General features: G+C 71.6%; 49 protein-coding genes and 1 pseudogene (1 of these 50 running past the window's edge). 20 read left to right on the plus strand and 30 right to left on the minus strand.

The window, feature by feature from the left end:
* Positions 1–794, plus strand: a 794-nt coding sequence (locus RUMESO_RS08450) for an IS5 family transposase (RefSeq protein ID WP_037279629.1), incomplete at its 5' end; no start/stop codon positions are given.
* Between the two features lie 359 nt (positions 795–1,153).
* Here RUMESO_RS08450 and RUMESO_RS08455 read toward each other — a convergent pair.
* Positions 1,154–1,471, minus strand: coding sequence for an antibiotic biosynthesis monooxygenase family protein (locus RUMESO_RS08455; protein ID WP_037279631.1), 318 nt, complete (start codon positions 1,469–1,471; stop codon positions 1,154–1,156).
* A gap of 219 nt (positions 1,472–1,690) precedes the next feature.
* Between RUMESO_RS08455 and RUMESO_RS08460 the strand changes: the two genes are divergently transcribed.
* The gene (locus RUMESO_RS08460) at positions 1,691–1,891 is read left to right on the plus strand and encodes a CsbD family protein (protein ID WP_037279633.1); all 201 of its coding nucleotides are present in this window, start codon (positions 1,691–1,693) and stop codon (positions 1,889–1,891) included.
* A 660-nt stretch (positions 1,892–2,551) separates the two neighbouring features.
* Here the strand turns inward: RUMESO_RS08460 and RUMESO_RS08465 are convergent.
* From RUMESO_RS08465 to RUMESO_RS08525, 13 genes are all read right to left on the minus strand, one after another.
* On the minus strand, positions 2,552–2,743 hold the full coding sequence (locus RUMESO_RS08465) for a hypothetical protein (protein ID WP_037279635.1): 192 nt from the start codon (positions 2,741–2,743) through the stop codon (positions 2,552–2,554).
* Between the two features lie 3 nt (positions 2,744–2,746).
* Positions 2,747–2,932 (minus strand): hypothetical protein, encoded by a 186-nt coding sequence (locus tag RUMESO_RS08470; RefSeq protein ID WP_037279637.1) that lies wholly within the window; start codon positions 2,930–2,932, stop codon positions 2,747–2,749.
* Between the two features lie 4 nt (positions 2,933–2,936).
* A complete protein-coding gene (locus RUMESO_RS08475) occupies positions 2,937–3,176 on the minus strand; it encodes a hypothetical protein (protein ID WP_037279639.1) in 240 nt (79 codons plus the stop codon).
* A 94-nt stretch (positions 3,177–3,270) separates the two neighbouring features.
* On the minus strand, positions 3,271–6,603 hold the full coding sequence (locus RUMESO_RS08480) for a PAS domain S-box protein (protein WP_051521139.1): 3,333 nt from the start codon (positions 6,601–6,603) through the stop codon (positions 3,271–3,273).
* 90 nt (positions 6,604–6,693) lie between these two features.
* On the minus strand, positions 6,694–7,500 hold the full coding sequence (locus tag RUMESO_RS08485) for a crotonase/enoyl-CoA hydratase family protein (RefSeq protein ID WP_037279640.1): 807 nt from the start codon (positions 7,498–7,500) through the stop codon (positions 6,694–6,696).
* Between the two features lie 6 nt (positions 7,501–7,506).
* Positions 7,507–8,361: a hydroxymethylglutaryl-CoA lyase gene (locus tag RUMESO_RS08490; protein WP_037279641.1), complete on the minus strand. Its 855-nt coding sequence runs from the start codon at positions 8,359–8,361 to the stop codon at positions 7,507–7,509.
* Positions 8,354–10,291, minus strand: coding sequence for an acetyl-CoA carboxylase biotin carboxylase subunit (locus RUMESO_RS08495; protein ID WP_037279642.1), 1,938 nt, complete (start codon positions 10,289–10,291; stop codon positions 8,354–8,356). The genes RUMESO_RS08490 and RUMESO_RS08495 overlap by 8 nt, the downstream gene beginning before the upstream one ends.
* Positions 10,292–10,295: 4 nt before the next feature.
* Complete coding sequence (locus RUMESO_RS08500) at positions 10,296–11,891, minus strand: carboxyl transferase domain-containing protein (protein WP_037279643.1); 1,596 nt, start codon at positions 11,889–11,891, stop codon at positions 10,296–10,298.
* Positions 11,892–13,049 carry an acyl-CoA dehydrogenase family protein gene (locus RUMESO_RS08505; protein ID WP_037279644.1) on the minus strand — a complete coding sequence of 386 codons (1,158 nt, stop codon included), beginning with the start codon at positions 13,047–13,049 and terminating at the stop codon, positions 11,892–11,894.
* Position 13,050: 1 nt separating this feature from the next.
* Positions 13,051–16,521, minus strand: coding sequence for an indolepyruvate ferredoxin oxidoreductase family protein (locus RUMESO_RS08510; RefSeq protein ID WP_037279646.1), 3,471 nt, complete (start codon positions 16,519–16,521; stop codon positions 13,051–13,053).
* Positions 16,522–16,690: 169 nt separating this feature from the next.
* Positions 16,691–17,632 (minus strand): ABC transporter permease, encoded by a 942-nt coding sequence (locus tag RUMESO_RS08515; protein ID WP_037279647.1) that lies wholly within the window; start codon positions 17,630–17,632, stop codon positions 16,691–16,693.
* Complete coding sequence (locus RUMESO_RS08520) at positions 17,629–18,678, minus strand: ABC transporter permease (RefSeq protein WP_037279649.1); 1,050 nt, start codon at positions 18,676–18,678, stop codon at positions 17,629–17,631. Before RUMESO_RS08520 ends, RUMESO_RS08515 begins: the two co-directional genes overlap by 4 nt.
* Entirely contained in the window at positions 18,668–20,185 is a 1,518-nt protein-coding gene (locus RUMESO_RS08525; protein WP_037279651.1) for an ABC transporter ATP-binding protein, read from the minus strand. Before RUMESO_RS08525 ends, RUMESO_RS08520 begins: the two co-directional genes overlap by 11 nt.
* 138 nt (positions 20,186–20,323) lie before the next feature.
* On the opposite strand from RUMESO_RS08525, the gene RUMESO_RS08530 reads away from it, so the two are divergent.
* The gene (locus tag RUMESO_RS08530; protein WP_037279653.1) at positions 20,324–21,553 is read left to right on the plus strand and encodes an aminopeptidase; all 1,230 of its coding nucleotides are present in this window, start codon (positions 20,324–20,326) and stop codon (positions 21,551–21,553) included.
* Between the two features lie 119 nt (positions 21,554–21,672).
* Here RUMESO_RS08530 and RUMESO_RS27025 read toward each other — a convergent pair whose 3' ends face one another.
* From RUMESO_RS27025 to RUMESO_RS08545, 4 genes are all read right to left on the minus strand, one after another.
* Positions 21,673–21,840, minus strand: a complete 168-nt coding sequence (locus tag RUMESO_RS27025) for a hypothetical protein (RefSeq protein ID WP_245639202.1) — start codon at positions 21,838–21,840, stop codon at positions 21,673–21,675.
* A gap of 104 nt (positions 21,841–21,944) precedes the next feature.
* Positions 21,945–22,403, minus strand: a complete 459-nt coding sequence (locus RUMESO_RS28125) for a BMP family ABC transporter substrate-binding protein (protein ID WP_342670750.1) — start codon at positions 22,401–22,403, stop codon at positions 21,945–21,947.
* Between the two features lie 290 nt (positions 22,404–22,693).
* Positions 22,694–23,986, minus strand: coding sequence for an amidohydrolase family protein (locus tag RUMESO_RS08540; RefSeq protein ID WP_037279655.1), 1,293 nt, complete (start codon positions 23,984–23,986; stop codon positions 22,694–22,696).
* 100 nt (positions 23,987–24,086) lie between these two features.
* A complete protein-coding gene (locus RUMESO_RS08545; RefSeq protein WP_245639204.1) occupies positions 24,087–24,560 on the minus strand; it encodes an Lrp/AsnC family transcriptional regulator in 474 nt (157 codons plus the stop codon).
* Between the two features lie 123 nt (positions 24,561–24,683).
* On the opposite strand from RUMESO_RS08545, the gene hppD reads away from it, so the two are divergent.
* Positions 24,684–25,778 carry a 4-hydroxyphenylpyruvate dioxygenase gene (hppD, locus tag RUMESO_RS08550; protein WP_037279657.1) on the plus strand — a complete coding sequence of 365 codons (1,095 nt, stop codon included), beginning with the start codon at positions 24,684–24,686 and terminating at the stop codon, positions 25,776–25,778.
* Between the two features lie 117 nt (positions 25,779–25,895).
* Here hppD and fahA read toward each other — a convergent pair whose 3' ends face one another.
* Both fahA and hmgA read right to left on the minus strand, forming a co-directional pair.
* A complete protein-coding gene (gene fahA, locus RUMESO_RS08555; protein ID WP_037279658.1) occupies positions 25,896–27,155 on the minus strand; it encodes a fumarylacetoacetase in 1,260 nt (419 codons plus the stop codon).
* A gap of 105 nt (positions 27,156–27,260) precedes the next feature.
* Positions 27,261–28,612: pseudogene (gene hmgA / locus RUMESO_RS08560) on the minus strand (homogentisate 1,2-dioxygenase).
* 92 nt (positions 28,613–28,704) lie between these two features.
* Between hmgA and maiA the strand changes: the two are divergent.
* Both maiA and RUMESO_RS08570 read left to right on the plus strand, forming a co-directional pair.
* Entirely contained in the window at positions 28,705–29,358 is a 654-nt protein-coding gene (gene maiA, locus RUMESO_RS08565; protein ID WP_037279659.1) for a maleylacetoacetate isomerase, read from the plus strand.
* On the plus strand, positions 29,355–29,810 hold the full coding sequence (locus RUMESO_RS08570) for a MarR family winged helix-turn-helix transcriptional regulator (protein ID WP_037279660.1): 456 nt from the start codon (positions 29,355–29,357) through the stop codon (positions 29,808–29,810). Before maiA ends, RUMESO_RS08570 begins: the two co-directional genes overlap by 4 nt.
* 12 nt (positions 29,811–29,822) lie before the next feature.
* Here the strand turns inward: RUMESO_RS08570 and RUMESO_RS08575 are convergent, their stop codons facing one another.
* A complete protein-coding gene (locus tag RUMESO_RS08575; protein ID WP_037279661.1) occupies positions 29,823–30,299 on the minus strand; it encodes a CAP domain-containing protein in 477 nt (158 codons plus the stop codon).
* Between the two features lie 316 nt (positions 30,300–30,615).
* Positions 30,616–31,344: a Crp/Fnr family transcriptional regulator gene (locus RUMESO_RS08580; protein ID WP_051521140.1), complete on the minus strand. Its 729-nt coding sequence runs from the start codon at positions 31,342–31,344 to the stop codon at positions 30,616–30,618.
* Positions 31,345–31,523: 179 nt separating this feature from the next.
* On the opposite strand from RUMESO_RS08580, the gene RUMESO_RS27035 reads away from it, so the two are divergent.
* The 5 genes from RUMESO_RS27035 (at position 31,524) to RUMESO_RS08605 (ending at position 41,478) form a co-directional block, all read left to right on the plus strand.
* Positions 31,524–31,979 (plus strand): DUF1127 domain-containing protein, encoded by a 456-nt coding sequence (locus tag RUMESO_RS27035; RefSeq protein ID WP_051521141.1) that lies wholly within the window; start codon positions 31,524–31,526, stop codon positions 31,977–31,979.
* 159 nt (positions 31,980–32,138) lie between these two features.
* A complete protein-coding gene (locus RUMESO_RS08590; protein ID WP_051521142.1) occupies positions 32,139–35,141 on the plus strand; it encodes an NAD(P)-binding protein in 3,003 nt (1,000 codons plus the stop codon).
* On the plus strand, positions 35,138–38,245 hold the full coding sequence (locus tag RUMESO_RS08595) for an ATP-binding protein (RefSeq protein WP_037279666.1): 3,108 nt from the start codon (positions 35,138–35,140) through the stop codon (positions 38,243–38,245). The genes RUMESO_RS08590 and RUMESO_RS08595 overlap by 4 nt, the downstream gene beginning before the upstream one ends.
* A 136-nt stretch (positions 38,246–38,381) precedes the next feature.
* On the plus strand, positions 38,382–41,060 hold the full coding sequence (locus RUMESO_RS08600) for a DUF2339 domain-containing protein (protein ID WP_051521143.1): 2,679 nt from the start codon (positions 38,382–38,384) through the stop codon (positions 41,058–41,060).
* A 4-nt stretch (positions 41,061–41,064) separates the two neighbouring features.
* Positions 41,065–41,478, plus strand: a complete 414-nt coding sequence (locus tag RUMESO_RS08605; protein ID WP_037279711.1) for a metallophosphoesterase family protein — start codon at positions 41,065–41,067, stop codon at positions 41,476–41,478.
* 35 nt (positions 41,479–41,513) lie between these two features.
* Here RUMESO_RS08605 and RUMESO_RS08610 read toward each other — a convergent pair whose 3' ends face one another.
* The 3 genes from RUMESO_RS08610 to RUMESO_RS08620 are packed head-to-tail and all read right to left on the minus strand — an operon-like array spanning position 41,514 to position 44,145.
* Entirely contained in the window at positions 41,514–42,278 is a 765-nt protein-coding gene (locus RUMESO_RS08610) for an SDR family NAD(P)-dependent oxidoreductase (protein ID WP_037279669.1), read from the minus strand.
* Positions 42,275–43,399, minus strand: coding sequence for a mandelate racemase/muconate lactonizing enzyme family protein (locus RUMESO_RS08615; RefSeq protein ID WP_037279670.1), 1,125 nt, complete (start codon positions 43,397–43,399; stop codon positions 42,275–42,277). Before RUMESO_RS08615 ends, RUMESO_RS08610 begins: the two co-directional genes overlap by 4 nt.
* The gene (locus RUMESO_RS08620; RefSeq protein ID WP_051521144.1) at positions 43,396–44,145 is read right to left on the minus strand and encodes an SDR family NAD(P)-dependent oxidoreductase; all 750 of its coding nucleotides are present in this window, start codon (positions 44,143–44,145) and stop codon (positions 43,396–43,398) included. The genes RUMESO_RS08615 and RUMESO_RS08620 overlap by 4 nt, the downstream gene beginning before the upstream one ends.
* A 233-nt stretch (positions 44,146–44,378) precedes the next feature.
* Between RUMESO_RS08620 and RUMESO_RS08625 the strand changes: the two genes are divergently transcribed.
* Positions 44,379–46,175: a tannase/feruloyl esterase family alpha/beta hydrolase gene (locus RUMESO_RS08625; protein WP_211262822.1), complete on the plus strand. Its 1,797-nt coding sequence runs from the start codon at positions 44,379–44,381 to the stop codon at positions 46,173–46,175.
* A 98-nt stretch (positions 46,176–46,273) separates the two neighbouring features.
* Here RUMESO_RS08625 and RUMESO_RS08630 read toward each other — a convergent pair whose 3' ends face one another.
* Positions 46,274–46,561, minus strand: coding sequence for a DUF2218 domain-containing protein (locus RUMESO_RS08630; protein WP_037279671.1), 288 nt, complete (start codon positions 46,559–46,561; stop codon positions 46,274–46,276).
* 24 nt (positions 46,562–46,585) lie between these two features.
* Complete coding sequence (locus RUMESO_RS08635; protein WP_037279673.1) at positions 46,586–47,089, minus strand: DUF4405 domain-containing protein; 504 nt, start codon at positions 47,087–47,089, stop codon at positions 46,586–46,588.
* Positions 47,090–47,267: 178 nt separating this feature from the next.
* Here RUMESO_RS08635 and RUMESO_RS08640 point away from each other — a divergent pair, with 178 nt between their 5' ends.
* The 8 genes from RUMESO_RS08640 (at position 47,268) to RUMESO_RS08670 (ending at position 54,425) form a co-directional block, all read left to right on the plus strand.
* A complete protein-coding gene (locus RUMESO_RS08640; RefSeq protein ID WP_051521145.1) occupies positions 47,268–48,131 on the plus strand; it encodes a MurR/RpiR family transcriptional regulator in 864 nt (287 codons plus the stop codon).
* A gap of 249 nt (positions 48,132–48,380) precedes the next feature.
* Positions 48,381–49,331 carry a substrate-binding domain-containing protein gene (locus RUMESO_RS08645; RefSeq protein ID WP_037279675.1) on the plus strand — a complete coding sequence of 317 codons (951 nt, stop codon included), beginning with the start codon at positions 48,381–48,383 and terminating at the stop codon, positions 49,329–49,331.
* Between the two features lie 67 nt (positions 49,332–49,398).
* Positions 49,399–50,415 carry an ABC transporter permease gene (locus tag RUMESO_RS08650; RefSeq protein ID WP_051521146.1) on the plus strand — a complete coding sequence of 339 codons (1,017 nt, stop codon included), beginning with the start codon at positions 49,399–49,401 and terminating at the stop codon, positions 50,413–50,415.
* Positions 50,416–50,417: 2 nt separating this feature from the next.
* Positions 50,418–50,915 carry an ATP-binding cassette domain-containing protein gene (locus RUMESO_RS27770; protein ID WP_211262823.1) on the plus strand — a complete coding sequence of 166 codons (498 nt, stop codon included), beginning with the start codon at positions 50,418–50,420 and terminating at the stop codon, positions 50,913–50,915.
* Positions 50,884–51,174 carry a P-loop NTPase family protein gene (locus RUMESO_RS27775; protein ID WP_281177548.1) on the plus strand — a complete coding sequence of 97 codons (291 nt, stop codon included), beginning with the start codon at positions 50,884–50,886 and terminating at the stop codon, positions 51,172–51,174. Before RUMESO_RS27770 ends, RUMESO_RS27775 begins: the two co-directional genes overlap by 32 nt.
* Complete coding sequence (locus tag RUMESO_RS08660; RefSeq protein ID WP_037279678.1) at positions 51,171–52,235, plus strand: hypothetical protein; 1,065 nt, start codon at positions 51,171–51,173, stop codon at positions 52,233–52,235. Before RUMESO_RS27775 ends, RUMESO_RS08660 begins: the two co-directional genes overlap by 4 nt.
* A 2-nt stretch (positions 52,236–52,237) precedes the next feature.
* Entirely contained in the window at positions 52,238–53,314 is a 1,077-nt protein-coding gene (locus RUMESO_RS08665; protein ID WP_037279680.1) for a Gfo/Idh/MocA family protein, read from the plus strand.
* 1 nt (position 53,315) lies between these two features.
* Positions 53,316–54,425 carry a Gfo/Idh/MocA family protein gene (locus RUMESO_RS08670; RefSeq protein ID WP_037279683.1) on the plus strand — a complete coding sequence of 370 codons (1,110 nt, stop codon included), beginning with the start codon at positions 53,316–53,318 and terminating at the stop codon, positions 54,423–54,425.
* A gap of 111 nt (positions 54,426–54,536) precedes the next feature.
* Here the strand turns inward: RUMESO_RS08670 and RUMESO_RS08675 are convergent, their stop codons facing one another.
* The 3 genes in view from RUMESO_RS08675 to RUMESO_RS08685 are tightly spaced (each overlapping or abutting the next) and all read right to left on the minus strand, a layout consistent with a single transcriptional unit that may run on beyond the window.
* Entirely contained in the window at positions 54,537–55,514 is a 978-nt protein-coding gene (locus RUMESO_RS08675) for an ABC transporter permease (protein WP_037279684.1), read from the minus strand.
* Positions 55,511–56,473 (minus strand): ABC transporter permease, encoded by a 963-nt coding sequence (locus tag RUMESO_RS08680; protein WP_037279685.1) that lies wholly within the window; start codon positions 56,471–56,473, stop codon positions 55,511–55,513. Before RUMESO_RS08680 ends, RUMESO_RS08675 begins: the two co-directional genes overlap by 4 nt.
* A protein-coding gene (locus RUMESO_RS08685; RefSeq protein WP_245639205.1) for a sugar ABC transporter ATP-binding protein crosses the window boundary here: on the minus strand, positions 56,470–56,705 show its 3' portion. Its footprint extends 1,297 nt past the window's final position; the window shows 236 of its 1,533 coding nt (coding positions 1,298–1,533); its start codon lies off the right edge, out of view; its stop codon occupies positions 56,470–56,472. Before RUMESO_RS08685 ends, RUMESO_RS08680 begins: the two co-directional genes overlap by 4 nt.

A 56,705-nucleotide genomic window follows, 5' to 3' on the forward strand; every position in this document is an offset into this window, starting at 1 on the left:
CTGAGACCTTCTCTGACGCGGCGATCCAGTTCTGCCTCAGCATCAAGGTCCTGTTCGGGCTCGCTCTGCGGCAGACGATCGGGATGGTCGAGAGCCTGCTCAGGATGGCCGGTCTGGAGGACTGGCCGGTGCCGGACTACTCCACCCTGTGCCGGCGGCAGAAGACGGTGAGCATTCAGATCTCCTTTCGCCGCTCGGGCGGCAATCTGAACCTGCTGGTCGACAGCACCGGCGTGAAGATGCGCGGCGACGGCGAGTGGCAGGTGCGCAAGCATGGTCCTAGTCGCCGGCGGCAATGGCGTAAGGTGCATCTGGCCATGGATGCGGCCACGGGGGACATCCGGGCCGTGGAGTTCACCTCCAGCCAGACAGGCGACAGCCCGGTGCTGCCTGATCTGCTGGCGCAGATCCCAGCCGACCAGCCGATCGGTACCGTCACGGCCGACGGCGCCTACGACACCCGCACGTGCCACGCCGCCATCGCTGGGCGGGGTGGCACCGCCGTCATCCCAATCCGCAAGAACGGCCGCCTCTGGAAAGAGGATGGTCCCGCCGCCCGATCCAGGAACGAGAACCTGCGAACAACCAGGCACTTCGGCCGGGCCTTCTGGAAACGGCTGACGGGCTATCACGCCCGAAGTCGGATCGAAGCCCAGATGCTCCGCCTCAAAGCCTTTGGGGACCGCATCGCCTCACGCGACCCCGACCGCCAAGCCGCCGAGATCCACACCCGCATCGCCCTGATGAACCGCTTTTCAGCCCTGGGCAGGGCGGAGATCGTGCGCGCCGTCTGAACCGAAGGGGAAAGGGCCAAGCTCGGCCTCAGACCGAGTTATGCAACAACGCCACTTCGGAGCCATGATGCGAAGATGATGCCTTCAGGTTCCTTATTATCTTTTCGACTCGCCGAATTCTTCTAACTAGGTCGAGTTGGAATTCGCAAAGTTCCCTTGGTCGATCAAAAGGCGCAAGCCGCTTGAACTTATGGGCAAGCGAAAGAAAAGATCGTTGATAGGAGGCAATAACGGATCGCATACCAATGCTGCCTTCCTACTAACGCACAATTCACTATAGATCGTTCGGCACGTGGGTTTGCTTGGCGTGCAGGAGTACGCACCCTTCTGCCAAGAGTCTTCGGGGCGCGCCTCACCCCTCAATACACCCCCTCCACCTCATACATCACCGGCTCGAACCCCCGGCACAGCGCGTTGATCGCCCGGTTCCTCTCCCGCATCTCCGGCGTCCGCAACATCGCTTGATAATCCCCACGACTCGCCCACTGGGAGTAGTTGCAGACCCGCGTCCGGGCGTCGTTGACGTGGAGCGCCGCGCCCAGGAAGCCCGGCTGCTTCGAGATGCACTCGGCGAAGGCCGCCTGCAGCGCCTCGATCAGGTCGAAGGCCAGCGCGGGCGTGGTCTCGAAGGTGGTGATGATGGTCTGGCCACTGAAGTTCTGGCGGATTTCGGGCATGTCTCCCCTCCCCTGACGGTCCAAGGATGGCACGCACGGAGGCCGTCAGGGAAGGGCCACGAGACGGGCTCTCCGCCACGTCCACCTCCCGACGCCTTCGACGGCAAGCAGGTCGAGGGCAAGGTTCACGCCTCCCGGCGCCGAGGGCCGAGTTGCGCCTCACGGAACCGCGCGTTGCGCTTCCGGGTTTTCCCCATGAAACGAATCGGGAGATCCCTCATGAGCACCAGCGACGAAGACCGCGCGCGCGGCACCGCCCGCGACGTCGGCGGCAAGATCAAGGAAGGCCTCGGCAAGCTCACCGGCGACCGCGAGCTCCAGTCCGAGGGCAACCTCGACCAGGCCAAGGGCAAGGCCCAGAAGGCCTGGGGCGACCTCAAGGACGCCGTGACGCCGAAGCCCGATCCCGACGTCCGCTAGGACGCCCGGAGGCGCGGCCCCGATGCGGGCCGCGCCCCATCACGGCCGAGGTGGCGGTTCACCCGCCCCGGGGGCCGCCGTCACCCCTTCCCCACCCGTTCGAATGCAGGCCGCAGCCCAGCAGGGTGTTGCGTCGGGGGGTGTTGCGTGCGTTCGGGCCGTTTACCCCGCCTTAACCTTTATCGGGCACAGTGATTCCCACGCGCGGAGTTGAGACCCCCGGGGACCTGGCAAGGCACGCCCCACCGCTCGCGCAGAGGACCGGCCGCGACGCACGGCGACTGGAGCCCGAGCCGAGACAAGGAGGGGGTCCCGCGATGAACAAGTCCTTCCCCCGGCCGGGGACGGCACCGATGTCGAGCGCTCCTTCGGGAGAGGCCCATCCCTGCCCGTCCGCCGGAGCCCCCCGGGTGCTCAGCTCTTTACAGGACCGAGGAAGCCGGTCCACCCGGGATGACCGAACCGCCCCTGAGCGCGCATGGCAGCGCCCCGGCGGGAGGCCCTGGCCGCCGCGGGACGAGGTCCCGCCCCCGCCGGACGGAGTGGCGTCCGCTCCGGCGGCCCTCGGACACGACCTCCGGCGCGAGATGCACCCGCGCCGGGCGTAACGGTCCGAGACCCGAAACGGCCGCCCCGATCCCGGGGCGGCCGTCGGAAAGGCTATTTCTCCCGCTCGTTCCGCGAGTGGTGGCTGTCTTCCTCGCCGCCCCCGCCGGACTTGGCGCTCCGCTGCGGGCGATTCTCGGGATCGGCCCCGGGCTTGTCCACCCGAAGCGGCGCCTTGGCGTTCTCATGGGAGGCACCGGGGCCGCCCTGCCGGATGGTGTTCGGGCTCTTGTCGGAGGTGGACATGGCTTATCGATCCTGCTGGAGGCCCTGGTTGGTCGTGTTGACCTTGGTGTTGCCGGCCTGGCCGATCTTGTCGGGGTTCTGCTTCTGCGGGTTCCCGGCCTGGGTCCCGGCATCGACCTTGCGCGCCGTGTCGCCCGGCCCCTTGGGGCTCAGGTTCTCCGGCGGGATCGGGGGCATCTTGTGGGTCATGGGATCACTCCTCCTCGTCGGGGATATCGTTCTCGGGCGTCCGGCTCACCGAGTTGTCCTGGAGCTGCTCGATCTGCACCGCCTTGCTGTCGAGGCCGCGCTCGTCCGAGTGCTGGGCCTTGTCTCGGTTGGACAGGACGATGTTCTCCGGGATGTCCTCGGGCGCGATGTCCGTCATCGCTCCCGTCCCGTCGCCCTTGCCCTGGCTGCCCGGACCGAAGTGCTTGCGGCTTGCATGTGCCATGCGGCATCCCTCCGTGGTGCGGCCGGGCCGAGGCCCGGCGGGTCCAGGGTCAACCCCCGGACCAGTCGCTCCGTTCCCCCTCACGCGACGTCGGTCAGCCCGGCCGTCCCAGCGCCTCGCGGATCTTGGCCATCAGCGTCGCCACCGCGAAGGGCTTGGTCAGCAGCGCCATACCCGGTTCGAGGAACCCCTCGGAGATCGTGGCGCCCTCGGCGAAGCCGGTGACGAACAGCACGCGCAGCCCTGGCCGCAGGGCCCGCCCCTGGTCGGCGAGTTGGCGCCCGTCGAGGCCCGGCAGCCCCACGTCCGTGATGAGAAGGTCGATCCGCCGGCTCTCCTGCAGGAGCCGCAGCCCCGCGGGCCCGTCCGGCGCTTCCAGCGCCTCGTAGCCCAGCTCGCCGAGCACTTCCACGACGAGGTCGCGCACCACCGCCTCATCCTCGACCACGAGGACCGTCTGGCCCGCTTCGGCCAGGGGCGGCTCGGCCGGCGGCGCCTCGCCCGCGCCTTCCTCGGTCCCGCCGGCATGGCGCGGCAGGTAGAGCCGCACCGTCGTGCCCCGGCCCTCCTCCGATTGCACCTGGACGTGCCCTCCGGACTGTCGGGCGAAGCCATAGACCATCGAAAGGCCCAGGCCCGTGCCCTGGCCCAGGGGCTTGGTGGTGAAGAAGGGCTCGAAGACCCGCGCCAACACCTCGGGCGGCATCCCAATCCCGGTATCCGACACCACGATCGCAACGTAGTCGCCCGGTGCGACCTCGCGTGGCGAGGCCGCATCGGACCCGGCGAGCCTGACGTTCGTCGTCTCGATCGCCAGCCGCCCCCCGTCCGGCATGGCGTCCCGCGCGTTGATGCACAGGTTCAGGAGCGCGCTCTCGAGCTGTATCGGGTCGCAGAGCGTCCGCCAGAGCCCAGGTTCCAGTGTCAGCCCAAGGGCGATCCCAGGACCGAGCGTTCGACGCAGGAGATCCTCCACCCCGGCAACGAGGCGGTTCGCCTCGACGGGCTTCGGATCGAGGGGCTGCCGCCGCGAGAAGGCCAGGAGCCGGTGCGTCAGCGCCGCTGCCCTTTGGGCGGAGCTCATGGCAGCCTCGACGTAGCGGCCGACCTCTCCCGTCCGCCCCTGCCGCAGCCGCGCCTGCAGGAGGTCGAGCGAACCGATGATCCCCGCGAGGAGGTTGTTGAAGTCGTGGGCAATCCCGCCGGTGAGCTGCCCGACAGCCTCCATCTTCTGGCTCTGGCGCAGCGCCTCTTCGGCCTGCCGCTGCTCGGTCACGTCGCGCCCGATGGCATGGAATACCCCATCGCCGGGCACCGCGGTCCAGGACACCGTCCGCCAGGTCCCGTCCGCATGGCGCAGCCGGGCCTCGAACGCCACGATCCGGTCCCCTGCCCGCAACCGGGCCGCAGCGGTCAGGAAGCGCGTCCGGTCCCCCGGATGGATGATCTCGGTGAAGGGCGCGCTGAGGAGGGTCTCCTCCGGCCAGCCCAGCATCCGCGTCCAGGCCGGATTGACCTCGCGCCTGAGCCCGTCGAAGCCGAACACGCCCATGAGCTCGGTGGAGTTCTGCCAGATGCGGTCCCGCTCGGCGGTTCGGGCCTCGACCTCCGTCTCGAGGTCCTGGTTGAGTCGCCGAAGCTGCGCCTCGGCTGCCGCCCGGGCGGTGTCGTCCCGCATGGTCAGCACGGCCCCGACCTGATGCCCGTCCGGCGTCCGGACAGGTCGCGCGCCACCGACGGCCACGACCTCCCGCCCGTCGGACCGCCGGACGATCCATCGGACGTCCTCGACCGTCTCGCCCTTCAGGGCCGCCCGGCTCAGCGGCAGGTCCTCGGGCGGGAAGGGCTCGCCTTCGACGGTGAAGAGCCGGTAGCGCCGCGTGTAGTCCTCGGGCCCCACGCCAAGCTGCGCGGTCCCGTGGATGCGCCGCGCGGCCTCGTTGATGAAGACGATCCGACCGGCCTCGTCGGTGACGATCACCCCTTCGGCCAGTTGGCTGAGGATCGCGCCTGTCCGCGCGGCCTCCCGCTCGGCCTCCTCCCGCGCCGCCTGCAGCGCGCGCTCCGCTTCCTTCTGCTCGGTGAGGTCGAGCACGACACCATAGAAGCCGTCCACCGTCCCGTCGGCGTCGCGTCGCGGTAGGTAGTGGACCTGGGTATCGCGCCGGGTGCCCCGGGTCGCCGGCGTGACTGCGTCGAAGCGCATCGGCTCGCCCCGGAGCGCCGCCTCGATCCGGTCCCGGCGCTGGGCATAGGCCTCCTCGCCCAGGACCTCGCGGATCGTCCGGCCCAGCATCTCCGACCGGGGCACCTCGAACCAGTCCTCGTGGGCCTTGTTCATCACGACGTAGCGCTGGTCCCGCCCGATGAAGGACACGAGGAGCGGCAGCGCGTCGGCCAGGAGGCGGAGCTGCTCCTCCCGTTCCCGTACATGGGCCTCGGCCAAGGCCCTCTCGACGGCCGAGGCGGCGAACCGGGCGAGCTGCGCGACGAGGGCCTCATCGGCCTCGTCGAAGTCCCCGCCGCCCTCCTTGTCCGAGAGCTGGATGAGCCCGAGGTTGCGCCCGTCGCTGCCGACCAACGGGGTGGCGAGCCAACCGCGCATCGGGGGATGCCGCCCCGTCTCGGCACCGAAGCCCCGCAAGCGCGGATGCGCCAGCAGCTCCCGCTGCGTCATCCGCAAGGTACGGTGGCCCTCGGCGGCCCATTCGTGGACGCCCGATGCGTCGGTCAGGGCGTCGTGGCCGCGCCAGCGGGCGTATTTCTCGGACAGGTCCACCGCGACGATCGCCTGCGACCGGTCGGGTCCGCGAGTCAGGCTGCACGCCGCTTGGTGCGCGCCCACGACCCGCCGGGCCGCTTCCGCGATCGCCCGGACCGTGTCGTCGAGACGGGGCGCGGCGACGATGACCTGCGCCGCCTCCACCAGTGCCCTCAGTTGCTCGGTCCGCCGTCCTTGGTCGTACATGGCCTTGGGATCCTCGGTCCGGTCCCGGAGGATCCTGAGGAAGCCCGCCGCTCGTCCGCCCCGCAGCGGCATCAGAAGGTCCGTGGTCCAGATGAGCGAGCCATCCTTGCGGAGGTGCCAGCGCTCGACCTCGGCCCAGCCCTGGGCCAGCGCGACCTCCATCTCCCGCTCCGGGGCCTTGATCGCCCGGTCCTCCGGGGTGAACATCATGCGGCTGTCCGCGCCCAGCGCCTCGTGAGCGTCCCAGCCGAAGAGGAGGCGGGCAGCCTCGTTCCACTCGCCTATGCGCCCCTCGGAGTCGGTGACGACGACCGCATGTCCGACCGCAGGATCGAGGATCGGGTCGGAAGCGTCCCCCGAGCCGGCGGGCGCCGGACGCGACCGTCTCAGGGCCTCGCGCAACTCGGCGTTCTCGCGGTGGAGACGCGCGATCTCCTCGTCCTTCGACCCGGCTCCCATCGGTTCCGATCGGTCCCTCCCCTGGGTCCAAGTGGTCGGCTGCGGCAGCCTGTCCGTCAAGTCCAAGTCGCCCGCTCCCCACGATCCCCCTCAGGACGGAGGCGGGTCCCCCAGGCGCCAGGCGGGGTCGCGCCGTTCGAAGAAGGCTGCGACCCCCTCCCTCGCCTCCTCGGATTCCCATCGCTCCACAAGGGCCGCGATGGAGGCCTCGACCGTTGCGGCATCCACTCCGCCCCCGAGCGTCCGGATCAGCCGTTTCGCCGCCGCGACCGCCCCCGGTGCGCAGGCGAGGAACGCCCGGACCTCCTCCTCCACGCCGTCCCGCAGCCGCTCGGGGGGCACGACGCGGGTGAGGAGACCCAGGCTCAGCGCCTCGCGCGTGTCGAAGCGGCGCGAGGACAGCATGAGCCGCCGTGATGCGGCGACGCCGATCCGAGCGAGGATGTAGGGACCGATCGTCGCCGGGATCAGTCCCAGCCGGGTCTCGGTGAGCGCGAAGGTCGCGGCCTCGGCCTCGGCCCCGACCGCGACGTCGCAGACCGACAGGAGACCGACCCCGCCGCCGTAGGCCGGCCCCTGGACCTCGGCGACGAGGGGCTTGGGCAGGGTGTCGAGCGCCCGCAGCATCCCGGCGATGCGCCGCGCCTCGGCCGCCCGCGCGGCGCCGTCCGCCACCATCTGCTCGCGCATCCAGCCGAGGTCTCCACCGGCGCAGAAGGTCGGGCCCGCGGCAGCCAGCACGACGACGCGGACGGCGGGGTCCTGCCCCAGACGCTCCGCCGCCTCGGTCAGCTCCGAGATCATGGTGGCATCGAGCGCGTTGTGCCGCTCGGGCCGATCCAACGTCAGGCGGGCCACCCCGCGCCCATCGGTGTCGAGCATGATCGTCCGGAACATGGAGCCTCAGCCCTCCCTCAGGGACCGCGCCAGGGCCGTCGCCCGCGCCAGCGCCTCTCGGTCGAGCGCCGTCTCGTAGCCCAGCGTGGCGAGCCGCTCCGCCAGCGCCTCCGTCGCCACGTTGCCCGCGGCGCCCGGCGCGAAGGGGCAGCCCCCCAGCCCGCCGACGGAGGAGTCGAAGACCCGGAGCCCGTGCCCCAGGGCCACCTCGACGTTCTCCAGCGCCCGGCCGGACGTGTCGTGGAAGTGCCCGGCGAGCCGCTCGGGCGGCAGTTCCTCGAGCACGGCGCGGAGCATGGCGTCCACCCGTTCGGGCGTTCCGCGCCCCAGGGTCTCGCCTAGGCTGACCTCGTGGCAGCCCAGATCCCTGAGCGCCGCCGAGACCCGGGCGACCGAAGCCGGCGCGACCTCGCCGTCATAGGGACAGTCGGTCACGACCGAGACGTAGCCCCGGACAGGCATCTCGTCCCTATGGGCCATGTCCAGGATCGTGGCGATGCGATCCAGCGTCTCGGCCACGGTCGCATTCAGGTTGGCCCTGGCGAAGCCTTCGGAGGCGGCGGTGACGACCGCGACCTCATCCGCCCCGTCCGCCCGGGCGGCCTCGTAGCCCTTCAGGTTGGGCGCGAGCGCCATGTAGCGCGTGCCTGGCCTGCGGCCGATCCCGACCAGCACCTCGGCGCCGTCCGCCATCTGCGGCACCCATCTTGGGCTCACGAAGCTGGCCACCTCGATCCGCTGGAACCCGGCCTCGGAGAGCGCGTCCACCAGCGCGACCTTCCGGTCGGTCGGGATGATCCGCGCCTGGTTCTGCAGGCCATCGCGGGGCCCGACCTCCACGATCTCGACCGCCTCAGCCATCCTCGGCCTCCAACCGCACGAGGGGGGCGCCGGCCTCGACCTGCTCCCCTTCCGCGACCAGCACCTCGGCCACCCGGCCGTCGCGCGGCGCCGAGAGGGCGTGCTCCATCTTCATGGCCTCGACGACGACGAGCCGGTCGCCCTTGGCCACCGCCTGCCCCGCCGCCACGAGCACCGCCCGGACAAGACCGGGCATCGGGGAGGCCGTCACGTCGTGGCCCGTCGCATCCACGTCGCGGTCGAGGGGGTCGGAGTGGTCGAAGACCCAGGTCCCCTCGCGTCCGCCGAAGACCGTCACGCGGGTCGGCTCGGCGACCGCATCGAAGGCCGCACCACTGCCGATCCGCCATCCGTCCTCGCCTCGGGCGGCCTCGCGCGTCCGACCATCCATCGTGATCCGGGCGCCGCGCGGGCCAGCGAGTGCCAGGGTCACGGCCTGCGGCTCATCCTTCCATCGCAGGTCGACGCGCCGGGACAGGGGGGTCCAGAGGTGGAAGCCGGCCAAGGGGCCGTCCGCCGGTCCCGCCGCCGCCAGCGCGGCCACCGCGACCGCCTCGGGCGGGGGTGGGCCCGACGGGACCAGCCGGTCGAGGTCGCGCGCGATGAGGCCGGTGTCCACCTCGCCCGCCCGAACCCTCTCGTGTCGGACAAGCGCCGAGAGGAAGCCGAGGTTCGTGACGCAGCCGGCCACCCGTGTCTCGTCCAGCGCCCGTCCGAGCTTGACCAGCGCCTCGGCGCGCGTGGGCGCGAGGGCGACGAGCTTGGCGATCATCGGATCGTACCAGGGGGTGATCTCGTCCCCTTCGCGCACCCCGGTCTCGACCCGCACGCCGCCGGGGAAGCGCAGATGCGCGAGGCGCCCCGTCGCGGGGAGGAAGCCCGCCGGCACGTCCTCGGCATAGAGCCGGGCCTCGACGGCGTGACAGTGGAGGCGAAGGTCCTCCTGCCGGCGCGGCAGCGGCTCGCCGCTCGCGACCCGGAGCTGCCATTCGACGAGGTCCACGCCCGTCACGGCCTCGGTCACGGGATGCTCGACCTGGAGCCGGGTGTTCATCTCCATGAACCAGAACCGGCTGGGATGCAGGCCGTCCGAGGCGTCGGCGATGAACTCGACCGTGCCGGCGCCGCTGTAGCCGACCGCCATGGCCGCGCGCACCGCCGCCTCGCAGATCGCGGTGCGCATCGCGGGGGTCATGCCGGGGGCGGGTGCCTCCTCGATCACCTTCTGGTGGCGGCGCTGGAGCGAGCAGTCGCGCTCGAAGAGGTGGACGGCATGGATTCCGTCGCCGAAGACCTGCACCTCGATGTGGCGGGGGGTGGAGACGTATTTCTCGATCAGGACCGCGTCGTTGCCGAAGGCGCCTTTCGCCTCCCGCTTCGCGCCCTCCAGCGCCTCGGCGAACCGCGAAGGGTCGTCCACCCGCCGCATCCCCTTGCCGCCGCCGCCCGCGACGGCCTTGATGAGGATGGGATAGCCGATCCGCCGGGCCTCGCGGGACAGCCGCTCGGGCGACTGATCCTCGCCGTGGTAGCCAGGCACCACCGGGACGCCCGCCCGCTCCATCAGCGCCTTGGCGGCGTCCTTGAGGCCCATGGCGCGGATCGCCTTGGCCGATGGCCCGACGAAGACGAGGCCAGCCGCCGCGACGGCCTCGGCGAAGTCGGGGTTCTCGGAGAGGAAGCCGTAGCCGGGGTGGATCGCCTGCGCGCCCGTGGCGCGGGCGGCCTCGATGATCGCGGCGCCGTTCAGGTAGCTCTCGGCAGCCGGTGGAGGCCCGATCCGCACCGCCCGGTCGGCCATCGCGACGTGCCGCGCCTCGGCATCGGCGTCCGAGTAGACGGCCACCGTCTCGACGCCCAGCCTACGGGCCGTGTCGATGACGCGGCAGGCGATCTCTCCCCGGTTGGCGATCAGGATGCGCTGGAACATCGGGTCACATCCGGAAGACGCCGAAGCGCGTGGGCTCGGGCGGGGCGCCGAGGGCGGCAGCCAGCGACAGGGCCAGCACCTCGCGCGTGCGGCGCGGGTCGACGATGCCGTCGTCCCAGAGCCGGGCGGAGGCATAGAGCGGGTGGCTCTGGCGCTCGAACATCTCCAGGGTCGGGCGCTTGAACTCGGACTCCTCCGCGGGGTACCACTGGCCGCCGTTCCGCTCGATCCCCTCGCGCCGGACGGTGGCGAGGACGCCCGCCGCCTGCTCGCCGCCCATGACGCTGATGCGCGAGTTGGGCCAGGTCCAGAGGAAGCGCGGCGAGTAGGCCCGTCCGGCCATGCCGTAGTTGCCCGCGCCGAAGGAGCCGCCGACGATCACAGTCACCTTGGGCACGCCGGTCGTCGCCACGGCCGTGACCATCTTGGCGCCGTGGCGGGCGATGCCCTCGTTCTCGTAGCGACGGCCGACCATGAAGCCGGTGATGTTCTGGAGGAACACCAGCGGCACGCTCCGCTGGGAGCAGAGTTCCACGAAGTGCGCGCCTTTCTGGGCGGACTCGGAGAAGAGAACGCCGTTGTTGGCGACGATCCCGACCGGCTGGCCCATCACCTCGGCGAAACCGGTGACCAGCGTCTCGCCGAAGCGCGCCTTGAACTCGTCGAGTCGGGAGCCGTCCACGATGCGGGCGATGACCTCGCGGATATCGTACTGGGTGCGGAGGTCGGCGGGGACGAGGCCGAGGATCTCCTCGGGGTCGTGGGCGGGCGGCTCGCCCTCGGGGAGCGCGCCGGCCTTGCGGTTGAGGCTGGCCACGGCCCGGCGGGCGAGCGCGAGGGCGTGGAGGTCGTCCTCGGCGAGGTAGTCGGCGACGCCCGAGAGTCGGGTGTGCACGTCGGCGCCGCCCAAGTCCTCGGCGCTCACCACCTCGCCGGTCGCGGCCTTCACGAGGGGCGGTCCGGCGAGGAAGATGGTGCCTTGGTCGCGGACGATGATGGACACGTCCGACATGGCGGGGACATAGGCGCCTCCGGCGGTGCAGGAGCCCATGACGACGGCGACCTGGGGGATGCCCTTCGCGCTCATCCGGGCCTGGTTGTAGAAGATGCGGCCGAAGTGATCGCGGTCAGGGAAGACCTCGTCCTGGTTGGGGAGGTTCGCGCCGCCCGAGTCCACGAGGTAGACGCAAGGGAGATGGCACTCCTCCGCGATCTCCTGGGCGCGGAGGTGCTTCTTGACCGTCATCGGGTAGTAGGTCCCGCCCTTCACGGTGGCGTCGTTGCAGACCACCATGACCCAGATGCCGTGGATGCGCCCCACGCCGGCAATCAGGCCCGCCCCCGGTGCGGCGCCGTCGTACATCCCGTGCGCGGCGGTGGCGCCAATCTCGAGGAATGGCGAGCCGGCGTCGAGAAGGTTGCCGATGCGGTCGCGCGGGAGGAGCTTGCCGCGTGAGACGTGGCGCTGGCGGGCGGTCTCTCCGCCACCCTGAGCGGCGGATTCGGCGGCTTGTCGGACCAGCTCCAGCAGGGCGAGGTGCGCCGTGCGGTTGGCCTTGAAGGTCTCGGAACTGGGCTGGGCCTTGGTGTTCAGGCGCATTCAGAGACCCACCAGCTCGCGCCCGATCAGCATCCGGCGAATCTCCGAGGTGCCGGCGCCGATCTCCATGAGCTTGGCGTCGCGGAAGAGACGGCTCACGGTCGAGTCGTTCAGGAACCCCGCGCCGCCGAGCGCCTGCACCGCCTGATGCGCCTGCGCCATGGCCTGTTCGCTCGCGTAGAGGACGCAGCCCGCCGCGTCGGCCCGCGTGACCCGGCCGGCGTCGCAGGCGCGGGCGACCTCGTAGGTGTAGGCGCGGGCGGTGGCGAGGGCCACGTGCATGTCGGCGACCTTGGCCTGCATCAGTTGGAACGTGCCAATGGGCTGGCCGAACTGCTTGCGCTCTCGGACATAAGGGAGGACCTCGTCCAGGCAGGCGGCCATGATGCCGAGGCCGATGCCTGACAGCACGACGCGCTCGTAGTCGAGGCCGGACATGAGGACGCGGACGCCCCTCCCCTCCTCGCCCAGGACGTTCTCGGGCGGGACCTGGGCGCCATCGAAGACGAGCTCGCCGGTGTTGGAGCCGCGCATTCCCAGCTTGTCGAAATGCGGGGTCCGGGTGAAGCCGAGGGTGCCCGCGTCGACGAGGAAGGCGGTGATGCCCTTGGACCCGGCCTCGGGGTCGGTCTTGGCGTAGACGATGGCCACGTCGGCGTCGGGGCCGTTGGTGATCCAGTACTTGCCGCCGTGGAGGACATAGGCGTTGCCCACCTTCTCGGCACGGGTCCGCATACCGACCACGTCGGAGCCCGCCCCCGTCTCGGACATGGCGAGGGCGCCGACCCGGCGGCCCGCCACGAGGTCGGGGAGGGTGCGGCGCTTCTGGTCCTCGGTGCCGTTCAGGGCGATCTGGTTGACGCAGAGGTTGGAATGCGCGCCGTAGGAAAGCGCCACCGAGGCGGAGGCGCGGGCGATCTCCTCCACCGCGACCACATGGGCGAGGTAGCCAAGGCCGGTGCCGCCGAACTCCTCGGGGACGGTGAGGCCGAGGAGGCCCAGCTCGCCCATCTCGGGCCAGAGCTCGGGCGGGAAGCGGTTCTCGCGGTCGATCTCGGCGGCCATGGGCTTGAGGCGCTCCTGGGCCCAGCGGTGGACCATGGCGCGCAGCTCGTTCACGTCCTCGCCGAGGTCGAAGGTCATGGCGGCGTGGGTCATGTCATTCTGCCGCCAAGGCGTGACCGGCGGGCGGCTCGGCGCCCCGGTCGAGGTCTGCGAGGAGCTTGGTCCGACGCTCGGCCGCCTGGGCCATGGCCGCGTCCTTTACCGGCCCGAAGCCCCGGATCTGGTTGTAAAGGTCGAGCAGCGCGAGAGCCTTGGGAGCGGTGCGGTCGTCGAGGAGGGCAAGAACCTTGGCCACGTCAGCCTCGTAGTCGGGGATGAGGGCGCGCTCGGCCCGGCGCTCGGCGGTGTGGCCGAAGGGGTCGAAGGCACTGCCGCGCAGGGACTTGAGGCGGGCGAGCGTCCGGAGAACCGGGAAGAGCCAAGGGCCGAACTCGTGCTTTACGGGGCGGCCGGTGGGGCCGGGCTTGGCCAGGAACGGGGGCGCGAGATTCAGGGACAGCTTCATGTTGCCATCGAAGCTGTCCTCCAGACCTTTGCGGAACTCGGGCGCGGTGAGGAGGCGGGCGACCTCGTATTCGTCCTTGGGGGCGAGGACGCGGGCGTAGCCGTGGGCGACGGAGCGGACGATCTTGCGGGCGGTCTCCTTGTCGGAGAGGCCGACGGTCGCCGTTTCGACCCGCGCCACGAGGGCGGCGTAGCGAGAGGCCAAGCGGCTGTTCTGGTAGGCAGCCAGGTGCGCCTTGCGCTGCACGACCAGCTCCTCGGTCGTCATGTCCTCCATGGACCGGCGCGGCGCCTCGAGCTTGGGGAGCCTCGCGGGGTCATCGGCCATGACGCGGCCCCAGGCGAAGGCGTCGAGGTTGGTGTCCACGGCCACCTTGTTGAGGCGGATCGCCTGCTCGATGGAGTCGTGCGAGACAGGGATCAGGCCCTTCTGCCAGGCGTAGCCGAGCATCAGGATGTTGGACGCGATCTCGTCCCCGGCGACGGCGAGGCCTGCCGCCGTGAAGTCGTGGAAGTGCCGCTCGCGCAGGTGGCCCGCGAGCATCCCCTCGACCTCGCGGGTGCGGAAGTCGAAGTCGCGGTGCAGCACGAAGTCCGAGACCGGGGTCATGTGGGTGTTGACGACGCCGGCCGTCCGCTCGGGGTTGCAGAGGACGGCGGCCTCCTTGGAGACGGCGACGACCGTGTCGGCGGCCAAGAGGACGTCGGCGCCGCCGGTGACGATGCGCGGCTCGGTCGGAGCATGGTCGGCGGGGCCGATGCGGATGTGGCTCAGGACCGCGCCGCCCTTCTGCGCGAGACCCGCCATGTCGAGCACCATGGGCGAGAGGCCGTCCATGTGCGAGGCCATGGCAAGGATCGCGCCGATGGTCAGGACGCCGGTGCCGCCGACGCCTGCGACCGCGACGTTCCAGGGACGGTCGAGGACGGGGCGCTGGGGCTCGGCTAGGTGGCTCGTGTCCGGGCGGTCGGCGGCGGCGAGCTTGCGGGGCTGGCCGCCGCGCACGGTCACGAAGCTCGGGCAGAAGCCCTTGAGGCAGGAGTAGTCCTTGTTGCAGGTGGACTGGTTGATGCGGCGCTTGCGGCCCATCTCGGTTTCCAGCGGCTCGACGGCGACGCAGTTCGATTGCACCGAACAGTCGCCGCAGCCCTCGCAGACCTCCGGGCTGATCCAGAGGCGCATGTCGGGGTCCGGCAGCGTGCCGCGCTTGCGGCGGCGGCGCTTCTCGGCGGCGCAGGTCTGGACGAAGACGATGGCGGTGACGCCCTTGATCTCGCGCAGCTCTCGCATGGTGTCGTCGATGGCGTCGCGGTGGCGGATCACGGTGCCGGGGGGGAGCGCCTCGGGCTTGTAGGCCTCGGGGGTCTCTGCCAGGAAGCGGATCTCCTGCACGCCCTCGTCGCGGAGCATGTGGGCCACGCGCTCGGGCGTCAGGGGGCCGTCGACGTGCTGGCCGCCGGTCATAGCCACCGCGTCGTTGTAGAGGAGCTTGTAGGTGATCGGCGTCCCCGCCGCGACGGACTGGCGGATGGCGAGGAGGCCGGAGTGGTAGAAGGTCCCGTCGCCCAGGTTGACGAAGCGGTGCGGCTCGTCGGTGAAGCGGGAGATGGCGGTCCAGGGGACGCCCTCGCCGCCCATGTGGGTGATGGTGTCGGTGTTCCGGTCCATCCACTGGACCATGTAGTGGCAGCCGATCCCCGCCATGGCGGTCGAGCCCTCGACCACGCGGGTCGAGGTGTTGTGCGGGCAGCCGGCGCAATACCAGGGGCGGCGGATCACCGGCGGCTGGTGGCCGGTCATGGCGCGCTCGATGCCTTCTAAGCGCTCGACGCGCTCGGTGATGCGGGCCTTGAGGTCGTCGGGGATGCCGTTCGCCACCAGCCGGTCCACGATGGCGCGGGCGACCTCCGCCACCGTCAGGCCCGCCGAGAGGTGCAGGAAGGGCCGGTCCATGTGGTCGAACTTGCCGACGATCCGGGGCCGCACGTCGGCGCGCCAGTTGAAGAGCTGCTGCTTGATCTGGTGCTCGATGATCTCGCGCCGCTCCTCGACGATCAGGACCTCCTCGAGGCCTTCGGAGAAGTGGCGGATGCCCTCGGGCTCCAGCGGCCAGGGCATCCGGACCTTGTAGATGCGGACGCCGATCTGGTGCAGTTCGCGCTCGCCCAGGCCCAGTTCGTGCAGCGCCTGGTCCACGTCCTCGTAGGCCTTGCCGGAGGCGACGATGCCGAAGCGGGCGCGGGGGGTGTCGAAGGTGACCTCGTCCAACCGATTGGCGCGGGCGAAGGCGCGGGCGGCGTAGCCCTTGTATTCCTGGAGCCGCTCGTCCTGCACCAGGGGCGGGTCGGGCCAGCGGAGGTTGAGGCCGCCGGGCGGGAGCTCGAAGTCCTCGGGGATCACGAATTGGCGCTTCTCGGGGGCGAGGTCCACGACGGCGGTGGTCTCGACGGTCTCGGAGATGACCTTGAAGCCGACCCAGCAGCCGGAGAAGCGGCTCATGGCGATGCCGAGGAGGCCCAGGGGCAGGAACTCGTGGACGGAGCTCGGGTAGAGCACCGGCATGATCGCCGAGATGAAGGCGTGGTCGGACTGGTGCGGGATCGAGGAGGACTTGCATGTGTGGTCGTCGCCCGCGACCGCGAGGACGCCGCCGTATTGCGAGGTGCCGGCTGCGTTGGCGTGCTTGAACACGTCGCCCGAGCGGTCCACGCCGGGACCCTTGCCATACCACATCCCCACGACGCCCTGCTTGCGGGCGCCCTTGGAGAGCGGGACCTGCTGGCTGCCCCAGACGGCGGTGGCGGCGAGGTCCTCGTTGATGCCGGGCTGGAAGTGGATGTCGAGCGGGTCGAGGAACTTCCTGGCCGCCCAGATCTGCTGGTCGAGGCCGCCCAGCGGCGAGCCGCGATAACCCGAGATGAAGGCGCCGGTGTTGAGGCCCGCCGCGCGGTCGCGGCGCATCTGCGTCATGGGCAGGCGCACGAGGGCCTGGATGCCGGTGAGGAAGACGCGGCCTTCCTCGGCGGTGTACTTGTCGTCGAGCGAGACGGCGATGGTCATGCCACCCCCTCCTGAACGGCACGACGATGGGCGCGGCGAGGCGCGGTCATCGGCGGTGCTCCTCCCACCCGGCTTCGCGTGGCCGGGCCTCCTGAAGGAAATGTTAGCACCGGGGGGACGGTTTCCAAGAAGGTCAGTGACGGTGACGTAAAATGTGACGTGACGTTCCTCATCGCTCGCCTCGCCGGTAGGGGGCCATGAGGGCCTCGGGGACACGGGCGCGGCGGGAGACGAGAACCAGGGCGAGGATCGAGAGGAGGTAGGGCGCCATCAGGAAGAGCTGGTAGGGCACGCCCGGGACGGCGTTCTGGAGGCGGAGCTGGTAGGCGTCGAAGAGCGCGAAGAGCAGCGCGCCGAGCAGCGCCTTGCCGGGGCGCCAGGAGGAGAAGACCACCAGGGCGATGCAGATCCAGCCCCTGCCCTGCACCATGTAGGGGAAGAAGCTGTTGAAGGCGACCGTGGTCAGGAACGCTCCGCCGACGCCCATTAGCGCCGAGCCCGCGACGACCGCGCCGGTGCGGAGTCGGATGGGGTTGAGGCCCTGCGCCTCGACGGCGTGGGGGTTCTCGCCGGTCATGCGGATCGCCAGGCCGAGGGGCGTTCGGGCCAGGACGTAGGACAGCACCGCGACCGTCGCGAGCGCGAGGTAGGTGGGCGCGGCCTGGTCGAAGAGGACCTCGCCCAGGAAGGGAATCGTGGAGAGGCCGGGGATGGGGAGCGGGCGGAAGGGCTGGATGGTCGGGGGGGATTCGCCGACGACCACGAGGAGGCGGTAGAGATAGTAGGAGAGCGACGACGCGAAGAGCGTGATGCCGAGGCCGGAGACGTGCTGGGAGAGGCCGAGGGGCACGGTGAGCCAGGCGTGGAGGAGTCCGAAGAGCGCGCCCGCGAGGCCGGCGGCGAGGAGGCCGGTCCAGAGGTCGGCGCCCTGGTAGACGGCGAGCCAGCCGATCATGGCGCCGAAGGTCATGATGCCTTCGATGCCGAGGTTCAGGACGCCCGCGCGCTCGCAGAGGAGCGCGCCGAGGGTGCCGAAGATCAGCGGCGTGGCGATGCGGAGGACGGCGGCCCAGAGGCTCGCGGTGAGGAGGAGGTCGAGCGCGCCGGTCATCTGACGAGCCTGTGCGTGGCGAGGAGGAGGGCCACGATCATCGAGAGGAGCGAGAGGGACATGATGACGTCGGCGATGAAGCTGGGCACCTCGGTCGCGCGGCTCATGGCGTCGGCGCCCACGAAGATGGTGGCGAGGAAGACGGCGGCCGCGACGACCCCGGCGGGGTGAAGGCCCGCGAGCATGGCGACGACGATCCCGGCGTAGCCGAAGCCGGGGGAGAGGGTCGTGGTGACGTAGCCGGTGGAGCCCAGGACCTCGATGGCGCCCGCGAGGCCCGCGAGGCCGCCGGACAGGGTCGCCGTGCCGAGGAGCGTGCGGGGGAGCGAGACGCCGGCGAAGGCGGCGGCGCGGGGGGAGAGGCCGGCGGCGAGGGACTCGGCGCCCCAGACGGTGCGGGCGTTGGCGAGCCAGACGAGGAGGGCAGCGCCGACAGCCACGAGGAGGCCGATGTGGAGGCGCGAGCGGGGGATCAGGTCGGGGAGGCGCAGGTCGGAGGCGACGGGGACGGAAGCCGGCCAGCCGAAGGCCATTGGGTCCTTGAGCGGGCCTTCGACCATCAGGCCCACGAAGAGGACGGCCACGAAGTTGAGGAGGAGCGTCGTCACCACCTCGTCTACGCCGAAGCCGAGGCGGAGCGCGGTGGGGCCGAGGAGGAGGAGCGCGCCGGCGGCCATGCCGAGGAGCATGAGGAGCGGGATGCCGAGGAGCGGCGGGAGGGTCGAGACGAAGCCGTGGCCAGCCCAGGCCGTCACGAGGGCGCCGAGGTAGAGCTGGCCCTCGGCCCCGATGTTCCAGAGGCGGGCGCGGAAGGCGACCGCCGCCGCGAGGCCGGTCAGGATCAGGGGCGTGGCGCGGGCCAGCATCTCGGTGACGGCGAGGCGGGAGCCGAGGGCGCCCTTCAGCATCTCGCCGTAGGCCGCGAGGGGGCTCACCCCGGCGGCGGCGATGAGGGCTCCGGCGAGGAGGAGAGCCGCGAGCACGGCGGCGAGGGGGGACACGATGGCGTAGGCCAGCGGGACATAAGGGCGTCGTTCAAGCCGCATCCTGGGCCTCCCAGGCGCCGGCCATGAGGAGGCCGAGGCGTCTCGGGTCGGCCTCCTCGGCGGGGATGGGGGCGGAGAGCCGACCCTTGACGATGGCCTGGAGGCGGTCGGAGAGGGCGAGCGCCTCGTCGAGTTCCTCCGAGATGAGGAGGATGGCGGCGCCGTTCTCGCGGGCTTCGAGGAGGCGGGCGTGGACGGCGGCGATGGCGCCCTCGTCGAGGCCGCGCGTGGGCTGGTTGGCGAGGAGGAAGCGCGGGCTCGCGGCGAGCGTGCGGCCAAGGATGAGCTTCTGCATATTGCCGCCGGAAAGGAGCCTCGTGCGGGTGTCGGGGGTGGCGCCTCGGATGTCGAACCTTGCGATGAGGTCCTGCGCGAACGTCTTGGCGGCGGCGCGGCGAACGAAGCCGTTGCGGGCGAAGGCGGGGTCGCGGGCGCGCTCCAGGGTGGCGTTCTCCCAGACGGCGAGCTCTCCGATGACGCCCTCGGCGTGGCGGTCCTCGGGGATGCGGCCGACGCCGGCGCGGATCAGGGACCGGGGGGAGAGCGCGGTCATGTCGTGGTTGCCGAGGGTGAGGCGGCCGGAGGTGGGGCGGGCGAGGCCGGAGAGGAGGCGGCCCAGGGCGGCCTGGCCGTTGCCGGAGACGCCGACGAGGCCGAGGACCTCGCCCTCACGGACCTCGAAGGTGACGGCGTCGAGACGGGTCTCGCCGTGGTCCGTGAGGGTGACGTTGTCGGCCTTGAGGACCACGGGGCCGGGGGCGCGGGCCTCGCGCCGGGGGCGGGTGACGCAGCGGCCGACCATCAGCTCGGCCAGCTCGGCGGGGGTGGTGGCCTTGGTGGCGCGCTCGGCCACCAGCTTGCCGGCGCGGAGGACGGCGACGCGGTCGGAGGCGGCCATGACCTCGTGGAGCTTGTGGCTGATGAAGACGATGGAGAGCCCCTGCCCCGTCATGCCGCGCAGGGTCCTGAACAGTTGCTCGGCCTCGGGGCGGGCGAGGACGGCGGTGGGCTCATCGAGGATCAGGATGCGGGCGTCGCGGTACAGGGCCTTGAGGATCTCGACGCGCTGGCGCTCGCCGACCGAGAGGTCCCCGACCCGCGCGTCCGGGTCCACGGGGAGGCCGAAGCGGGTGGCGAGGTCGAGGAGCTTCTGGCGGGCGTCGGCGCGGTGGGAGCGGAGGCGCAGGAGGGGCTCGGAGCCGATCACGACGTTGTCGAGGACGGACAGGTTCCCGGCGAGGGTGAAGTGCTGGTGGACCATGCCGACGCCGGCCTCGATGGCGGCGCGGGGCTTCCCGGGGGGAAGCGGACGGCCATGGACGCGCACCTCGCCCTCGTCGGCGGTGTAGTGGCCGAAGAGGATGTTCATCAGCGTCGTCTTGCCCGCGCCGTTCTCGCCGAGCAGCGCCAGCACCTCGCCCTGGGCGAGGGACAAGGTGATGGCGTCGTTGGCGAGGAGCGGGCCGAAGCGCTTGGTGATGTGGTCGAGTTCGAGGACGGGGGTCATGGTGGGTCCGGGTTCAATGCTGGAATCACCCTAGCACGGCCCAAGGGGGTGTTGCGTCGCGTCACTGAGCACCGTGCGTTGCGTCCCCCCTGCCCCGCCGTTAACCGTTTGCGGGTTGCAGCAGGAAAGGCCGTGCCGATGCCCGACAACCAGCTCCTCGACCGCTATGCCGAGCTTACCGTGCGCTCGGGCGTGAACATCCAGCCGGGGCAGCAACTCGTGGTGACGGCGCCGCTGGAAGCGGCCCCGCTGGCACGGAAGATCACCGAGCACGCTTACCGCGCCGGGGCGAGCCTCGTGACGGTGCTCTACAGCGACGAGCAGGCGACGCTGGCGCGGTTCCAGCTTGCGCCGGACGACGCCTTCGACGTGGCGCCGGGATGGCTGTTCAACGGGATGGCCGAGGCGTTCAAGGGCGGGGCGGCGCGGCTCGCGCTCGTGGGGGAGGACCCGGCGCTGCTGTCGGAACAGGACCCGGCGAAGGTCGCGCGGGCCAACAAGGCGCGCGCGGTCGCCTACCGTCCGGCGCTGGAATATATCTCGGGCTTCGCGATCAACTGGAGCATCGTGGCCTTTGCCCACCCGGCCTGGGCGCGGGCGGTGTTCCCCGGCGTGCCGGAGGGCGAGGCGGTCGAGCGGCTGTGGCAGGCGATCTTCGCGGTGACGCGGACGGACCGGCCCGATCCGGTGGCCGCGTGGGCGGAGCACTCGGCGGAGCTGGAACGGCGGGCGAAGTGGCTCAACGATGGGCGGTTCAGCGCGCTGCGTTACAGCGGGCCGGGGACGGACCTGACGCTCGGGCTCGCGGACGAGCACAAGTGGCTCGCGGCGGGGGGGAAGGCCAAGAACGGGGTGTTCTGTATCGCGAACCTGCCGACCGAGGAGGTCTTCACCATGCCGCACCGGGAGCGGGTGGAGGGGACGGTGAGGTCCACGAAGCCGCTCTCCTACAACGGGACGCTGATCGACGGCATCCGGGTGCGGCTCAAAGGGGGGCGGATCGTCGAGGCCTTCGCCGAGAAGGGCGAGGAGACGCTGCGGAGCCTGCTGGCCACCGACGAGGGGGCGGCGCGACTTGGGGAGGTGGCGCTGGTGCCGCATTCGTCGCCCATCTCGCAGTCGGGGCTGCTGTTCCAGAACACGCTCTTCGACGAGAACGCGGCGAGCCACATCGCGGTCGGGCAGGCCTATCCGGACACCATCGCCGGGGGCGGGCGGCGGCCGAAGGAGGAGCTTGCGCGGATGGGGATGAACGAGAGCGTGGTGCATGTGGACTGGATGATCGGGTCCGAGGAGATCGATATCGACGGGGTGCGGGAGGATGGGTCCGCCGTGCCGGTGATGCGCGGGGGCGAGTGGGCAGAGTGAGGAGTCGGACGTAGGGCGGGGCTCACCCCGTCGGCCCCGTGTGCGCCGCAGGCCGAGGTCGCGTGGCGGGGTGAACCCCGCCCTACGGAGCCCGCTGGGGGCATCGCGCCCCCTGCCCGTCAGGACGGCTCGGCCGGGTCGATGGGGACCTCGAAGGCGCCCGAGGTGATCTCGTCGCGCTTGGCCTCCATGGGCGGGATCGCGTCGGCGGGGACCATGTCGGCGTTGTAGACCAGCTCGTTGCCGCCGTGGCGCATGAAGGAGTACTCCGTGTAGCTCTTGCCCACGGGATTGCCGGCCTTGATGTCGGCGACGACGGCCTCGACGGTGGGGCCGAAGTTCCAGACGGCGCTGGCGAAGACGGTGTCGGGGTAGCGGTCGCTGTAGTCGGTCAGCGAGCCGATGGCCTGCCCCTCTCCTGCGCGCCGTCGGCGGTGCCGATCCGCTCTCCGAAGAGGATGTCGGACCCGGCGTCGATCTGGGCGATGGCGGCCTCCTTGGCCTTGGCGGGGTCGAACCAGGCGCCGATGTAGGCGTTCGTGAAGGTCGCGTCGGGGTTCACCTCCTTCACGCCGAGGCGGAAGGCGTTGATGAGGAGGTTCACCTCGGGAATCGGGTAGCCGCCGACCGAGCCGAACTTGCCCGTCTGGGACATCTTCGCGGCCAGCATCCCGGCGAGGTAGGCGGCCTCGTGGTTGTAGGTGCCGAACGACCCCGAAGTTGTCGCCCGCCGGCTCGCCAGAGGAGCCCATGAGGAAGGCGGCTCGTGGGTAGTCTGCGGCGACCTCGCGGGCCTCGTTCTCGACGGCGTAGGATTCGCCCAGGACGAGTTGGGCGCCGGCCTCGGCATACTCGCGCATGGCGCGGGGGTAGTCGGTGGCGGCGATGCCCTCGGAGAACTCGTAGGTGATGAGGCCCTGCTCGGCGGCCTGCTGGAGCGCGAGGTGGACGCGGCTGTTCCAGGCGTTCTCGACGGGGGAGGCGTGGACGCCGGCGACCTTGATCGGGGCGTCCTGGGCTTGGGCGCGACGGAAGGTGACGGGGAGCGCGAGGAGCGCGCCCGCGCCGAGGAGGAGGTGGCGACGGGAGGCGTGGAGCTTCATCTGGGGGGTCCTTTCCTGTCGGGGGTCGTTCTTGTTGTCAGTCGAGCGCCGGGGGCGCGTAGTCCGCCGGATCGACCATGTCCGGGCGGCCATCAAGGGAGAGGCGGGCGGTGCGGGGGGCGGTCTCGGACAGGACCTTGCCCTCGCGGAGGACGAGGAGGCGGGTGGCGCGGAGGCGGATCGCCTCGATGGGATCGCGGGCCTGGAGAAGGACGAGCGACGCGGGGCCGCCCACGCGGAGGGTCGGGTCGGGGAGGCCCATGGCGGCGGCGCCCCCGAGCGTGACCGAGTCGAAGGCCCAGCGCATCGCCTCGCGCGAGGTCATGGGGACGGCGTGGATGCCCATGCTCGCCACCTCGAGCATGTCGGCGGAGCCCAGGGGATACCAGGGGTCCATGCAGCAGTCCTGGCCGAAGGCGACGTTGACGCCCGCCGCCCGTAGTTCCGGCACGCGGGTCAGGCCCCGGCGGCGGGGATAGGTGTCGGCGCGGCCCTGGAGGGTGATGTTGATGTTGGGGTTCGGGACGATGTGGATGCCGGATTCGGCGATCAGCGGGATGAGCTTGCTGGCGTAGTAGTTGTCCATGCTGTGCATGGAGGTGCAGTGGGAGCCGACGACGCGGGCGGCTAGCCGCAGGCGCGTGGCCTCGGCGGCGAGCGTCTCGATGTGGCGGCTCAGGGGGTCGTCGGATTCGTCGCAGTGGAGGTCCACGGGGAGGCCGCGCTCGGCGGCGATCTCGCAGAGGCGGATGACGGAAAGGCGGCCGTCCTCCATCGTGCGCTCGAAGTGGGGGATGCCGCCGACCACGTCCACGCCCATGTCGAGGGCGCGGAGGAGGTTCGCCTCGGCGGTGGGCGAGCGGTAGAGGCCGTCCTGGGGGAATGCGACGAGCTGGAGGTCGATGTAGGGTCTGACCTTGGCGCGGACCTCGATGAGGGCCTCGGTGGCGGTGAGGCGGTCGTCGCAGACGTCGACATGGGTGCGGATCGAGAGGAGGCCCTGCGAGACGGCGAGGTCGCAGTAGCGGAGCGCGCGCTCGATCACCGCCTCGGGGGTGAGGATCGGCTTCAGCTCGCCCCAGAGGGCGATGCCTTCGAGGAGGGTGCCGGAGCGGTTGAGGCGCGGGATGCCGAGCGACAGCGTGGCGTCCATGTGGAAGTGGGGGTCCACGAAGGGCGGGCTGGCGAGGCGCCCGGCCCCGTCGATCTCGCGCGCGGCCTTGCCCTGGAGGTTGGGCTCCATGGCGGCGATGCGGCCGTCCGCGATGCCGATGTCGAGAGGGCCGCGGCCGTCCGGCAGGCGGACGTTCCGCAGGATCAGATCCAGCATGGCGAGTTCCCCTAACCCCTTGAGGGGACGCTAACAGGCGCGGAACGTCGGTCAAGCGGCGTGGCGGTCCCGACCCGAGGGAAAGCGCGGAGACCGCCCGCTAGAGCGGCAGGCCGGCCTCGGGCTTGAGCTGGTCCATGACGATCTGGCTCTGGACGCGGGCGACCGAGGGGTGCGGGAGGAGCGAGCCGTGGACGAGGCGGTTCAGTTCCGCGAGGTCGGCGCACCAGACCCGGAGGAGGTAGTCGGACTGGCCGGTGATCGTCCAGGCGGCGACCACCTGGGGCAGCGTGGCGAGGAGGCGGGCGAAGTCGCGGGCGGCGTCGGGACTGTGGGCGGCCATCTGCACCTGGATGAAGGCCTGGACCTTGAGGCCCAGGCGGTCGGGGTCGAGGCGGGCGAGGTAGCCGGCGACCACGCCCTCGGCCTCCAGGCGCTGGCGGCGGCGGGCGGCCTGGCTGGGGGACAGGTTCAGGCACTCGCCCAAGTCCTGCGCGGTGATGGTCGCGTCGCGCTGGAGCTCGGCGAGGAGGCGGAGGTCGGTGGCGTCGATGGTGCGGGCGTCTTGCGGCAAACCAGTGCTTCCGTGCGAGGGGCTCGCATGAATGACGGCCCGGAGGGTGAACTTCGCGCGCCCTTCGCGCGTTCCTTGCGAGAGACTAGCGGAACCCGTCCAACCACGCAAAGGCCACCCGTCATGGGTCCCTTCCCGCACGACGCGCCGCGCGCGACCATCTCCGCCCAGAACCCCGCCGGGACCGACGGCTTCGAGTTCGTCGAGTTCGCCCATCCCGAGCCGCAGGCGCTGCGCGACCTCTTCGCGCGCATGGGCTATGAGCTGGTGGCGCGGCACAAGGCGAAGGCGGTCGAGCTCTGGCAACAGGGGGACATCACCTATGTGCTGAATGACGAGCCGGGCTCGCACGGGCGGGAGTTCGTGGAGGAGCATGGACCCTGCGCGCCGTCGATGGGGTGGCGCGTGGCGGATGCGCGGCATGCCTATGAGCACGCGGTCAAGAATGGCGCCACGCCCTATGAGGGGCCGGGGAAGGTGATGGACCTGCCGGCCATCGTCGGGATCGGGGGGTCGCTGATCTACTTCAACGACCGCTATTGGGACGCGAACCCCTATGACGGGGAGTTCGACTGGGTGGCGGATGCGAAGCCGAAGGGGGTCGGGTTCTACTACCTCGACCACCTGACCCACAACGTCCACAAGGGCAACATGGACACGTGGTTCGACTTCTACGGGCGGCTGTTCAACTTTCGCCAGATACGCTTCTTTGACATCGAGGGGAAATACTCCGGCCTGCACTCGCGTGCCTTGACGTCGCCGGACGGGCGCATCCGCATCCCGATCAACGAGGACCGGGGCGAGACCGGGCAGATCGTGGAATACCTCAAGCGCTACAAGGGCGAGGGCATCCAGCACATCGCGGTGGGGACGGACGACATCTATGCGAGCGTCGACGCCATCGCGGACAGGGGCGTGAGGTTCATGCCGAAGCCGCCGATGACCTACTACGAGACCTCGAGGGATCGCGTGGCGGGGCACGACGAGCCCGTCGAGAAGCTCGCGAAGCACGGCATCCTGATCGACGGCGAGGGCGTGCTGAACGGGGGAGAGACCAAGATCCTGCTCCAGATCTTCTCGCGCACCGTCATCGGGCCGATCTTCTTCGAGTTCATCCAGCGGAAGGGCGACGAGGGCTTCGGCGAGGGGAACTTCAAGGCGCTGTTCGAGAGCATCGAGCAGGACCAGATCGAGCGCGGGGTGCTGAAGGCGGGGTGACGGAGCGCGTCCGTGGCCGGTCGGGCGGGCTTCAGCCCGCCATGCTCCGTCGGGTGCCGGTGCGCCGTCGGCCGAGGTCGCGTGGCGGGCTGAAGCCCGCCCTACGGCGTGGCGCCCTCAACGCGCATACGGATCGGACAGCGCCGGGACGACCTGCCCCGTGCAGTCCCCGAAGCCGATGCGGTAGCCGTCTCCCTGGGCGTGGCCGCGCAGCGTGAGGGTGTCGCCGTCCTCGATGAAGGTCCGGGTCCCGCCCTCGATAGGGATGGGCTCCTTGCCGCCCCAGCTCAGCTCCAGCAGGCTGCCCCGGCTGTCCCTCGTGGGACCGGAGATGGTGCCGGAACCGAGGAGGTCGCCGGTCTCCATGGGGCAGCCGCTGGTGGTGTGGTGGGCGAGCTGCTGGGGGAAGGAGTAGGCGAGCTCGCGGGCGTTGGTGCGCGAGATGACCGTGGGCGTTCCGCCTTCGGGGCGGAGCTCCACCTCGAGGGCGAGGTCGAGCGCCATGGGTTCCGGCTCATCGAGGTAGGGGAGGAGCGGCACCTCGCGCGGCTGGCCGGGGGCGCGGAACGGGCGCAGGGCCTCGGCGGGGACAATCCAGGGGGAGAGGGTGGTGGCGGTGGCCTTGGCCTGGAAGGGGCCGAGGGGCTGGTATTCCCAGGCCTGGATGTCGCGGGCGGACCAGTCGTTGAGGAGGACGTGGCCGAAGATCATGGCGTCCGCCTCGGCCACCGTGACCGGGCGGCCCATCCGCGAGGGGGTGCCCACGATGGCGCCAAGCTCCAGCTCGATGTCGAATCGACGGGAGGGGGCGAAGACGGGAGCCTCGGCGCCCGGCGGTTTCAGTTGGCCCCAGGGGCGGCGGACGGGGGTGCCGGAGACCACGACGGAGGAGGCCCGGCCGTTGTAGCCGATGGGCATGTGCAGCCAGTTCGGGGGCAGCGCGTTCTCGGGGCCGCGGAACATGGTGCCGACGTTCTCGGCGTGGTGGCGGCCGGCATAGAAGTCGGTGTAGCCGGCGACCTTGAAGGGGAGATGGAGGCGGGCCCCGGCCATCGGAACAAGATGGCGCTCGACGGCGGGCTGCTCGGCGGAGCCCTCGGCCAGGAGCGCGGTCAGGCGGGTCCGCAGCGCCGCCCAGGTGGCAGGCCCGGCGGCCATGAGGGCGTTCCAGGAGGGCTCGGCCAGGAGGGGGCTGTCGGCGAGGCGCAGGAGCCCTGCCCTTTCGGCTCCGGTGGCGTCGAGGATCATGTCGCCGATGGCGACGCCGCAGCGGCGGGGGCCGTCGCCCGTCGAGACGAGGCCGTAGGGGAGGGCGTTGAGGGGGAAGTCGGTGTCGGGGGAGTTGGCGCTGGCGAGCCAGGAGCGGAGGAGGGGCACGGGGGAATCCTGCGTAGGGTGCGCGCTCGCACGCGCCGCGTGTCGTGTCGAGGTGGCCGAGCGGGACGTGGCACGGGCACGCGTCCTGAGGGTATCATCGGCCTCTCACTTCACCTCCGGCGTGCCGTCGAACTTCTTCTCCAGGCTCGCCCAGCAGTCGATGTAGTCGTCCTGCAGGGGAGCGCTCTTGGCGGCCCACTCGGTGAGGTGCTGCGGGAAGCGGGTCTCGAACATGAAGCTCATGGTTTCGTCGAGCTTCTCGGGGCGGAGGTCCGCGTTCGAGGCGCCCTCGAAGGCCTGCCGGTCGGGGCCGTGGGGGAGCATGCAGTTGTGCAGGGACATGCCGCCGGGGACGAAGCCCTTGGGCTTGGCGTCGTAGATGCCGTAGATGTTGCCCATCAGCTCGGACATGACGTTCTTGTGGTACCAGGGCGGGCGGAAGCTGTGCTCGGCCACCAGCCAGCGTTCGCGGAAGAGCACGAAGTCGATGTTGGCGGTGCCTTCCAGGCCCGAAGGGGCGGTCAGCACCGTGAAGATCGACGGGTCGGGGTGGTCGAAGAGGATGGCGCCGACGGGGGCATAGGTGCGGAGGTCGTATTTGCAGGGCGCGTAGTTGCCGTGCCAGGCGACCACGTCGAGGGGGAGTGGCCGATGCGGGTGCGGTGGAACTGGCCGCACCACTTGAGGGTGACGGTCGATGGCGCCTCGCGGTCCTCGAAGGCGGCGACCGGAGTCTTGAAGTCGCGCGGGTTGGCGAGGCAGTTGGCGCCGATGGGGCCCGGTGGGGAGCTGGAAGGGACGCCGTAGTTCTCGCAGACGAAGCCACGGGCGGGGCCTTCGAGGACCTCGACACGGTAGACGAGGCCGCGCGGGAGGATGGCGATCTCCGAGGGGGAGAGGTCGATGACGCCCAGCTCGGTGCAGAAGCGCAGCCGCCCCTCCTGCGGGACGACGAGGAACTCGCCGTCGGCGCTGTAGAAATACTCGTCTTTCATCGACTCGGTGACGAGGTAGATGTGCGCGGCCATGCCGGTCTGGGTGCTCACGTCGCCGGCGGTGGTGACGGTGCGCATCCCGGTGACCCAGGTCAGGGGCTCGGTGGAGTGAGGGACCGGGTCCCAGCGGTACTGGCCGAGCGAGATGACCTCGGGGAGGATGTGCGGCGCGCTCCTCCAGAGCGGCACGTCGATCCTCTCGAAGCGGGTGACGTGCTTCACGGAGGGGCGGATGCGGTAGCACCAGGTCCGCTCGGGGTGCGGCCTGGTGAAGGCGCTGCCCGAGAGCTGCTCGGCGTAGAGGCCGTAGGCGCATTTCTGGGGGGAGTTCTGGCCCTGGGGCAGCGCGCCGGGAAGCGCCTCGGTCTCGAAGTCGTTGGCCCAGCCGGGCATGTAGCCGTCGTGGGTGCCGAGAGTTGTGGCGGCGCGGATCATGCCCTCGGGCAGGTCGAGACCGGTCATCGGGGGCTCCCTTGCGTCCTGGGCGATCCTAGCGCGCAGATAGTTGCAAATGCAACCATGTCGAGCTAGGTCAGGACGGGAGGGAGGGCCCGATGATCGTCCTGCACGACTACTGGCGGTCCTCCTCGGCCTATCGGGTGCGGATCGGGCTGGAACTGCTGGGGCTGCCCTACGAGAGCCGGCCGGTGGACCTCGTGAAGGGGGAGCAGCGGGGGGCGGAGAACCTCGGGCGCAATCCGCAGGGGCTGGTGCCGGTGCTGGAGATCGACGGGCGATCACTCACGCAGTCCCTGGCGATCCTCGAATACCTCGACGAGACGCGGGGTGCGGGGTTCCTGCCGAAGGACGCGCCCGGCCGGGCGCGGGTGAGGGCGCTTTCCTATGCAGTGGCGATGGAGATCCAGCCAGTGTGCAACCTGCGGGTGGCGCGGCACGCGGCGGAGGCCTCGGGTGGGGACATCGCGCAGGAGGCGTGGATGAGGCACTTCATCGCGCTGGGGCTGGAGGGGCTCGAGGGGATGCTGGGGGACGGCGGCGCCGGGCGGTTCTGCCACGGAGACCAGGTGACGCTCGCGGACCTCTGCCTCGTGCCGCAGCTCTACAACGCCCGGCGCTGGGGCGTGGAGCTTGCGCCCACCCCTCGCGTCGAGGCGATCGAGGCGGCGCTGCAGGCGATCCCGGCGGTGCGGGCGGCGCATCCCGACGCGGCGCGCGCGCGGCACGAGGCCGGGCGGGCGGGCCCATGACGGACGGGCATCCCGGGGGCTTCGACCTCGACGCCTTCCTGCCCTACCTGCTGAACCAGGCGGCGGAGGCGACGAGCCGGGGCTTCGCGCAGGTCTACCGGGCCGAATACGGGATGACGCGGACGCAGTGGCGGGTGCTCGCCAACCTAGGCAGGTCCGGGGCGATGACCGCGTCCGACATCTGCCGCGTCTCGCACGTGGAGAAGACCAAGGTGAGCCGGGCGGTGGCGGCGCTGGAGGAGCGGGGGTTCCTCGCGCGCGAGCGCCATGGGGCGGATCGGCGGGCCGAGACGCTGTCGCTCAGGCCCGAGGGACGCGCGGCCTTCGAGAGGCTCGGGATGCTCGCTCTCGACTACGATCGCGCGCTGCGGGCGAGGCTGGGGCCGGAGGCGGCGACGCTGGCGCGGGTGCTGCGGGAGATGATCGCCGCCGGCGCGGAGCCTGGGGGATAGGAGCGCCCCGGCTCAGTCCGAGAGCATGAGCACCCAGGTGTCGCCGACATGCCCGAGGCCGAAGCGGCTATAGCCGTCGCGGAGCATGTTGTCGCGGTGGTCGGGCGAGTTCATCCAGGCCTTGAAGACCTCGCGGGCGTTCCGCTGCCCCATGGCGATGTTCTCGGCGATGGCGTGGCAGCGGCAGTCGGCGCCCTGCGCCCGCTCCATCGGGCCCGATCCGTCCGGGGCCGTGTGGGAGAAGTAGCTGCGGTCGATCATGTCGGCGGCATGGGCGCGGGCGGCCCGGCGCAGGCGCGGGCTGGAGCGGAGGTCGCTGGCCCCGGCGCGGGTGCGGGCGCGGTCGAGGCGCTCGCCGAAGCCGACGCGGACGACCTGCGACGACTCCCCGGCGGACGACGTGGCCACGGGCGCCATGATGGGGGCGGCCTGGGCCTGGGCCCCGAAGGCGACGGCAAGGATCGTGGCGACGATGAGTTGGACCCGCACAACGGCTCTCCCTGGCTGTCACGAACTAAAGAGGACGGGTACGGCCCTTTCAGGGAAAGATGCCGACCAAAGAAGGGCGGAGGAACGCCCGCCCGGCGGGGACGTGGCGAGCCAGGAGGGATCGCGTCCGACCCCCTCCCGGCATCGCATCGGCTTGGCTTGGTCGCGGCGCTCCGGCTGTCCCGCCCGGGGCCGCGCTCGCTGTGCCCGGTTCATGCCGTCCCGCGCGGGACCTTGGCAAGGCCGTCGATTCGGCATCGGCGCGGAGTTGCCGTCCCGGAGCGTCGGGATCGGCGGGCAGCCGCGCAAGACAGGGTCAATCGCGAAGGTCGCTCAGCTCGGCGAGCTGCCGCAGGCGGGTGGGGAAGCAGGTGATGTGGGCGCCGTCGCGCCGCACGGCGCCCTCGGCGATCAGCGACTGGAGCGCCTGGTTGAGCTTGGGGCGGCTCGCCCCCAGGACGGCCGAGAGGTCGGACTGGCTGAGGTTGAGCTGCAGGACGGCCTCCTCGGGCGCGCGGTCGCCGTAGACCTGGCGCAGGGAGAAGAGGAAGAACCGCACGAGGCGCATCCTGAGGTCGTAGAGCGCGATGGACTCCATCTGGAGGTTGGTCGCGCGGAGGATGCGGCTCAGGTGCCGGGCGACGGCGAGGCCCAGGTCGGGCCGGACGCCGGCGATCTCGAGGACGCGGGCGCGGGGGAGGATGATGGCGGTGGTGGGCTCGACGGCGGTGGCGTCGGCCGAGCGGGGCTCTCCGTCGATGATGGCGAGCTCGCCCATCACCTCCCAGGGGCCGAGTTGGCGGAGCATGAGCTCGCGCCCCTGCGCGGTGCCGAGCGAGAGGCGCACGCGGCCCTCGGTGATGGCGACCATGTGGTCGCCCTCGTCCCCGCGCTGGAAGATGACGCCGCCCGCGCCCCAGCCGCGGCGGTGGGCCGAGGCGGCCAGCGCCGAGAGCGTCTCGGGCGAGAGCTCGGAGAAGAGCTCGAAGCGGCCGAGGACCTGCGCGAGGTCCGAAGTGGCCGGTCGGGCCGGGCTGGCGATCATCGGTACGTCTCCCAACGGGGCCTGCATGGCTCTCCCGCCGATCCGGGGAACCTAACGGCGCCACGCTGTTGACGCAAGGGAAACAAAGTTCCCCGAGGAACAGCGTCCGTCATGCGAATCAGTCAGAGTCGTCCGCATCCCGAGGCCCCGCCGAGGGCCCCCGAGCGGAGGACACGGCCATGACGACCATCAGCCTGAGCGCCACCGAAGCCCTTCTGGACCTGATGCCCGGTCGGGCGGGCGCCCGCAAGGCCCACCAGGCGGCCGTTCCGCTCCGGCTGCGCCTCCTGCCCCGGGCCTGGGGCGAGGCCCTGGAGCGCCGGGCGCGGCAGCGCGAGATGGAGGCGGCCTTTGCCCGGCTGTCCGAGACCTCGACGCATCTCCTGGACGACGTGGGGCTCGGGGGCGTCGAGGCGGCACCGGCCACGCCGCCGATGACCTGGACCCGCGCCCTGCCCCCCCCGGGCGCCGAGGTCGCCTACCCACCCGTCGGCGGCATGGCGACCACGCGGTCGCGGCGGCGCCTGGCGGAGCTGGACGATCGCCTTCTGGCCGACATCGGCGTCAGCCGCGCCCAGGCCATGCAGGAGGCCCGCCGCCCCCGCTGGGATGCCCCCGAGGCCTGGCTTCGCTAGCCTCGGGCCGCCCCCCCTGCCCGGGCCTCCTGGACGGCCCATGCCCCGTGACCGGCGCCACGGGGCGCTCCAATCCGCTTGACGTGATGGCGGGCCTGTAGGCCAATGGCCCTTGCGCCCGATCGGAGGGCGTGGGGAGCGACAGGGACAGCGGGACGAATGGCCAAGCGCAGGGTCGCCGTGCTGGGTGGCGGTGTGGGCGCGATGAGCGCGGCTTGGGCTCTGACCTCGCAGCCCGGCGCCCGCGACGACTACGACATCCACGTCTATCAGGTGGGCTGGCGGCTGGGCGGCAAGGGGGCGAGCGGCCGGAACCCCCTCCAGGGCCAGCGGATCGAGGAGCACGGGCTCCACATCTGGTCGGGCTTCTACGACAACGCCTTCCGCGTCATGCGCGAGGTGTTCGACGAGCTCCGGGACGAGCCCAACACCTACCGCAGCGTGGACGAGGCCTTCTTCAAGGACAACAACATCGTCCTGGGGGAGAGGACCCCCGAGGGCTGGGTGCGCTGGATCGTCCAGCCGGCGATGAAGGACGACGAACCCGGCGTGGGCGAGGACGACCTCTCGCCCTGGGGCTACTTCCTCAAGCTCGCGGCGCTGATGCGCGATACGCTGGACCGGCTCGACCCCGACCACGCGACGGGGACCGGCCATGCCTCGACGCTGGCGCTGGGCGACCTCGGCGACGACCTGCTGCGGGGGCTCGCCGGGGTCGGGCAGGCGCTGGGCGAGGCGCCGCTGCACCTGATGCAGGCGCTGGCGGGGCTCCTGTCCGGGGCGGGCCGGGCCGACGAGGGACGGGCGGGGCCCCTCGCCCGTCTCGCGCGCGGGGTGCAGGAGGACATCCGGGCGCGGCGGGCGCGGTTCTCGGACGGGGACGGCGTGGAGGACGCGCTGCGGCGGGTGTTCCAGCTCCTCGACCTGGGCGGCGCGGCGCTGCGCGGGATGGTGGAGGACCGCGTGCTCTGGCGCGGCTTCGACGCCATCGACGGGGAGGAGATCTCCCACTGGCTGGAGAAGCACGGCGCCGAGCCGGGGAGCGTGGACGGCGCGCTGATCGTGGCCGTCTACGACTACGCCTTCGGCTTCCGGGGCGGCATGACCACCGAGCAGGCCCGCGCCATCGCGGCGGGGACCTTCCTGCGCGGCACGCTGCGGCTGATGCTGACCTACAAGGGCTCGATCTTCTACAAGATGCGCGGCGGCATGGGGGACACGATCTTCACGCCGCTCTACAAGGCGCTGCGGAAGCGGGGCGTCCACTTCCACTTCTTCCACCGGGTGCGGGGGCTGCACCTCGACCCGGGCGCGCGCGCCGTCGATTCCATCACCATCGAGCGTCAGGTGACGACCAAGGGCGACTACCGGCCCTTCGTGACCGTGAAGGGGATCGACTGCTGGCCGAGCGAGCCGCTCTGGGACCAGATCGAGGAGGCGGGGGCGCTGCTGGGCACCGCCGCCGCGGCGGGCACGGGGGACGAGGCCGGCGGGCGGCTGGGCGCGGCCGACCTGGAGAGCAGTTGGACGGCCTGGAAGGGCGTCGAGACCCGGACGCTGCGGCGCGGGGAGGATTTCGACGAGGTGATCCTCGGGATTCCGGTGGGCGCGCTGCCGGACATCGCGGGGGACCTCATCGGCGCTTCGCCGGCCTGGCGGCGGATGGTCTCGCGGGTGCAGACGACGGCGACGCAGGCCATGCAGCTCTGGCTGCGGGAGCCCACGGAGGGCCTGGGCTGGGGGCATGGGCCGTCGATCCTGACGGCCTACCAGGACGCGCTGAACACCTGGGCGGACATGAGCCACCTCGTCCCCGCCGAGGCGTGGCCGGCGGAGGACGAGCCGCGCAGCATCGCGTATTTCTGCGGACCGCTCGCCGATCCGCCCAAGGTGCCGGACTACTCCGACACCGGCTATCCGGGGCGCGCGCGGGACGAGGTCAAGGCTGAGGCGATGACCTGGCTGCGCGAGAACATGGGCTTCATCTTCCCGCGCCTCCTGAAGGACGACGGCAGCTTCGACGACGGGCTGCTGGTGGCCGCCGGCGCCGCGACGCCGGAGGCGCGCTGGGAGGCGCAGTACTTCCGCGCCAACGTGGAGCCGACCGAGCGCTACGTGCTGTCGGTCCCGGGCTCGACGACGGCGCGGCTGAGGGCGGACCGCTCGGGCTTCTCGAACCTCTGGCTCGCGGGGGACTGGACCTACACCGGCATCAACGCGGGCTGCGTCGAGTCGGCGGTGATGTCGGGGATGCGCGCGGCGGCGGGGCTGGCCGGCGTGACCCCTCGAATCGTCGGCGAGGAGGAGGACCCGATCCCGGGCGGGAACGGCCAGAACGAGCCGCAGTCCACGGCGCCCGTCCTCAAGACCTACCGCCCGCAGAACTCGCCCTGGCCCTGGAGCGCGGTCTACGGCATGGCCGAGACCACGGGGCCCTGCGTGACGCTGTCGATGCCGCGCGACGCGGTGGCGCGGATGCTGCCGCAGGGGCTGGCGCTGGCGCCGCAGATGGTGACGGGGCCGGGCGGGCATCCGGTGATCCTGCTCTTCGGCCGGCAGCGGGACGTGCGGCCGAACGTCGTGCCCCGGGGATGGACGAGCTACCTCGAATTCATCTGCGCCGTTCCCTTCGTGATGCACACGGACGCCCGGCTCGGCCGGATGCCCCCGATGATCTGGCCGCAGAAGCTCTACCTCGACTCCGACCCGCCCATCGCGCTGGGCGTCTACGGCTACGGCTTCCCGAAGGAGAAGGCGCGGATCGACTGTGACGATTCGAGCTATGTCGTCACCGACCGCCGCACGGGGCGGGAGATCATCTCCTGCGCCTGGACCAGCAAGGGGGACAAGGCGCGCGCCTTCGCCTTCCCGAAGTTCGCCGCCGTCCGCCCGGCCTACGAGATGGCCATGGTCACGAAGCGGCCGCTCACGGGGTGGCAGTATTCGGTCTACGACTTCTCGCTCGATTCGGCGCTGCTGGAGTCGCTCGCCATGGAGGTGCGGATCGGTGACAACGGCTTCGGCCTGCCGCCGGGGCTGCATCGCCCGCCCAGCATCGCGGAGGCCTCGCTGGGCGGCTTCTTCCTGACCGCCGACGGCACCATCAACAACCCGTTCCAGAGCCGGGACATCCGCCAGCACCTGCTGGACATGGCGCCATGACGGGGATGCGGTGCTCGGTCTGCGGGGGCGCCATCGACCCGGGCGCGCGGTTCTGCCCCTCCTGCGGGACGCGCCTCGTCGGGCAGGCGCCCGCGCGGTCGCGCTTCATGTCGGTGCTGTTCTGCGACCTCGTGGAATCCACCGCGCTGAACGAGCGGATCGGGGACGAGGCGATGTTCGCGCTCCTGGCCGCCTACCAGGACATCTGCCAGTCCGTGGTGGACGAGGAAGGCGGCTACGTCGCCAAGTTCATGGGCGACGGGATGCTGGCCTATTTCGGCTACCCCGTGGCCATGAAGAACAGCGCGTCCAACGCCGTCTCGGCCGCGCTCGGGATCATCGAGAGGGTCCGGCGGCTGTCGGGGCCGGGCGGGGCGGCGCTGCAGGTCTGCGCGGGGGTGGCCACCGGCTGGGTCGTGGTGGGCGATGCCCATGCGAGCCCCGCCGCGCGCGAGACCATGGCCATCGGCGGCACGGTGAACCTCGCCGCGCGGCTCCTGGCGGCGACGCGGCCGGGAACGGTCGCGGTGGGGGACGAGGTCTGCCGCAAGCTCGACCCCGCCGCCTTCACGCGCAGCTTCCTGGGCATCCACCCGCTCAAGGGCTTCTCCAACCCCATCGCGGTCTGGGCGGTCGCGCGCGCGCAGGCCTCGCCGTCGCGGGGCGAGTTCATCGGGAGGACCGGCGCGCTGGGGCGGCTCATGGCGACCTGGGACGAGGCGAGCCGGGGGAGGCTGCGCGCCGTGGAGGTGCAGGCGCCGGGGGGCTTCGGCAAGACGACGCTGGTGCGGCACTTCCTGGCGCAGGCCGCCACCGACCAGGAGGTCTACGAGATCCGGGGCCTGAGCCATCGGCGCGACCAGAGCTTCGGCTGCCTCAAGCCCGTCGTGGCCGAGCTCGCAGGGCTCGACACCGCCGCGCCCCCGGAGGCGCAGCGCGTCCACCTCGCCGAGTTCGCGCCCGGGGCGACGGGCGAGGGTCTGGCTCTGCTGCTGGGACTCGATCCGACCCCGGTCGCGCCGCTGATCCGGCAGGAGCGCATCCGCCGCGCGCTCACCGACCTGTTCGGGAGCCTGGTCGGGGCGGGACGGGCCGTCCTGTTCGTGGACGATGCCCACTGGATCGACCCCGACACGCAGGCGCTGCTCGACGGGATGCCGAGCGGGAACTTCGCGGATCATCCGCTGCTGCTTCTCGCGACGCGGCGGCCGGAGGGGGAGCATCTGTGGGCCGGCACGGCCGAGGTCATCGACCTGGAGCTGTTCCCCGACAGCGAGGCCACCGCTATGGTGGACGCTCTGGACCGTGAGGAACGGCTCTCGCCGGAAACGCGCGAGGGGATCGTCCGCCGCGCCGCGGGCGTGCCGCTCTACCTCGAGCACATCACGCGCGCCGTGCTCGAGCGGCCGAGCACCGAGGCCCTGGGCGCCCTGCCCGACACCATGGTCGAGGCGCTGCTCGAGCGCTTCGACCGGCTGGAGGAAGGGCAGTCGCTGGTCGAGGCGGCGGCGGTCCTGGGTCCTGCGGTGCGCGTGGACGTCCTCGCGCGGATGCTGGGCCAGGGCCAGCACGAGGTCGCGGACCAGGTGGCCGACCTCGTGTCGCGGGGCCTGTTCGGGCAGGACAGCGACGGGACCATCGCCTTCGACCACGCGCTGATCCGCGACGCGGTGCTGGAGACGCTGCTGTCGTCGCAGCGGGTGGACCTGCATTCCCGCGCGCTGGCCGCCTATGCCGCCGTCGCGCCCGAGCGGCTGGAAGCGGAGCCGGCGACCGAGGCCTATCACCTCCTGGGCGCGGCGCGGCCGGCCAGGGCGATCCCGCGGCTCATCGAGGCGGCGCGCCGGGCCATCGCTGTCGGCAACCTGACCGAGGCCATGGCGCACCTGCGCCGATCCGAGGCGGCGCTCGCGGACGTGCCGCCGGGGCGCGGGCGCGACGACCTGGAGATGCTGACCGAGTTCTTCATCGGCGACGCGCTGGTGCAGACGCGGGGCTTCGCCGACGGCGCGGTGCGGGCGGCCTACCAGCGGTCGCTGGAGCTCTGCCTCGCCAGCGCGGGGGGAAGCGAGACCGAGTTCCAGATCGTCTGGGGCATCTGGGCGCACATGCTGGTGGTCGGCGAGACCGCGACCGCCGCCCGCATGGCGCAGCGGATGGACGAGATCGCCCGCGACCTCCCCGAGCTCAGGGTGCTGGCCGAGAGCGCGCGGTCGGTGAACGCCTTCAGCGTCGGCGACTTCGCGGTGCAGGAGGAGGCCTGGACCCGGACCTCGGCGCTCTACGACCTGGGCAAGCACCGCTTCCAGGCGGTGACCTACCTGATGGACGGGCTGGAGCTGGCGTTGCTGTTCCGCATCCACGGCCGCTGGATCGCGGGGGACGAACCCGGCTGGCGCGCCGCGATGGCCGAGGCGGCGGCGCACGAGAGGAGGCTCGCCCTGCCCTTCCTCGGTCCCTACATCCGCGTCTTCGGCGCCGGCGCCCATTGCTATGCCATGCCGGAATCCGACATCCGCCCGGACCTGCAGGCGGCCACGGCGCTGGCGTCGGAGCTGGGCCAGCCCTTCTGGATGATGGCCGGGAACCTGTGGCTGACGGCCGCCCGCGCTCAGATGGAAGGGCCCGTCGCGACCCTGGCGGACCAGGAGGCGGCGGTGGGTCTTGCCGAGGCCATGGGCCTGCGCCTGACGATCTCGTTCCACGAGGCCCTCCTGGCGCGGAGCCATGCCACCGTGGGGAGGCACGAGGACGCCGAGACCCTGGTCGGACGGGCGCTGGCCGCCATCGCGGAGGGGCAGGATCGCGTCTACGAGCCGGAGGTGCTGCGGCAGAAGGCCGAGATCGGCCTCCTCGCGCGTCCGGACGACCTCGAGGCCGCGCACGCGACGCTGACGCGGGCGGCCGATCTCGCGCGCGGCTCGGGCGCACGGGCCTGGTCGGCGCTGATCGCGGGGTCGCAGGCGCGGCTCCTCGCCCGCGGCGAGGGACGCGAGGCCGCGGAGGACTGGCTCAGGCGCCAGCTCGAGGGGCTCGTGCGGCCGGGGTCGGAGAACCACCCGGCCTTCCGCAGCGCCGCGCAGGCGCTCGACCGGCCCGTCTGAGGGCGGGGCGGCTCGTCGACGGCGGCTTCGCGTCAGGCGCGGGGCGCACCTCCGGAATACCTGCCTATCCGGGTCCGCCGGGCCGGGGCTAGGGTCGGCTGCATCTTGGGTTCGAGCATGGGCGATGGAGGGATTGTTGATCCTGTTGGCGCTGGCGGCTCTCGCCCTGCCCTTCGTCGTCGTCTGGCTCGCGGTGGCGGTCGCCCGGCTGACGCGTCGGGTCGCGCGGCTGGAGGCGCAGCTCCTCGGCGTCCCGGCGCCGACGGCCGCCGCCGCTCCGGTGACTCCGTCCCCCTGGTCCACCCCCCCGGACGCCGCACGCGCTCGGGAGGCGGTGCCGGTCGCGGCGCCCGCCGTCCCGCCCGAGGCCGTGCCGCCCAGTGAGCCAGCCGAGGTCGCCGTCGCGTCTCCGCCTCCGGCCGTGCCGGCCCGCGATTGGATCGGCGGCCTGGCCGGCTGGCTGCGGGGGAACTGGATCTACGCGGTCTCGGCGCTATCGCTGGGGCTGGCCGGAGTGTTCCTCGTCCAATACGGCGCCGAGCACGGCCTCCTCGGCCCGGGCGCGCGCATCCTGCTGGCGCTGGGCCTGGGCGCGGCGCTGCTCGTTGCGGGCGAGGCCATCCGCCGCCGCTGGGGCGACACGGGAGGGACGAGCACGGCCGCCCTGCCCTCGACCTTCTCGGGCGCGGGGATCGTGGTGCTCTACGTGGCGATCCTGGCGGCGCGAGGGCTCTACGGGCTGGTCGGGCCGGAGGTGGCCTTCGCGGGGCTGCTCGGGGTGTCGATCCTGGCGCTGGTCTTCGGCTGGTTCTACGGGCCGTTCCTGGCCGCCGCCGGCCTGACAGGCGGGGCCATCGCGCCTTTCCTCGTGGGCGGGGAGGCCGGGGGACCGGGGCTGCTGTTCCTCTACTTCGGACTCTTGGGCGGCGCGGGCCTCGCCATCGACGCGATGCGGTGCTGGGGCTGGGTCTCGACGCTGGCGTTGGCGCTGGCCTTCGGCGGCGGGAGCCTCGCGCGGGGGGCGCTCGGCGGGCAGGAGGGCTACGTCGCCTTCCTCCTCTGGCTGGCGCTCGCCGCCGTGGCGGTCCCCCGGCTAGAGTTGTGGCCGAGCCATCCGGGGCCGTCGCTCCTCGAAAAGCTGCTGTCGCCCAAGGGCGCGGCCTCGCCCCGTCCGGTGGCCCCAACTTGGATCGCCTTGGGAGCCGTCGCCGCGTCCTCGCTGCTGATCTTCCTGTCGATGCTGGAGCAGGATCCTGCGGGACAACTGCTCTCGCTGGGTGCGCTGGCCCTCCTGGCGGCCGGGCTGATCCTCTGGACCGAGCGGGCCGAGGGGCTGGTGGACCTGCCGCTCGTGCCCGCGCTCCTGCTGCTGGCCTTCATCCCGCAAGGCGCGACGCGCTGGTTCGGCCTCTATGCCGAGTTCCAGGGCTGGGACGCAGGCGTGAACCCCGAGGCCTCGCCGCCCTGGACCGTGAGCCTGATCCTCGGCGCAGCCCTCGTCGTCACGCTGGCGGCGTGGTGGCGGAGCCTCCGGGGACCTTGGGGGGTGCTCTGGGCGCTCGTCGCGGCGCTGGTCGCGCCGGTGGCGACGGCGCTCCTCGAGTTCCTCTGGCAGCCCGCGCGGGTCATGGGCCCTTGGCCCTGGGCGCTCCATGCCGTCGCGCTCGCGGGGGTGATGACGGCCTTCGCGTCCCGCTATGCGGCGCGGGACGGCGAGGACCGGCGGCGGGCGGCCTACGCGGCGCTCTCGGCCATGTCGCTGATCGCGCTGGCGGTGTTCGTGCTGCTGTCGGACGCGGCGCTGACGGTGGCCTTCGCGGTGCTCGTCGCGGTGGCGGCGGCGCTCGACCGGAGATTCCGGCTGCCGGAGATGGGCTGGTTCATCCTGGCCGGGGTCGCGGCACTGGGCTGGCGGCTGACGGTCTATCCCGGCGTCATGAGCTACCTCTTCGGCGAGGCGCCGCTGGCCGAGGTCGTGCTGGCCTACGGCGCGGGCCTCCTCGGCCTCGCGGGCGCCCGCGCGCTGCTGCCGATCGAGCGCGTCCGCGTGCGCGCCGCGCTGGAGAGCGCCTTCCTCGCCTACGCGGGGGTCTTCGCGAGCGTGCTGCTGGGGCGCTTCGTGGACCGCTTCGCGCCGGGCGCGGACCTGGTGAACCACTGGTCGGTCGCGCTCCTGGGGCTGATCTGGACGGGCCTCGCGCTGGCGCAGGCTCAGCGGGCGCGGCTCGGGGGGCCGCTCGCTCGGGTCAGGCTCGCGTTGGCGGGGATCGAGGGGGCGCTGGGCGGGGTGGCCTTCGTCGCGGTGCTGACGGGCCTCAACCCGTTCTTCAACGCCTGGGAGGTGGTGCGCGGGTCGCAGCCCTTCGACACGCTGCTCGTGGCCTACCTGCTGCCGGCGCTGGCGCTCGGGGCGCTGGCGTGGCGCCTCGACCGGCTCCGGGGGCGGGTGGTCCTGGTCGTGGCGGGCGGGGTGTTCGGGGCGACGTGGGCCTTCCTGGCGATCCGGCGGTTCTGGCAGGGGGATGTCCTGGCCGTCTCCGGCTTCACGCAGCCCGAGCTCTACAGCTACACCGTGGCCCTGCTGAGCCTGGGCGGGGTGCTGCTGGCGCAGGCGTTGAGGACCCGCAGCGCGATGCTGCGGCGGCTCGCGATGGCGGTGATCGCGCTGACCATCGCCAAGGTGTTCCTGGTGGACGCGGCGGGGCTTGCGGGGCTCTTGCGGGTGTTCTCGTTCCTGGCGCTGGGGCTGGTGCTGGCGGGTCTGGCCTGGCTGAACCGCTGGGCCTCGGGGCCGCCGGAGGAGGGGCGGGCCTGAGGGGATGCTGCGGATCGGGGTGATCTCGGACACGCACGGGCTGCTCCGGCCCGAGGCGGTGGAGCGGCTGCGGGGGTCCGACCGCATCCTCCATGCGGGCGACATCGGCGCGCCGGGGATCGTCGAGGCGCTGGCGGCGCTCGCGCCTGTCACGGCGATCCGGGGGAACGTGGACCGGGGCGAGTGGGCGGAGGGCTTTCCTGAGATCGCGACGGTGCAGCTTGGCGGGCTGTCGGTTCATCTCGTCCATGCGCTGCGGGACCTCGCGCCTGAGGTCCGCGCGGACGTGGTGATCTCGGGGCACTCGCACCGGGCCGGGGTCGAGCGTCGCGACGGGACGCTGTTCCTCAACCCGGGGAGCGCGGGGCCGCGTCGGTTTCGACTGCCGGTGACGCTCGCGATCCTGACGGTCGAGTGAGGGCGGGCCGGGGCGGAGATCCTCGACCTCCTGCCCTAGTACATCAGGAACCCGCCCGAGACGTTGACCATGGCGCCGGTCATGTAGGCCGCCATGTCCGAGGCGAGGAACACCGTCGCGCCCACATGGTCGGCGGGCTGGCCGAGGCGGCCCAAGGGGATCGAGGCTTCCAGAGCGGCGACCTGCTCGGGCGTGGTGTCGGCGTTGACCAGCATCGGCGTCTCCACGAGGCCGGGGGCCACGCCGTTCACGCGGATGCCCCTGGCGGCCCAGGACCGCGCCATGCCGCGCGTCATCGTCGTCACCGCGCCCTTGGTCGCGTTGTAGACCACCGAGCCGCCGAAGCCGCCCGACATCCAGCCCTGCGAGGAGTAGTTGACGATGCTCCCTGGCGTGCCGGTGGCGACGAGGCGCGCGGCGAAGGCCTGGCAGAGGAAGAACAGCGCCTTGAGGTTCACGTCGTGCTGCGCGTCCCACTCGGCCTCGGTCACGGCGAGGAGGTCGGGGTTGCGCAGGATGATCCCCGCGACGTTGACGAGGACGGTGGGGAGGCCGAGCGTGGACTCGATGCGGGCGACGAGGTCGGGGAGCCTGGAGACCTCGCGGAGGTTCGCGGCGAAGCCGGCATGGCCCTCGCCCAGGTCGGCGGCGGTGCGGTCGCAGGCCTCCTGGCTCAGGTCCACGACGGCGACTCTTGCGCCCGCCTCGGCGAAGCCCTCGCAGACGGCGCGGCCGATGGCGCCCGCGCCACCGGTGACGATGACGGTCTTGCCCTGAAGGCCCCAGGTGAGGTGCGTCATCTGTCGAGCCTCGCGCTGGCCACGAGGTCCTCGTTGATCTGGATGCCGAGGCCCGGCCCCTCGGGTTTGTTCACCCAGCCGTCCGTGTGCCAGACGGGCCGGTCCACGAGGTCCTTCTGCGCGGGGCCGTAGACGGGCTGGAGCTCCAGCTCGCGGCAGGCGGGGGAGGCGAAGCTGAGCGCCTGCGAGGCGGCCGAGACGATGGCGGTCGAGAAGTTGTGGGCGTTGGCCTGGCGGCGGTAGGTGGCGCAAACCTCGGCGGCCTTGCGGAAGCCGGTGATGCCCTCGATCCGGCCGGGGTCGATGCCGATGACGTCGACGGTCCCCGTCTCCACGATCTGCTGGACGCCCCGGTGGTTCCACTCCCTCTCGCCGTAGCCGATGCGGACGGAGGTGCCGGCGCGCAGGGCCTTGTAGCCTTCGGGGTCGTCGTGGCCGAGGGGCTCCTCGAGCCAGTGGATGCGGTAGTCCTCGAAGGCGCGAGCGCGGCTCAGGGCGGTGGCGATGTCCCAGTGGTTCTTGACGCCGAGATCGATCATCAGGCGCTTGTCCCCGATGGCCTCGCGCACGGTGCGGACGTATTCCACGTCGCGGTCGTGGTCGAAGCCCAGATGCGCGTCGCCCTTCTTGCCGAAGCCAACCTTGACGCCCTGGAGGCCATCGGAGAGGTAGCCCACGATCTCATCCGCCATGGCGGGGATGCTCGCCTGCGTCGCATGGATCGAGGCCACGGCGGGCATCCTCTCGTGCGCCGGCCCGCCGAGAAGGTCGAGGACGGAGCGGCCCAGCACCTTGCCCTTGAGGTCCCAGAGGGCGATGTCGATACCGGAGATGGCGAGGGAGGCGACGCCCGCGCCGGTGCCATACCACCAGCTATGGTCCTTGAGCAGGCGCCAGATCGTCTCGGTCTGGACTTCGTCCTGGCCCACCACGATCTCGGCCATGCCGTCGACCAGCGCCTTGGCGGCGCGCGAGGCCTCGGGGAAGTAGGCGCAGCACTCGCCCCAGCCCACGACGCCGTCCTCCGTCGTGATCTTCACGAGGCAGACGGAGCGCAGGCGCGAGTGGTCGTTGGGCTCGGGGTAGGCGACGGGGATCGCCTCGACGGAGCGGACGGTCATGCGCGGATCTCCAGGCCCGCCGCGCGGCGGAAGGGCTCGTGGCGGACGTCGACCTCCTGGCCGGCGAAGACGTCGGCCTCCGCGGTGCAGAGCCAGGCGATGGCCCAGGCGGGCTCCTCCGGGGGCGCGAGGTTGCCACGGGGGATCTGGCTCACCGGGTTGATGCCCGAGGCGCGGATGGCGCCCTGCATGTCGGTGTCCACGACGCCCGGCGCGAAGCCGAAGGCGCGGATGCCCCGGTCCCCGTATTCCTTGGCGACGCACTGGGTCAGCATGGCGAGACCGGCCTTGCCGGAGCAGTAGGCCGACCAACCCTCCATGGCGTTGCGCGCGGCGCCGGAGGAGAGGTTGACGATGGTGCCGCCGCCCCGGGCGACCATGCCGCGCAGCGCGGACTGCGTGGCGGCGAAGGCGGCGGTGAGATTGGTCTCGATGTTGCGGGCCCACTCGGCGGGGTCCACCTCGGCGATATGCCCGATGGGGCCGATGACGCCGGCGTTGTTGACGAGGATGTCCACGCCGGGCTCGAGGAGCGCGGCCATGCCGGCGCGGTCGGTCACGTCGCAGACGCGGGCCTCGACGGTCCCGTCCAGCTCCTTCAGCGCGGCGTCGGCGTTGGCCTGGTTGCGGGCGGTGAAGGTGACGCGCGCCCCGGCGCGGGAAAGCTCGCGCACGAGGGCGAGGCCGATGCCACGGTTGCCGCCCGTCACGAGGGCCGTCTTGCCGGACAGATCCAGGGGTCTCACAGGGGGCTTCCTCCGTTGCGCCATGGGGAGGGGAGTCCGGCGCCCTGTCGGTCGCGGCCGTCGCTCCCTGCCCTCTCGGGCCGGGACGCTAGAGGCTCGCGCGCGGGGCCACAAGGACCGCCCGGCGACGGAACGGCGCGCGTCGGTCGTGGAAGGCCGGACCGCCGTGCGCGGGCGGAACGACTCCCGCCGGCGCCTGTTGCGGTGGATGCCATACAGAGGAGGCCCTCGCCGTGCCCTTTACCATTTCACCCGGCGGCGAGGCCGGGAGGGCGGGGGGCCTCCGCGCCCTCGCCGTGCTGCTGCTGGCTCTCGCGCCGCTGCGCGCGGCCGCGCAGGACGCCGCCCCCGCGCCGGGCGTGGCCGACCTGCCCGTGGTGCGGCCCGCCGGGTCCTGCGCCGACCTCCTCAAGACGGACCTCACCGACATCGGCGGCGAGGGGAGCGCGGTGCAGCGGGCCGAGGAGGTGACGAATGACGCGGGGATCGCGGCCTGCTCGGTGCAGGGGACGCTGGCGCCCTCGATCACCTTCGCCGTGGTGCTGCCCACCGAGACTTGGACGCAGCGCTACCTGCAACTTGGCTGCGGCGGGCTGTGCGGTCGGCTCTCCGTCGATCAGGTGGGCGCGGCCTCGGGGTGCCAGGTGCTGCAGGCGGGCGGCTTCGCCGTCGCCGCGACCGACATGGGCCACCAAGGCAGTGACGCGACCTGGGGGAACGATCCGCAGAAGCGGGCTGACTTCGCGCATCGGGCGAACCACCTGACGGCGCTCGCGGCCAAGGCGCTGATCGCGGCGTTCTATGGGCAGGGGCCGCAGTTCTCCTACTTCACCGGCTGCTCGGATGGCGGGCGCGAGGCGCTGATCGAGGCGCAGCGGTATCCGGACGACTTCGACGGGATCATCGCCGGGGCGCCGGCCGCGAACTTCCAGGTGCAGAACAGCGTCTACCACGCGTGGCAGGCTGTCGCGAACAAGGACGCGGAGGGTCGGGCGATCCTGCTCGCCGACCGGCTGCCGATCCTGCACCGGGCGGTGCTCGCGCAGTGCGATGGGCTCGACGGGGTGGAGGACGGGCTGATCGCGAACCCGCTGGCCTGCGACTTCGACCCGGGGACCCTCCAGTGCGAGGCGGGCGCCAGCGACACGTCCGCCTGCCTGACGCCCGCCGAGGTGGAGGTGGTCCGCAAGCTCCACGACGGACCGTCGGACCCGGCCACTGGCAAGCGCCTGACCATCGGCGGGCCGCAATGGGGGTCCGAGCTGCGCTGGACGGTGTTCGTGCCGGAGGCGGCCACCGACACGACCCAGAGCGAGGACCACGCCGTCGAGGCGATCACCGGCGTGTCGCTGCCCGAGAACCCGCCCGAGGGGCTCACGCTCGCGGACGTGGCCTTCGATGAAGCGCGGATCGAACAGCTTGCGGCCCTGCACCCGCTCTACGACGCGACGAACCCGGACCTGTCGGGCTTCCAGGGCTCGGGCGGCAAGCTGATCCTCTACCACGGCTGGTCGGACACCGACATCTCGCCGCTCAACACGATCGCCTACTACGAGGCGGTGCGGGCCCAGATGGGAGACGCGGCGGCGGAGGGCTTCGCGCGGCTCTACCTGTTCCCCGGGATGTATCACTGCTCGCAGGGCGAGGGCCCCTACGAGGTCGACCTGCTCACGCCGATGATGGCCTGGGTGGAGGGCGGGCAGGCGCCGGACGGGATCGTCGCGCGCCAGCCTCAGGGCGGCGAGGGCAACGAGTTCGGCCAGTTCGGCCCGGGCAAGGGCGGACCTCCCGGCGCGGACGACGCGGCGACGGCCCCCCTCCCTGGCTACCCGGCCGCCGAGGCGCCCTCGACGGACCTTGCCCGCTCGCGGCCCGTCTATCCCTATCCGGCGCTGCCAGCCTTCAGCGGCCATGGCGACCCGAACGATGCAGCCGACTGGACGAAGGGCGACGCGACCGTCGCCTTCACGGCGCCCGACTGGGCGGGGGCGGGCTTCTTCACGCCCTACCAGCCGATGGAACGGCAGTGATGCGGCGCCCGGAGGGGCGACCGCCGGACCTTTGGAGCGAGCGGGGCCGGGCGGGAGGGCGATCCCACCCGGCCGTTCTCCCATTCCGATGCAGCGCCTCAGGCGTCCTGCCAAGCCATGCCCTCGAACTCCTCGCGGAACGCGAAGCGCTTGAGGTGGGAGTCGATCACCTCCCGCATCCGGGCGACCTGTCCGGGGTCCTGGACGTCGAGCGCAACGGAAAGGGCGGAGGACGTGGCCGCCAGCGTCGCCGTGGCCGCCGGGAAGGCAATGGTGCCCGAGGTCTCGTCGAAGCTGGCCTCGACCTTGTGGCCGAAGTGCTTGCAGAGCTGCTGGAGATAGCGGCTGGCGTTCGGGGTCTCGTAGGTGCCGGTGATGCGGGTCATGGGAAGGCGTCCTCCTGGGATGTTTCAGCCAGCGGCGGGCATCAGCGCGGCGACGAGCGCGAACTGGTCCTCGCCCGAGGCGGCCGCGATGTCGGACAGGGTCTGCTCCGGGCCGGTGACGGCGAAGCCCGCCTCGGTCAGCCGGGCCACGAGCTCGTCGGGCGTGGCGTCCACGACGGGGGCGACCTCGGCGACCGTATGGGTGAGGACCTCGGAGGCGAAGGCGAACTGCGGCGGGCCGCCAGCCTGGCCCTCGGAGGCGCCCGCGAAGGCGAAGGCGACCGCCACGGCGGCCGAGAGCGCCAGCGCCACGGTCATCGGCGCGCGGCCGAGGTAGTTGGTCAGCGAGCGCCAGTTCTTCCAGACGTGCAGCGCGAAGGGCACGACCAAGGCGACGCTCAGGATCTCGTGCATCTCGTGGAACAGGCCCTGGCCCACGCCGACGAAGAGGGCGATGCCCGAGATCAGCGAGACGAGGAAGAGCCCGGTGATCGCGGGCGTGGCGTAGCGTTGCAGTAGTCGCGGCATTCGATGTCCTGGAGTCGGTCGGAGGCGCGGTCGGCGCCGGTGGAAGTCACCCGTTCAACGGAGGGCCGCGCGGTTTCCGTCGCGCGCTCCGCATCGGCGTCGGCGGGCCGCCACAAGGACCGCGCCGCCCCTGGCCCGCCGGGACGCGCGCCGCTATCCTCCCCGCGAGGGAGGAGCCATGGTGCGGACCAGGGAGGAACGGCGAGCGGACCCGGCGCTGGGCTACACCAGGCCCGAGACCTACGAGGAGCTCCTCGCGGTCCTCACGGCGGGCACGGCCAAGCTGTCCCGTCGGTCGCAGGAGGTCGCGGTCCACATCAGCCAGCATCCCGACGAGGTGGCGCTGGCCTCGATCAGCGAGGTCGCGGCGGCGGCGGGCGTGCAGCCCTCGGCGCTGGTGCGCTTCGCGCAGGTCTTCGGCTTCTCGGGCTGGTCGGAGCTGCAGGACCTCTTCAAGGCGCATCTCCGCGGTGGCTTCGCGGGTGCGCGGCGGGGGGGCGAGGCCGGAATCCCCGAGAGGCTCGGCGGCCTCGTCGGCGCGGCGCAGGCCTCGCTCGCCAAGCTGCCCGAGACCCTGGACGCGCAGGCGTTCGACAGGGTGGCGGAGGCGTTGGCGGGATCGTCGTCGATCACGCTGATCGGAAGCAAGCGGGCCTTTCCGGTCACGGCCTACCTGTCCTTCACGCTGTCGCAGCACGGCGTCCGGAACGCACTGGTGGACAACATCGGCTCGGGCGCCTTCGACCAGGTGGGCTGCCTGGGTCCCGGGGACGGGGTCCTCGCGATCAGCTTCAGCCCCTACAACTCGATCACGCCGGAGCTCGCGGCGCTGTCGCGCGAGAGGGGCGCGCAGCTCGTGGCCGTCACGGACAGTCCCCTGAGCCCGCTCGTCCCTCTCAGCGAGGCAAGCCTCGTCGTCGTCGAAAAGGCCGAGGCGGGCTACCGGACGCTGGCCGCGACGGTGGTCGTGGCGCTCGCGCTGGCGGTCGAGGTGGCCGCGCGGCGGGCCCGGCCGATCCGAGGGGCCCAAGCTCGTCGTTGACAGGCTGGAACGGCCGTTCCAGAAATCCTCAGGCGCAAGGACAGTTCGCGGAATCGACGGACTTGCCACGGGGCGCCCTGGGCGGGAGGATCGGTCCCGGGAGGATGCGGCGCACCGCGGATCGGCGGGCGCCAGGCGTGAAGGCGACGGGGCGCGCGCCCTCGCCGGGATCGGGGGTCCCGGCGGAAACGACGTCCAACGAGAGCACGGGATGACACGCATCCCGGCCACCAACGGAGGAGGAGAACCATGCTGAGACGGACGTTCCTGGGGGCCAGCGTCGCCGCGCTCGCCCTGAGCGCGGGGCTGGCTGCGGCGCAGGACGCGAGCGGGCCCAAGACCTTCTACTGGATCTCGCACGGGTCGCCCGCGGACCCGGTCTGGACCTACTTCCTGGCGGGCGCCGAGCAGTGGGCGACCGACACCGGGCAGACGGTGAACACCTCGTTCCACTCGAACGACGTGCCCTCGCAGCAGGAAGCCGTGCGCGCGGCCATCGCGGCGGGCGCCGACGGCATCTGCTCCACGAGCCCCGATCCCGGCTCCATGGTGGACGTGGTCAAGGAAGCGCGCGACGCGGGCATCCCCATCGTCAACTTCAACACCTCGGACGATGCGCCGGACTGGAACGCCTATGTCGGAGGCGACCTGCACGAGGTCGGTCGCCAGTGGGCGCAATATCTGGTGGACCACCAACTCGTGAAGGAAGGCGACTTCGTCTGGATGCCAGTCGAGGTCCCCGGCGCCTCCTACGGGGTCGAGGAGGAGAAGGGCATCGCCTCGGTCTTCGAGCCGATGAACATCACCTGGGAGGTGACGGACTCCACGCTCGACCAGGCCGAGGTCATCACGCGGATGACCGACTACATGACCGCCAACCAGGGCAAGGTGAAGGCGATCATCGGCTTGGGCGACATGGTCACGGGCTCGATCAAGCGGGTGTTCGACCAGGCCGGCATCGCGCCCGGCTCGATTCCCGTCGTGGGCTGGGGCAACAGCCTCGACACCACGCAGGAGGTCATGGACGGCTACGTCAACGCCGCCATGTGGCAGGACCCGCAGGCCACCTCCTACTTCTGCCTGTCGGCGCTGCTGATGGAGTCCTCGGGCGTCCCGATCGGCTTCGACATCATCACCGGCGCCCTCTACGAGAAGGACACGGCGCAGGTCTATTCCGACATCATGTCGGCGGGGAACTGATCCCTTCCGCCGCCCGCGTCCCTGCACGCGGGCGGCTCCCTTTCCACCTCCGGCCCGGGGGAGACCCATGTCCGACCGCACCACCGCCCTCGCGCCGGGGGCCAACTCGCCCGGCCTCGTGCGGGCCTTCATCGCCAAGCCGGAGTTCGGGCCGCTGGTGCTGCTGGTCCTGATGCTGGTGACCTTCACGGCCATCAACCCGACCTTCCTGTCGCTCACCAACATCGGCAACGCTCTCACCTTCACGGTGGAGCTGGGGCTGATCGCGCTCGCCATGACGCTGCTGATGACCTCGGGGGAGTTCGACCTGTCGGTCGGCTCGGTCTTCGGCTTCGCGCCGGTGGTGATGTGGACGCTGTTCAACACCGGGACGATGCCGCTGCCGCTCGCCTTCCTCGCGGCGCTGGGGGTCGCGCTGGTGATCGGGCTCGCGAACGGCCTCTTCGTGACCCGGCTCAACATCCCGAGCTTCCTCGTGACCCTGGGGATGCTGCTGGTCGTGCGGGGCACGGCGCTGTGGCTCACCGACGGCTTCCCGCAGTGGACCTGGGAGGCGGGGGACCAGTGGCTCGCCTCGGTCCTCGTGGGCGACTTCTACATCGGCGGCCTGCGCATCTACATGAGTCTGATCTGGTTCATCCTGCTCGCGGTCGTGTTCCACTACGCGCTGACCAAGACCCGATTCGGCAACTGGATCCAGGCCACGGCGGACCGACCGGCGCGCGACGCAGCGGGGGTGAACATCAGCCGGGTCAAGGTGGTGCTGTTCATGGTCTCGGCGGCGATGGCGGCCTTCGCGGGGATCATCTCCTCGATCCGCGTCTCGGCGGCGAATCCCAACTCCGGCACCGGCTACGAGCTGGAAGTCATCGCCATGGTGGTGATCGGCGGCACGGTGCTGACCGGCGGGCGCGGGACCATCGTGGGCACCATCCTGGGCGTGCTGATCCTGCGCCTCATGCGGAACGGCATCGTGCTGATCGGGGTGCCGGGCCTCGCCTACAACATCTTCATCGGCGCGATCATCCTGGGGATGATGGCCCTCCACGCCGGGCTCGAGCGCCGGCACAACACCGGGGTGTGACGATGGCCGAGACCCTCGTGGAGATGCGGAACATCGAGAAGTTCTACGGCCGCGTCCACGCGCTCCGCGGCGTGAACCTGTCGATCAAGCGGGGCGAGATCGTGGGCCTCCTGGGCGACAACGGCGCCGGGAAGTCCACCCTCATCAAGGTCCTGTCGGGCGCGGTGCCCTACACGTCCGGGGAGATCGTCATCAAGGGGCGCCCCGTGAGGATGCGCTCGACGCTCGACGCCATCGCGAACGGGATCGAGACGATCTACCAGGACTCGGCGCTGGTGCCGCAGCTCTCCATCGCGCGGAACCTGTTCCTGGGGCGAGAGCTTCGGAAGGGGCCGGGCTTCCTCGACCGGCTCGACACCGAGCAGATGAACCAGGTCGCGGCGGACCTGCTGAAGCGCGTCGGCATCTCCAAGAACATCCCGCCGACGACGCCGATCAGCTCGCTGTGCGGGCGGGGAGAGGCAGGCCGTGGCCATTGCCCGCGCGATGTACTTCGATAGCGACCTCATCATCCTCGACGAGCCCACGAACAACCTCGGCGTGGCCGAGACGCAGGGGGTGCTGCGCTTCGTGCGGAACGCGCGGGACACGGGGCATTCCTGCGTGTTCATCGCGCACAACATCCACCACGTCTTCCAGGTCGTTGATCGCATGGTGGTCATGCGGCGCGGGACCATCGTCGCGGACGACCTTTCGCCCAAGACCTCCTCGATCCAGGAGGTCGAGGACGTCATCACCGGAGAGCACCTGGCCGCATGAACAGCGACGTCCTCACCGTCCAAGCCGAGGGCATCCGCTTCGGCTTCGATCCCATGCCTGGGCTTCTCGACGGCTTCACCGTCACGGAGGGCGGGCGCGAGATCGCCCCGCTGCACCGCGCGCCCTGGGTCGGCACTGGGGAGCCGATGCCGGAGGGTGCCGGTCCGATGATGGCCAAGCTCGGCGGCGACTGGTTCTGCGCGCCCTTTGGAGGCAGCGCCGAGGGGTCGCCGCTCCATGGCTGGACCGCCGGGGCGCGCTGGCAGGTCGTCCGGCAGGACGGCGGCACGCTTCGCGCCGTGCTGGAGCGGCCCGTCCTCGGGGCGACGGTCGTGAAGGAGCTGTCCGTCGAGGACGGGCATCCCTTCGTCTACCAGCGCCACGCCTTGGTGGGGGGCCAAGGCCGGGTGCCGGTCGCGAACCATGCCAACCTGTCGCTGAAGACCGGCGGGATCATCCGGACCTCGGCCAAGTCGGCCTGGGAGACGCCCGGGACCCCGCAGGAGAGCGATCCGGCGCGGGGGCGCTCGGCGCTCCGTTACCCCGCGCGCAGCGAGGATCCCCGCGCCTTCCCGAGCGTCGAGGGCAGCTCGGACCTGACCCGCTATCCGTGGAACCCGCGCCACGAGGACTTCGTCGTGGGGATCGAGGCCAAGGGCCACCGGCTCGGCTGGACCGCCGTGGCGCGGCCCGAGGAGGAGGACCTCTACCTTTCGCTCCGCGACGCGCGGGTGCTGCCGATGACGATGCTCTGGCACTCGAACGGGGGGCGCGACTACGCGCCGTGGTCGAGCCGGCACTTCGGCTGCCTGGGTGTCGAGGAGGGCGCGGCCGACAAGATGCTGGGGCTGTCCACCGAGGCGGACCTGTCCGGGCCGGGGGCGCTGACGCTGGTGCCGGATGGCCTCGCCGAGGTGCGGCACGTCATCGGGGCCATCGCGTGGCCCACCGGAGAGCCCGTGGCCGAGGTCGCGGAGCGGGACGGCACGGTCGAGGTCCGGGGCGAGGGCGGCGCGGTCCGGCGCGTGCCCTTCCGGGCGGGCTTCCTGGGGCGGGACTGAGAATGCGGCGCGTCGTCGGCATCAACTTCGACCACATGCACATGGGCGACCTGCTGCGGCAGGCGCACGACCATCCAGGGGCGGAGATCGCGGGCATCTGCGACGCCGACCCAACGCGGATGCGGGATGCCGTCGCCAACTTCGCGCTCCCGCCCGAGCGGGTCTTCACGGACGTCGCCACCTGTCTGCAGGCGACGCGCCCGGACCTCGTGATCCTCTGCCCCGCTACGGCCGAGCACGCGGCCTATGTGGAGCAGGTCGCGCCGCTCGCGCCCGGCGCGACGATCATGGTCGAGAAGCCCTTCGCGGCGAGCCTCGCGGAGGCCGACCGCATGATCGCCGCCGCCGGGGCGAACGGCTGCCCGCTGGCGATCAACTGGCCGCTCGCGTGGTATCGCACCCACAACCAGACCAAGCGGCTGATCGACGACGGGACCATCGGGCAACTGCTGGAGGTCCACTTCCACGACGGCAACCGAGGGCCGCTCTACCACCTTGCCGACAAGGTCGAGGTCAGCCGCGAGGAGGTGGAGCGGCGGAAGCCCGGCTCCTGGTGGTACAAGGCGGCGTCGGGCGGTGGCTCGCTCCTCGACTACCTCGGCTACGGGGCGACGCTCGGGACCTGGTTCATGGACGGCGAAGCGCCGCTGGAGGTCACCAGCACGACCTGGGCCGCGCCGGGGCTGGAGGTGGACGAGCATTCCGTCACGGTGCTGCGCTACGAGCGGGGGCTGTCGCGGATGGAGACGCGATGGGGGACGCTCACCGACCCCTGGACGTTCCAGCCCCAGCCGCGCTGCGGCTTCGTCGTCGTGGGGAGCGAGGGGTCGATCTCGTCCTGGGACTACGACGACCACGTCACCGTGCAGACGCGAGCGCGGCCGGAGGCCTTTCAGGTCCATGCGCATCCCATGACGGTGCCGCGCCAGGGGCCGATCCAGTACCTCCTCCACTGCATCGAGACAGGCGAGCGCATCACGGGGCCGCTCGACCCCGCCGTGTCGCGGACGGGGCAGCGGATCGTGGACACCGCCTTCGCCTCGGCGCGCGAGAAGCGCACCCTGCCGCTGGTCGGGTGACATGGCCGACCGGGATGACTATGCCCTGAGGTCGGCCGCCGCGCGGGAGGTCGAGGCCCCCGCCCTGCCCTACCGGCCGCCCCGGCCCAAGAAGGCCCACCGGATCGCGCTGGTCGGCGCGGGCGGCATCTCCTTCGCGCATCTCGACGCCTACCGGGCGATGGGCTGGGACGTGGCGGCGATCTGCTCGCGCGACATCGGGAAGGCCGAGGGGCGGCGGGACGAGTTCTTCCCGCAGGCGATGGCGACGACCGACTATGCGGCGCTCCTCGCCCGCGACGACATCGACGTGATCGACCTCACGCCGCACCCGGAGGAACGCGCGCCGCTGATCGAGCAGGCGCTGCTCGCCTCCAAGCACGTCCTGTCGCAGAAGCCCTTCGTGACGGACCTAGACCTCGGGCTCGACCTCTGCCGCTTGGCGGAGGAGCGGGGCGTGAGGTTGGCCGTGAACCAGAACGGCCGATGGTCGCCGCACATGGCCTGGATGCGGGCGGCGGTGGAGCGGGGCCATCTGGGCGAGGTCATGGCCGCCCATGTCGCCGTCCACTGGGACCACCGCTGGATCAGGGGGACGCCGTTCGAGACGGTGCGCGACATCGTCCTCTACGACTTCGCGATCCACTGGTTCGACTTCGTGGCCTCGCTGCTGCGCCGGCCGGCGACGACGGTGCAGGCGCTCGTCGTGGACGTACCCTCGGCGGGGATCGCCCCGCCGATGATGGCCTCGGCGCTCCTCGACTTCGGGGACGCGCAGGCGAGCCTCGTCTTCGACGCGGCGACGCCCTTCGGGCCGCAGGACAGCACCTACGTGGCCGGCACCAAGGGGAGCCTGACCTCGCGCGGGCCGAACCTCGGCGAGCAGCAGGTGGAGCTCTGGACCGCCGAGGGCGTGGCGCGGCCCCGGCTGGAGGGGCAATGGTTCAACGACGGCTTCGCGGGCGCGATGGGCGAGCTCCTTTGCGCCGTGGAGGAGGAGCGGGAGCCCTCGAATGGCGCGAGGGAGAACCTCGACAGCCTCGCGCTCTGCTTCGCGGCCATCGCCAGCAGCCGGGAGGGCTGGCCGGTGGAGCCTTGGACGGTGCGGCGGCTGCCTTCACAGGAGGTCTGAAGGAAAGGCGCAGCTTCCCCTACCCCGCCGGGTGGCCTCCCAGGGACGGGATCACCTTGGCAGAGGCAGGTTAAGGAACGGTTAACGGCGCCGGGAAAAAGACGCGGCGCCCTAGCCCTGGTCCGTCAGCCGCGCATAGAGCGCCGTCACCGCGAGGATGATCCCGCCGAAGATGATGCGCCGCGCGCCCTCGGGCATCTGCAGGAGCGTGAGCAGCGTGTTCAGAACCGTCAGGATCAGCGCGCCGACGATGGTGCCCGAGTAGCTCCCCCGGCCGCCGAAGATCGAGGTCCCGCCGATCACCGCCGCCGCGACGGAGGGGAGCAGCAGGGGCTCGGCCAGCGACAGCGACGGCGCCTTGATGAGGCCGACGTAGAGGAGACCCGCCACGCCCGCGATCAGCGCCGACAGGACGTAGAGGCCGAAGTAGACCTGCCAGGCCCGCACGCCCGAGAGCCGCGCCGCGTTCTCGTTGGCCCCGATGGCGTAGAGGAGCCGCCCGAAGCCGGTGCGGCGCTGCGCCAGGAGCAGGATGACGGCGAAGGGGACGAACAGCACCAGGGCGTTGGGCATCCCCCAGGTCCGCCCGGTGCCGAGCCATTCGAGCGAAGCCGGGACGACCGACCCCGTGGCGATCACGCCGCGCTGGTAGACCTGGAGGCAGCCGGTCCCGATCAGCCCCGTGCCCAGCGTCATGATGAGCGGATGCACCCGGCAGATGCCCACGCCGAAGCCGTTCACGAGGCCGATCAGCACCGCTGGGAGGAGCGACAGGACGATGGCGAGGCCCGTCCCCACCTGCGGCTCCTGCGTCGCCACGACGAAGGCGGCGATGGTGGCGACCACGCTCGCCGACAGGTCGATGCCGCCCGTCAGCATGGTCAGCGTCTGGCAGGCCGCGAGCATGGCGAGGGGGATCGCGAACTTGACGGTGTTGCCGATCCAGCGCTCGTTGACGATGCCGGGGCGAAGGACCTGCAGGAGCAGGACCAGCAGCGCCAGCAGGATCAGGAGCGTCACCACCGGGTTGTCCCGCAGGAATCGCCCGATCCGCGCCGCCGGAGAGGGTTGGTCCGCCGCCATGCTCATGCCCGTCGTCCCCTCACCGCCAGAATGCCGCCCAGCATCACCACCACGGCCATGATCGTGCCCTCCACGATGGTCGTCACGTTGGGGTCCACCGAGAGCAGCGTCAGGTCGAGGCGGACGATCCTCAGGATGAACACCGCCACGATGGGGCCGAGGAGCCCGCCGCGCCCGCCGCCCAGCACCACGCCGCCCAGCACCACCGCCGCGACGGCGGCGAGGAGGTAGGGGCCGGGGATGGGCTCGCCGATGCCGGTGGAGAGCGTGACCGACAGCCCGCCCATCGCCACCAGCACCCCGGCGATGGCGTAGGCCGCGACCCGCGTCGCGCCGATGGAGACGCCGGAGCGGAAGGCCGCCGTCGCGTCGCTGCCGATGGCGTAGATCGAGAGGCCCAGCCGGGAGCGCCGGAGCGGCAGCCAGACGAGCATCAGGAGGACCGCCAAGACCACCAGCGACTTCGGGATCAGCGACACCACCGGACCCGGCGCGATGGGTCCGAGGATGACCTCGCGCAGCCAAGGGGTCGCCGCGCCGCCCGGGGCCTTGAGGATCAGGAGGGCCACGCCCTCCCAAACGAAGCTCATGGCGAGGGTCACGACGATGTCGGGGAGCCGCGTCGCCACGACCAGTGCCCCGTTCAGCGCACCCATCGCCGCGCCGAGCGCCAGCACCGCCAGCACCACGAGCCAGGTCTGGGTAACCCCCGCCCCCTCCATGAGGACGGCGGCGGTGACGCCGACGACCGCCATCATCGCGGCCACCGACAGGTCGATGCCGCCCGCGATCACGACGACCGCCGTCGCCGCCGTGGCGAAGGCGAAGGGCAGCGCAGCACGCGTCACGGATTCGAGACCCGAGGCGCCGAAGCTCGGCTGGATCAGCTTGGTGACGATCAGGAGCAGGATCAGGAGGCCGACCAGCCCCAGGACCCAGCCGTTCCGCGACAGGCCCCGCATCATGCCCGCACCTCGCGGGCGGTCAGGCCGTAGGCTGCGCGCATCAGCATCGGCTCGTCCGCGTCCTGCGCGTCGAGCACGTCCACCACGCGCCCGTTGAAGATGACCACCACGCGGTCGCAGGCGGCTTGGATCTCGCCCAGCTCCGAGGTGTAGAACAGCACGGAGGCCCCCTGCGCGGCGAGGTCGCGGACCAGCGCGTAGATCTGCCGCTTGGTCCGCACGTCGATCCCGC

The organism is Rubellimicrobium mesophilum DSM 19309 (assembly GCF_000600335.2).
Taxonomy (GTDB): domain Bacteria; phylum Pseudomonadota; class Alphaproteobacteria; order Rhodobacterales; family Rhodobacteraceae; genus Rubellimicrobium; species Rubellimicrobium mesophilum.

Bases quoted from the DNA above. Each gene is read 5' to 3' on its own strand.
- RUMESO_RS08455 (WP_037279631.1), bottom strand. From the start codon at position 1,471: ATGCCCGAAATCCGCCAGAACTTCAGTGGCCAGACCATCATCACCACC.
- RUMESO_RS08460 (WP_037279633.1), top strand. From the start codon at position 1,691: ATGAGCACCAGCGACGAAGACCGCGCGCGCGGCACCGCCCGCGACGTC.
- RUMESO_RS08465 (WP_037279635.1), bottom strand. From the start codon at position 2,743: ATGTCCACCTCCGACAAGAGCCCGAACACCATCCGGCAGGGCGGCCCC.
- RUMESO_RS08470 (WP_037279637.1), bottom strand. From the start codon at position 2,932: ATGACCCACAAGATGCCCCCGATCCCGCCGGAGAACCTGAGCCCCAAG.
- RUMESO_RS08475 (WP_037279639.1), bottom strand. From the start codon at position 3,176: ATGGCACATGCAAGCCGCAAGCACTTCGGTCCGGGCAGCCAGGGCAAG.
- RUMESO_RS08480 (WP_051521139.1), bottom strand. From the start codon at position 6,603: ATGGGAGCCGGGTCGAAGGACGAGGAGATCGCGCGTCTCCACCGCGAG.
- RUMESO_RS08485 (WP_037279640.1), bottom strand. From the start codon at position 7,500: ATGTTCCGGACGATCATGCTCGACACCGATGGGCGCGGGGTGGCCCGC.
- RUMESO_RS08490 (WP_037279641.1), bottom strand. From the start codon at position 8,361: ATGGCTGAGGCGGTCGAGATCGTGGAGGTCGGGCCCCGCGATGGCCTG.
- RUMESO_RS08495 (WP_037279642.1), bottom strand. From the start codon at position 10,291: ATGTTCCAGCGCATCCTGATCGCCAACCGGGGAGAGATCGCCTGCCGC.
- RUMESO_RS08500 (WP_037279643.1), bottom strand. From the start codon at position 11,891: ATGCGCCTGAACACCAAGGCCCAGCCCAGTTCCGAGACCTTCAAGGCC.
- RUMESO_RS08505 (WP_037279644.1), bottom strand. From the start codon at position 13,049: ATGACCCACGCCGCCATGACCTTCGACCTCGGCGAGGACGTGAACGAG.
- RUMESO_RS08510 (WP_037279646.1), bottom strand. From the start codon at position 16,521: ATGACCATCGCCGTCTCGCTCGACGACAAGTACACCGCCGAGGAAGGC.
- RUMESO_RS08515 (WP_037279647.1), bottom strand. From the start codon at position 17,632: ATGACCGGCGCGCTCGACCTCCTCCTCACCGCGAGCCTCTGGGCCGCC.
- RUMESO_RS08520 (WP_037279649.1), bottom strand. From the start codon at position 18,678: ATGCGGCTTGAACGACGCCCTTATGTCCCGCTGGCCTACGCCATCGTG.
- RUMESO_RS08525 (WP_037279651.1), bottom strand. From the start codon at position 20,185: ATGACCCCCGTCCTCGAACTCGACCACATCACCAAGCGCTTCGGCCCG.
- RUMESO_RS08530 (WP_037279653.1), top strand. From the start codon at position 20,324: ATGCCCGACAACCAGCTCCTCGACCGCTATGCCGAGCTTACCGTGCGC.
- RUMESO_RS28125 (WP_342670750.1), bottom strand. From the start codon at position 22,403: ATGCCGAGGCCGGCGCCCAACTCGTCCTGGGCGAATCCTACGCCGTCG.
- RUMESO_RS08540 (WP_037279655.1), bottom strand. From the start codon at position 23,986: ATGCTGGATCTGATCCTGCGGAACGTCCGCCTGCCGGACGGCCGCGGC.
- hppD (WP_037279657.1), top strand. From the start codon at position 24,684: ATGGGTCCCTTCCCGCACGACGCGCCGCGCGCGACCATCTCCGCCCAG.
- maiA (WP_037279659.1), top strand. From the start codon at position 28,705: ATGATCGTCCTGCACGACTACTGGCGGTCCTCCTCGGCCTATCGGGTG.
- RUMESO_RS08570 (WP_037279660.1), top strand. From the start codon at position 29,355: ATGACGGACGGGCATCCCGGGGGCTTCGACCTCGACGCCTTCCTGCCC.
- RUMESO_RS08580 (WP_051521140.1), bottom strand. From the start codon at position 31,344: ATGATCGCCAGCCCGGCCCGACCGGCCACTTCGGACCTCGCGCAGGTC.
- RUMESO_RS27035 (WP_051521141.1), top strand. From the start codon at position 31,524: ATGACGACCATCAGCCTGAGCGCCACCGAAGCCCTTCTGGACCTGATG.
- RUMESO_RS08590 (WP_051521142.1), top strand. From the start codon at position 32,139: ATGGCCAAGCGCAGGGTCGCCGTGCTGGGTGGCGGTGTGGGCGCGATG.
- RUMESO_RS08595 (WP_037279666.1), top strand. From the start codon at position 35,138: ATGACGGGGATGCGGTGCTCGGTCTGCGGGGGCGCCATCGACCCGGGC.
- RUMESO_RS08605 (WP_037279711.1), top strand. From the start codon at position 41,065: ATGCTGCGGATCGGGGTGATCTCGGACACGCACGGGCTGCTCCGGCCC.
- RUMESO_RS08610 (WP_037279669.1), bottom strand. From the start codon at position 42,278: ATGACGCACCTCACCTGGGGCCTTCAGGGCAAGACCGTCATCGTCACC.
- RUMESO_RS08615 (WP_037279670.1), bottom strand. From the start codon at position 43,399: ATGACCGTCCGCTCCGTCGAGGCGATCCCCGTCGCCTACCCCGAGCCC.
- RUMESO_RS08630 (WP_037279671.1), bottom strand. From the start codon at position 46,561: ATGACCCGCATCACCGGCACCTACGAGACCCCGAACGCCAGCCGCTAT.
- RUMESO_RS08635 (WP_037279673.1), bottom strand. From the start codon at position 47,089: ATGCCGCGACTACTGCAACGCTACGCCACGCCCGCGATCACCGGGCTC.
- RUMESO_RS08640 (WP_051521145.1), top strand. From the start codon at position 47,268: ATGGTGCGGACCAGGGAGGAACGGCGAGCGGACCCGGCGCTGGGCTAC.
- RUMESO_RS08645 (WP_037279675.1), top strand. From the start codon at position 48,381: ATGCTGAGACGGACGTTCCTGGGGGCCAGCGTCGCCGCGCTCGCCCTG.
- RUMESO_RS08650 (WP_051521146.1), top strand. From the start codon at position 49,399: ATGTCCGACCGCACCACCGCCCTCGCGCCGGGGGCCAACTCGCCCGGC.
- RUMESO_RS27770 (WP_211262823.1), top strand. From the start codon at position 50,418: ATGGCCGAGACCCTCGTGGAGATGCGGAACATCGAGAAGTTCTACGGC.
- RUMESO_RS08660 (WP_037279678.1), top strand. From the start codon at position 51,171: ATGAACAGCGACGTCCTCACCGTCCAAGCCGAGGGCATCCGCTTCGGC.
- RUMESO_RS08665 (WP_037279680.1), top strand. From the start codon at position 52,238: ATGCGGCGCGTCGTCGGCATCAACTTCGACCACATGCACATGGGCGAC.
- RUMESO_RS08670 (WP_037279683.1), top strand. From the start codon at position 53,316: ATGGCCGACCGGGATGACTATGCCCTGAGGTCGGCCGCCGCGCGGGAG.
- RUMESO_RS08675 (WP_037279684.1), bottom strand. From the start codon at position 55,514: ATGAGCATGGCGGCGGACCAACCCTCTCCGGCGGCGCGGATCGGGCGA.
- RUMESO_RS08680 (WP_037279685.1), bottom strand. From the start codon at position 56,473: ATGATGCGGGGCCTGTCGCGGAACGGCTGGGTCCTGGGGCTGGTCGGC.